Below are 56255 nucleotides of genomic sequence, written 5' to 3' on the forward strand. Positions count from 1 at the left end.
AAATTAACAAGTCGCCTCAGAAGGTAATTGATCGCCTTTGTATCCAACTCTAAATCTTAAGTGCCACTTATATAGTTGAAGCACATAGGAGGTACTATGCCTTTGACATCGCACCTTGTTTTTGGCGTGTCCTGTTGGAGTTAGCAGATAGAGGTCATATAGTAAGTATTGATAGAGTTAAGGACGAGTTAATGAATTCAGGTCAAGAAGACGCCTTAAATAAGTGGGCACTCTCCGAATTTGATCGTTGGTTTGCCTCAACTGAAAATGAAGAGGTATTCGAAGCATATCGTGAGTTAATTGACTGGTCTATCGGAGAAGATCAGTACCATGACTATGCCAAAACAGAGTTTGCAGATGTTGCGGATAGCTGGGTAGTTGCTTTTGCTAAAGCTTATAATTGTGTTGTTGTTACTCAAGAACAATATAGTAGGGATGCTAGGAAAAGAATTTTGATCCCTAATGCCTGTAGAGCTATGGGGGTTGATTACATGAATACCTTTGAAATGCTTCGTAAGTTAAATGCTAGCCTTGGAGAGTAAGGGCAATGATATGACAATGACAAATTAACACAAACACCATTATTTAGGGAGAGGCGGAAACTTTGCCCCTCCTTTTCTGTTTAGTTTACCATATCAAGTGATACGGTGAACCGTATCATAAGTGATGGCGATCCCCCGGGTCTTGGAGGGTGGAGAAGAGCCGTGTGGCGGGTAAGTCAGATGAACTGAATCACTCTATGCTTGACCTGACGAAAACGGCGGAACAGTTTAAAACGGATGACCAGTTCGAAAGGAGCACCTTTCTGCGGTGCTCCTTTTCTACCAATCTATTTATAATGCGAACTTTAATTTTTCTTCAGTGTTTCTACAAGCTCGTTCAAGCGATCCCAGGTTTGAGTAATGCCTTCCAGCAATCCCATGTCGAGAACCGCTTGGAGAGATTCCTCTGAATCGAATACTGAACGACTGACCAATTTTGTTTCTGCTCCCAAATCAATGAATTCCATTGTCACTTCAGGTGCGGGCATAGCTTCATTAATATTGCCATCTTTATCTGAGAAATAATCAGTGTAGACAATTTTCTCTGGCTCCACAATTTCCTTATAAATTGTCTTGTTCCAAGATTCCATACCATACTCTTCCTGATTTTGATCCACACACTTCATGCAGTAATGCCAAACACCGCCTGGTCGAAAATCGATGTTGCAAACAGGCAGTTCCCATCCATGGGTACCCCACCAACGCTTTAAGTATTCTGGTTCTTACTATGAGTATCTCATTAAAACGTGCTCAAGCGATATTTGTGAAGGATTACAAAGAGTTTTCACGCAATTATGCGATTTCTATTATGCTGATTTTCCCAATTGTCCTCGCATTTCTCCTCCGTGGTGCAGGCCCGTCTCTGCCCGGAGCTCTCGGTTATGTTCTAAATTTTTCGTTTGTGATACTGACGAGTTTTGCACAAGCATGCCTGATTGCGGAAGAAAAGGAGCGTAACACCTTACGATCATTAATGATGACTCCGGCCACAACCATGGATGTTCTAATCGGTAAAAGTGCTTTAGTCTTTGCCATGTCTGCTGTAGTTCTGGGTATTGCCACGTATATAATGGGCTATGTACCAGCTAGTATATGGGCGCTTGTGGCTGCAATTATTCTTTCGATTATTCTATACACAGCTGCCGGCACGATATGCGGTTTATTCTCCAAGACGTTACTTGATGCGTCTTTATCTATAATTCCCGTATCGATCGTATTCACTGGGGCGCCATATGGAGGAATGTTACTGGCGGATGATTATCCGATTTTCAAAGTGCTGGAATATGCACCAAGTATTCAACTTGTGTATTTGCTAAATATAAGCAATACAGACTTTACGACGGGAGATTTATTAAAACCCCTCCTCATTATTTTGGCATGGACGGTTGTATTGACGATCGTATCGGTTGCTTTGTATCAACGGCGGTTAAAGGATGAGTAGGATAGAATCGCGTATTTCTACGGAGGAGGGATCATTTTCCGATGAATTTAGCCGTCAAGTTGATGCGGAAATTCAAAGACCGCGAAACCCGGCATAAGCTGCAAGGCTATCGGGACAAAGCGGAGCTTATCAGGAAACGGAATTTGGAAACTTGGGACGAAAAGCAGTTCCAAGCGGAATCTCTCCGGCTGAAAAAGGAAGCAAAATCGGGTACGCTTTTGGACGAGCTGCTTGTCGATGCCTATGCGCTAGTTTGTGAGGCAGCCAAGAGAACACTCGGGTTACATCCCTACGATGTTCAGATCATGGCGGCCATCGCTCTGCACGAGGGATTTGTGATCGAGCAGCATACCGGCGAAGGAAAAACGCTCTCTGCTGTTATGCCTGCTTATCTGAATGCGCTAACCGGCGAAGGCGTTCATGTTCTGACTTTCAACGATTATTTGGCACATCGAGATGCGGAGTGGATGGGCCCGATCTATCGTTTCCTCGGATTAACGGTAAAATCGGTTCAAGCGGGCATGAGCTTGTCCGAGAAACGGGAAGCGAATGCCGCAGATATAACCTATGTTACGGCCAAAGAGGCGGGATTCGATTATTTGCGCGACACGATTGCGCTGGACGAAGCCGATACCGTGCATCGTCCTTTCCACTACGTCATCGTCGATGAAGCAGATTCACTGCTTCTTGACGAAGCGCGGGTGCCGCTAGTCATCGCCGGCGAGCCGGGCTCTTCCAAGAGCGACGGCATTCGTTTCGCAGAAGTGGCCAGGCAGCTCGAGCAAGGTGAGCACTACGAGTTCGACGAGTTCAAGCGCAATGTTTATTTGAATGAAGCGGGCACTGCGAAAGCGGAATCGCTGCTGGGATGCGGCAATTTGTACGAAAGCCATAATAGTCATTTGTTATCGTCGTTAAATTGCGCGCTGCATGCGGAATCGTTATTGAAAAAAGACGTCGATTACATCGTCCGAGACGGTAAAATCGAGCTGATCGACGAGTATACCGGCCGAGTGGCGGGGAACAGGCATTTGCCGGACGGGCTGCAAGCCGCACTTGCGGCCAAAGAAGGACTGCAGTCTGTAGCCGGCGGGAAAATTCTCGGTACGATCACCCTTCAACACTTCCTTAGCCTATATCCGAAGATTTGCGGAATGACAGCTACCGCGCAAGCTTCCGCAATGGAATTCGAAGATATTTATGCGCTGCAGGTCGTGCAAATTCCGCCGAACCGGCCAAACATACGAATTGACCATCCGCACCGGATTTATACCCATAAAGAAGCCAAGCTTAAGGCGCTTGTACAAGAAGTATCGTCCGTTCATGCGACGGGACGCCCGATTCTCATTGGTACGTCAAGCGTCGGGGAGTCTGACATGCTGGCGGAGGCGCTAGCGGCAGCGGGCGTACCGTGCCATGTTCTGAATGCGAAAAACGATGCAAAAGAAGCCGAGATCATCGCCAAAGCGGGAGAAATCGGCGCCGTGACGGTATCTACGAATATGGCCGGACGCGGCGTCGACATTCGGCTCGGCGGCGGCAACCCCGCTCAGGCGGAAGTTGTCGCCAAGCTGGGCGGGTTGTACGTGATTGGTACGCATGTGCACGAAAGCGTGCGGATCGACAACCAACTGCGCGGGCGTTCTGGCCGCCAAGGAGACCCGGGAGCTTCCGTATTTTTCGTAAGCTTGGAGGACGAGTTGATGCAAAGGTTCGGCATCGATAAAGTGATTCCGCCCGCTTATCGCGATCTCAGACAGGATGAGGCTCTCGAAGAGTCGGTGCTCTACAGTAAAATTGAGTATATTCAGCGCGTTATGATGGGCCAAAACTTCCATATCCGCCAGGAACTGAACCGTTATTCGGATATGGTGGAGGAACAGCGGCGAATTCTATACGTGCAGCGGCTCGAAATTTTGACAGGCGAGACGCCGATGAGCCCTTCGGAGCAGCGGGTACGGCTTTATTATATCGACAAGTTCTGGGCTGACCATCTAGAAGACGTATCTTACATTCGCGAAAGCATCCATTTGACAAGCCTTGTTAACCGCAATCCGATTGACGAATTTCATGCGCAAATCATTCAAGCCTACGAGCAAATTCCGGCTAAAATCAATCGTGAGTCGACGAATATGCTCGCAAAGCTCGGAGGTTCGAATGATCCGGCGCAGTGGGAAAAGTTCGGGCTGAAGATCCCAACTTCCACTTGGACTTATATTATCAACGACCAATACATGGAGTACTTGCAGAATCGCAGTTCATGGACTGCAGGGACGATCATCGCTTATTGGATTCGCAAAATGATGAGGCCGGTATTCGGATGGTCCAAATTTTGATCGGGACGAATACGAGCGAGCGCTTCGGTAAACTCCACATTGCAGAGCTTGCGGACTGGACGCTTCGATTATGGCAGCATTTATGAATGCGCCCCCCGACCTGCTGCAAGCCGACAAGCCGGGCAAATAATTGTTGCTACCGGCTTGCCGCATAATTGCGAACAACTTGAATATATTTGTCCAACACCGCGGCGTCCGCTGCTTTTCCAAGCAGATATGGTTTGTTTGCGAGGATATCGTTCTTGGCGTGCTGCAATACAGCGATCGCTTGCTCTACATTACCCTTGCGGCAATAACGAAGCGCTTCGATTTTGGTCGTGAGAAGGTTCAGCATGGCAGGATGACGAACTGTTATTTTCTCCGGCACAGTCCCGATATCTCCACCTGTCGCCAGCTTGGCAAACGAGTAGGATAGAAGAAGCTCCTCTTTCATAGCACCCGTTAAACGGTCTTGCTCGATCCATGGCCGCAGCAGTTGAACGGTTCTGTGAAACCTTTCATTCATCGTCTGCCATGCAGCGACGAAATAGAGCAAATTCATGATCATGTCGAGTTCATAACGATCATTGCACTGAAGCCATGCTTCATTCTGCAACTCCTCCTCCAGCTCGATGACATTCCCCTGCGGAAGGCCATGAAGCTCCTCCTTATCCGACGCAAACGCATACTCGTATGAGAGCTTAAACAAAGCATAAAACAGTCTGCCGGAACGGCCATTTCGCCGCAGCAATCGAATGCCAAGCCCATCGCTATAAGCTCCGCCCTCCGCCTTCAAGGGAACAATCGCCACAAGGCCAAAAGCAAAATGAAACAACACAAGCAATAGCCACAGCATACTGCCAGTGATTGCATATAATATGCAACCAACCAGCACGATCACCAGATTAGCCAGGCTTCCGCCTGCCAAATACCAGACGAGCCTATGGCGATCCGTTTCATAATCACTAAACTTTACCTGCATAGCGCACTGTCCCCAGTTGCTTGAATTCGTATTCGAAGCTATGGTCAGCTTGCCCTTTTCCTTAGTGAGATGCACCGGACCGATAATCAAAAAGCGAAACGAATATCCGAGCCATCGACCGACAACAAAATGCCCCAGCTCATGGATCAATAGAGCCGAATAAAGCATAAGAAATAACGTCAACAGAATTAATATGTACTTTCCCCATCCGCCAAGAAGCGTGAGGGCTCCCAAAAATAGAATGCCTATCACCGCAATCATTATTCCATTCCGCTTCATGCGAGCAGCCTCTCTCCCTTGCGAATACTTCCCTTTTCTATACGGATAGATGACTAGGTTGGTGCCGCTTTTACCAAATCATCAATATGGGATAACCATGTTTGCCCTGATTTGTTCGGATATGATCTGATATTATTCCTGGTGGTATGTCTAATAGAGAGTTGAGATATATGATATCGAATTTGTTTCATGCAAAGCGCTCGTGATGTACAGTACAAAGTATCTGTCTGTACAGGGGCATTGCTTCTAGCAGCCGCAGGATTCTTAAATGATAGAAATGGCGACAACGAACCCGTCTGCAATACGAAACTCCGGAAAATGTAAGAAAGGAAGAGGCTTATGATTACCATTTATGATTGGTTTGGCTACGAATTGCCGATCAAAGAACGTTATCAGTTAATAAAAGAGGCCGGATTTGATGGCGTTTTATTATGGTGGAGTGAAGACTTTAATCGGAACGATTACCGCAGCGGGCCGCAGATTGCGCGAGAAGCGGGGCTTTTTATAGAAAATATCCACACGCCTATCAAAAACCAAAACAGCCTCTGGCTGGACAACCTGGAAGGCGAGGATCTGCATGGATTGACTCCTACAACAGCACGCAATGCCGGAAGTCAGTTGAAAGCCTATCCTCGCATCTCCTTTCAAATTATTTTAAAAGGAGTTGTCGGGATGAATTATCGGATTGAGAAACGGGATGCTTTTCAAGTTTATGGGTTGGAGGATATATACAATTACGATGATATTGCGAACCAACAAGGAATATCTATCCCGGAGGTTTGGCAAAACATAGGCAAGAATGGCGAGTTTGACAGATTACGCAAATCGGTAACCGGGGATTGGTGGCACGAAGGAAATTTCAGCAAGGAACTTGGAGCCGTTTTTGCATACGATTCCTACAAGTTCACAAGCAATACCACTTTCCCTTATCTTATCGGGTGTTACAAATCGGAGAATAGCAAGGTCAATGGATATACAGTTGTTGATGTTCCGGCATCGACTTGGGCGGTATTTTCAACGTTAAATGATGGGAATGGGAGCGGCAACTATGATCTGCGATCCTTAAAGAATCGAATATTTTCGGAATGGCTGCCCACATCAAATTTTAATGTTCTGGATGGCGGTAATTTCGAGATGTATTGTACAGACAAAGACGGTTATGAATATTGTGAGTTATGGTATCGAATTGAGGAAAAGCAAATAGGATAAATACTGCTCGCTCCGCTAATGTTCCTGGATGAAACGGGTATGGCAATGAAGCGTAAAGAGCTTATTGCAGGTTAGGGTCAATTGGGGTCGGATGGTGGTTTGTGCTTACTTCCTGGAAAAGGATGCTTTGTTCCATAGTTGTCTCGGGCTTCAAGCCAAGTATTCGTTCTAATTCTCCGACAGTTACTGGTTTGGCGTGCCTCATTAATTCGTAACCAACTTGACCATTGGGTTCAATTGTAGCGGTTTTGACATCACTAATATTAGCAATGCCATTTTGTCTTAAACGTATTTCAAGCTGATCGACAGTCATACGAATGCTCCGAAGGTTCTTCTGCACGATTTGTCCGTTCTCAATGATCACCTTGGATCTCCCACTCATGAGTTTTTCGAACCAATCAAATTTCAGCTGTAAAAATTCAATGATTATTAGTGTAATAATGAAAACCGCTGCCGAGCCGATTGCTGTCCATAGTTGATTTATTGGCAAGCGGTTGAACAATGGTCGTACCAATAGAAATCATGATAACGGTCGTAGCTACGCTCATTTGGGAGATCGATTTTCTTCCTGCTATACGTAAAAGTACCATTCCCGCGATGACTAGGATTGCGGACTTCCAAATCCAAGCTAAATCCATAAGTGTGCACTCCTCTGAGATAAGATTCATGATTTAGAATGGATGGATCTTCCTTAATTTATTCGTAAGGGAAATCTTCTCGGGGAAGACAAAGTTAGATTTTGAACCTAGTAGAAGAAGAAGGGATTTCCAGTTTGTTAAATAATCAACTATAATAGGGGGGGACATACATTCGGTCTAGGAGGGGATTGTCATGAATAAAAAAGTATCCAACGACACGATTAAATTAACACCAGCACTACCCAAAAAGTACGAAAAAAATGGAATTTCACTTTCCTTCTCTGAAAATTGGCATAGCAGAATATGATGAAGGACCAACAGGATGCACTGTATTTTACTTCCACATGAGACGGGGACGCAGTGCTTAGCTGTGTAGATGCAAACTTGAACTAAATAGACGGTCTGATGTCAATTTAAAGCCCTCCTTAGTTTTTCTATACACTCAATTACGTGTTTAATGTTTGTTTCATCATTCATCGCATTTCTTGAATGTAGAAGTGCTGGTCTTAATGATTCAACGGAGTTTCCAAATGGTTTCATCCACTCATATCTCGGAACCATCCAAAGATGAAAATGATGAGTAGTATCCTCATTGTAAAAATAGTAAACATAGTCGATCCCCAGTTCTTTCCTTTGGGCATTACGTATTTCTCTAACTAATTTCATATACCTGTTCGATTCATCCTCAGTTAGTTCATCCATACAATAAAAGTGTCTTTTAGAAGCAAGGATAACTAGTCCGGGGATAGGATAAGCGACATCCTGGTGAGCATGGAAGAATTCATCTTCGTAAATTACGCCTCCAGTTGGTTCAATTAAACCGGCAGTTAGAGCGCAGCTTAGGCATTCAACTTCTACCGTCGTCCCATTGGCAAGTTGGATTCTCCTCATTCATAAACCCCCTTGAAAATATTAATGCCAGAGCATAGAGCCATACTTGATTCATTTCTAATTGTTCTCTTGAAATCATGCTCGCTCTGTCCTTCCTAAACGAACCCGTATTTTTTATCTTCTCCTAGCCATTATGGAGCCGACGAACAAGCAGAAGCAAGTCCTGCCCCTGATCAAGGGGTACCGTATTGCAGTACCTCCGCGCAAGCAAAGTGACCATATCCTGCTTCGTATTGTTAATCTCATTCTACATAACCTCCTGAAAAAGAAAATGCCCCTCGAAGGTCTTGGCCCTTAATCACGAATAGGATAGATGTACTCAAATTGCTCGAACCTTTTTAAGCTGACCGGCAGTATACAGTAATGGGAAAATGTAGTAATCTGGTTTTATTAATTTAAATTGGGGAGGACGATGAAGTGGCTCCAAAACATATAGTTTCAGCGGCAACGATTGTAGTTAATGAGCGAAACGAAATATTATTGATAAAAGGACCTAGACGAGGATGGGAAATGCCGGGAGGGCAGGTTGAAGAAGGTGAATCTTTGAAAGATGCTGCGATAAGGGAAACAAAGGAAGAGAGCGGTATAGATATAGAAGTGACCAAGTTTTGCGGTATTTTTCAAAATGTAAGCGCTAGTATTTGTAACACTTTATTTTTAGGCAGACCCGTCGGAGGAGAATTAACAACTACCCCAGAGTCTTTAGAAGTAGGATTTTTTCCAATCGAAACAGCATTAGAGATGGTAACATGGGGAAATTTCAAGCAAAGAATCGAGTTTTGCTTGAATGAAGAACTTCATCCTTTTTACGTTGAATTTTCCATTCCGCTTAAGGATTGCTAGGGCGGCAACACCTTCTCAGGATATTATTGGTTTAGGATTGATCGAACTCATTCAGAAGGGCTATTTACAGGCACCCCATTTTGGGAATGAATCGGCTACAGAATATCTTGATAATTACCTTATATAAGTATACAAAGGGGCGGAAATATGAGAAAGATAGTAATTGGTATTCTAATAGTCTTTTTATACTGTTTTCCTTTTGTTTATTTTTCAATGTACCAAGATTTTGCCAACCATTCTATGCTCGGCTATTTAGTTATGATTGTAGCGACTTCGCTTCTCGCTTTCGTTGGCACACTTTTTAGTAATCCGATCTTTCTTGTTATTGGTAATATACTGTCACTAATCATTTCATATTATTTCTTAGGAGAGATGTCAGGGAACGAACGATGGGGCGGCTATTTTAAGCCACTATCTCCAAATCAATTGTTAATTTTGGTTAGTTTTTTGAATTTAATTCCGCAGCTCATCGCTATGAAATTATCTAATAGCTACAGAAATAAAATCAAAGTCGCTTCGTAACCGTGGCCGGGAGGCCGCACTGAATCCGCAAGGGAAGAAAGACGGAACGAAAAACAGCTATTTAAAAAAGGAGGATGTAAAATATGCAGAGCAAAAAAACGAATGATGCGGATGTGATCGGTTACTGCTGCATGAGATTTCCAGTCACGGATTTGAAAAGGTCGGTAGATTTTTATTGTAATGTGTTAGGCTTTGAATTGATTTCGGCTGATTATCAGTTTGGAGAGGCACATCTTGCGTTGAAAAATGGGAACGGTCCGGGTATTTTTTTGATGGAAACCAAGCCGGAAGATGTTACCCAATTGAAGTTTGTATTTCCTCGTTCATTCTTTGTCACAAGCAGCACGGGGCACGTGACGATGGTTGAGTTATTAACGAATGATTTGCTTGCGCTGCATGAACGGATTAAACAAGCGGGAACCGATATAGATAAAGAACCCGTATTTACTAATGATTTCGGTTATTTCACCTTTTATGATCCGGACGGGCACTATATTCGGGCGGTCGAAGAAAGAGGCGTATATTAATGTTAAAATGTTTCACGCATATTCGCCGGGGATTTTCAAAGGAAATCGCCGGTTTTTGTCGAATGTAGTATGATGTTAGACCGTCATCAGGCAATCGCTCATGAAGGGGGCTAAGATGAACGAAGCCGCACTTGATCTTGAAATATTTGAGAAGTTAAAACCGGAGTTAACATCGTTCTGCTATAGGATGCTGGGATCTATCGTAGACGCGGACGATGCCGTTCAGGAAACCTACATTCGCGTTTGGCAGAGCTGGAACTCATTCAGGCAACAATCTTCGCGCAGAACGTGGATCTACCGCATCGCGTCAAACGTATGTATAGACAAGCTGAGGCAAGCTAAACGCCGCGCCCTTCCTGTTGACATATTTGACCCGGCTGTTTCCATCATCGAACCTCGCGAGACGTTGCCCGAATCGTCATGGATTTGGCCTGCTCCGGATTTTGCAGATGACCCGGAACATATTGTCGTGCGGAAAGATACGCTTCAACTTTGCTTTATTGCCCTTTTACAAACGTTACCTCCCCGTCAACGTGCAGTGCTTATTTTGAAGGATGTGTTCGAGTGGTCCTCCAAGCAGATTGCGGAGACGCTAGGTATGACGCATGCAGCCGTGAACAGCGCCTTGCAAAGAGCGAGAGAGACGATGGGCCGGGCCGAGCTTCGCTCCGAAGAGCTCTGCATGATGGATGCTGTACCGGATCATGAGCTGCTCTCACGTTATGTGGATGCTTTTGAGCAATTTGATATCTCTGCATTAGTGGCGTTGTTTCATGAAGAGGGATGCCTATCCATGCCGCCTTTCGAGATGTGGGTCCGCGGCAAGGACAATTTGTTCAAGTTTTTTACGCTAACTCGTTGGCATTGCGAAGGTTCCCGATTTTTGCCGGTTACGGTGAATGGCGGTTATCCCGCATTTGCGCAATATATGCCAAGTGACAATAAATCCATCTTAGTGCCTTGGGGCATTCACGTCGTTGAAATAAAAGACGGTAAAATTTTGCACATCCAAAATTTCATTAACACAAAATTATTTACCCGATTTGGGCTTCCCGAACAAATCCACCGATGAATTTCGTAAATTCATTTCGTCTAACCATATGAGAGACAAAATTATGATTATTATGAAAGAGGTGTCCTTATAAAATGGGAACGAACAATCCAACAAGAGTAACCGTACAGGCAGTCATTCAAGCGCCGGTGGAAAAAGTATGGAAGTATTGGACGGAGCCGGAACACATCACGAAATGGAATCAAGCATCGGATGATTGGCACTCGCCAAGAGCGGAGAATGATTTGCGGGTCGGCGGCAAGTTTGTTACAAGGATGGAAGCGAAAGATGGCAGCATGGGTTTTGATTTTGGCGGAATTTACGATGTTGTGAAATTGCATGAGGAAATTTCATACACAATGGGGGACGGGAGAAAGGTTGATATCACCTTCATTGCTCAAGGAAACGAAACGAAGGTCGTCGAAACGTTCGACGCGGAAGGCACTCACCCCGTTGAATATCAACAAGCAGGTTGGCAAGCGATTATGGACAATTTCAAAAACTATACGGAAACTCACTAATATCCTCTGGCGTCCAATCGGACGCCATTTTTTGTTTTTGGCGTGGCACAGTGAGGGAGGTCAACGGATGCAAATTGAACATCTCCGTGATAATGAAGGGAGGAGCTCTGCATGATTACGCTCAGAAAAATCACACTGGAAAAAGATTGGTGGCATATACATTTATTATAATGATATAATATAGTCAGAATAATGTCATCGGAAAGGGTTGAACAGCGTGCATATTAAACCGTCAACGACAATTAGACAGGATTACAACGGATTTTCGAAATATTGCCATGAACTTGATGAACCAGTGATTCTAACGCGCAACGGTGAAGCGGATCTGGTAGTGATGAGTCACGAGGCTTACCGGCGAATGGAGGCTCGCATTAAACTGCAGTCCAAGCTTTTGGTTGCAGAAAAGCAGATCGCGGAAGGAACCCCGCTGCTTGATCATGAACAAGTGGTAGCAAGAATGCGGAGGAAAATTGATGCCGTCAAAGGGTAAAATCAAATATGCCCCCGCGGCCGTGGATGATATGGATGAAATTTTTTCATACATCACGCAAGATAATGTTGTAGCCGCAGAAAACATGCTGGACCGAATAAATACGGCCGTTTCCAAACTGGCTGATTTTCCGAATATGGGTTCTGTTCTCTCGGACGATGACTTTTCACTGATCCAACGCGGATACCGTTTTATCGTAGTTGACCCTCATTTGATTTTCTATCGGCTTATCGATAATTGGGTTATTATCCACCGTATTTTGCATGGACGCAGGGATTATCTTCGTGAGTTATTTGATGTGTTGGAGTAAAGTTGTAGGCGGGAGATACCCTGAGAATCTGATTGCAACGGGAGAAGAATGAGAATCGGGAGGCTGCGCCGATTGAGAGGCGATTTTTTGAATATAAGACATATTGAACCAGATGACTGTAATGCAATTTTTGAGGTAGCATCAGATTGGTGGGGAAGCAATTATTCAAGTGATATGATTTCAAAGTGGTATATCCATCATTTTCGGGATACTTGCCTCTTAGCTGAAGAAAACGGGAAGATGGCAGGATTTCTTATTGGATTCTTATCGCAATCGGAGCCAAATGAGTCTTATATTAGAATCGTAATGGTTGACCCGGCAATACGAGGAAAAGGTGTTGGACGAGCACTTTATGAGGAGTTTTTCAAACGTGTAGGAATGCTGGGAAGAAGTGTGGTTCGATGTGTAACAGCTCCAGGAAAGAAGGATTCTATCGCATTTCATACACGAATGGGATTTATCATCGAACCTCAGGAACAAGAATATGAAGGTGTTCCTGTATTTATTAATTATGATGGTCGTGGTGGAAACAGGGTGGTTTTTAAGAAGGTGCTTCAGAAAATGGAAGATCGTTAATGGATATGGTTGAACAAAGCTATTTCAAGAATGGGCCATTCTCTATCGAGGGTAGATAAATAGCAGGGCTGAAAATGCTCATAAACAAAGGGTTTCCAGACATTGAGTTTTTCTCTCGGCTGTTAGGCCGGAGGTGCTAATGTCGGGAAATCCTTAATTTTATTGTTTGCTTGTAACATATCAACATATCACCTGCCCTGAAGGTTCAAAAATTTTAGCATCCTATCTGCTTGGTTGACAATTAGGTGGCCCGTATCAGGCAGCAGCTCGATCTTAGCTTGTTGTGCAAATTGTTTAAGTCGATTAATACTCTTGCCGGCAGGTATTAATTGATCAGAATCGCCAAAAAGCATTAAAATCGGCATAGTTAATTGATGAAGTGACTGATCACTAAATAGTGGCATTTTTGCCGTTCGTGGTTTGAAATGTTTGAAGGTAAGTGATGCGAATGCAAGATCTTCTCCCAATCCGGATATCGATGATGAAGAAATATTACCACCCACTAATTTGAGTGTTTGTAGCTGACCCCATTTTCCAAGTAGTGAGAAAAAAACTGCTTTCCATAGGAAACTGGTTTTTTCATGTGCAAGCCCTCCGGGACAAAGCAAAACCAATTTATCAACCTTATCCGGATAGGTGGTGGCGAAACTCAATGCCATCCAGCCGCCTAATGACATAGCTACAATTGAACAGGTGCTTAATCCAAGTGCATTTATTGTTTCATTCAGCCATAGAGCATAGGCACCACTTTCGTAGCTTGGTCGGCGTGCCGCTGATAATCCTGCTTCTCCAATTCGCCTATCTTTCTATTTCAGAAGCCATTTTTCAGCTTCTTCTTTACTTTCATACAATCTAAAATGATTGCCTTTGTTCGTTTCCATGGCCATTTCTTTAAATCTGCCTTTTTGAATGGTCTCCCGAGGAATAATAGCAGCAGCTTTTATCCCATAGTTTATGAATTTCTGAATAATATTGCCGGCTGATTTGGTTTTAAGTTTGAAGAAGTCTTCCGATAAGGCTGTATAGTGTATCATAAGCGCATTTATCCCATGTTCCCAGCATAAAGCTATGAGATCAAGTGCATCATTCTCTGTACCTAAAGGTTCAGCAGCAGAAATCAGTTCAATATATTTTTTATTCTCTATTTCTCTAATTTGATAGTTCATTTTGTCTTTTTCTTCCATACCTTCATTTTCAAACAACTTCTTACGGGTTTCACGGACCCAATTAAGTTCATTATTATAGGTTGAAATAATGTTTTCTGAAATCATCTCCCATATTAAGCTTTCCCTAGTGCTTCTATTAGGTGAATGAAGAGCACGTCTGTATTTTTCCTTCTGCATAGCCAATTGCAGTTTGATTTCATTTTCATATTTTGAGAGTACGTCACTTAATTCTTGATTACTTAACATGTCTGACCATGCAAGCTGCACCAAAAATGTTTTTTTGATCTCAGGAGCTTCTGGTGATGACACAAGCCAATTTTTTAGTTCCTTAAGTCCTTCTTCTGTTATGGTATATATTTTCTTAGAAGGAGAGTTATCCTGATGGACCACTTCACTGGTAACCAAATCTTCATTTTCCAAGTTCAGAAGGGCCTTGTAAATTTGATTATTATTTCCGGACCAATACATGAAGGAGGAATCCTCAAAAATCTTTTTTAGCTCATACCCTGTTGAGGACTTCCAACTCAGAATGCCTAATATTGCCATTTGGATTGACATAATTACACCCCGTTGTTATTAACATAGGTTAAAAGTAACATATGGTATTGTGATTGTCAATCTAATTCACTTTAATTGATAAAGGGACTATTGTAGTTATGCGAAATACAATGATTTTGTAGTTAATACTTTGGCCCCTAACCCAATATATTCTGATGTCCCTATTTCCACTATATGTAAAAGGGCAAATTGCACTTGACATCACCACAATGGGTGGTATACATTGTTTCTAATATTTAAAACGTTGAAAAGGAATAGTACGGTTATCTAAGCGAACAGAGAGCTGTTGGTCGGTGTGAAACAGCCGTGGAGAAAACCGGAACTCGCCTTGGAGTTGCCCGCTGAACCCGTGAAGTAGGCGGAGCCGGAGCCTGACCGTTATCATCAGGAGGATACAAGGTTTGTCCGTGTTTGTTGTAACCCTGTATCCGTAGAGTGCATGCCGATTACGGCATGAATTCGGAGTGGTACCGCGTAAGATGTCAAAGTCTTTCGTCTCTGTTATTGGAGATGGAAGGCTTTTTTTGCGCGTCCGATCTTATTGCAGATAAGCACAGGAAATCGATGAAAGGAAGGATATCCATGAAAAATGTTGAAAAATACGCCAGAGGATATTTTATGCCGCCGGTAACAAGCTTGAAATGGACCCAGAAGGAATATATTACAGAAGCGCCGATTTGGTGCAGCGTCGATCTTCGTGACGGAAATCAGGCATTAATCGTTCCGATGAATTTAGAGGAAAAGCTGGAATACTTCAAATTGCTTGTAGATATCGGATTCAAGGAGATCGAGGTTGGATTTCCCGCAGCTTCGGAAACGGAGTTCGCCTTTCTGCGCACATTGATCGAGCAGGATTTGATCCCGGACGATGTAACGATCCAAGTGCTTACCCAATCGAGAGAGCATATTATCCGCAAAACCTTCGAATCGCTCAAAGGCGCGAAAAAAGCCGTAGTCCATTTGTACAACTCGACCTCCGTGGCGCAGCGGGAGCAGGTATTCCGCAAGTCCAAGGAAGAGATTATCGACATCGCCGTGAGCGGCGCCAAGCTGTTGAAGGAATGCGCTCAGGAGACGGAAGGGAACTTTCAGTTCCAGTATTCGCCGGAGAGCTTTACCGGTACGGAGATCGATTTTGCACTGGAGATCTGCAATAGCGTACTCGACGTATGGCAGCCGACGGCGGAGAACCCGGTCATCATCAATCTTCCTGCAACGGTGTCCATGTCGATGCCTCACGTCTACGCCAGCCAGATCGAGTATATGAGCGAGCATCTGAATTACCGGGAGCACGTGATTTTGTCGGTCCATCCGCATAACGACAGAGGAACGGGCGTAGCGGATGCGGAGCTGGCAATGCTGGCCGGCGCCCAGCGCGTTGAAGGCACATTGTTCGGAAACGGGGAACGAACGGGGAACGTCGATATTGTGACGCTGGCGCTAAACATGTACTCCCACGGGGTCGATCCGAAGCTGAATTTTGAGAACATTCCTGAGATCATCTCCGTGTATGAACGAATGACCAAAATGAAAGTAGGCGAAAGACATCCTTATGGAGGCGAGCTGGTATTCACCGCTTTCTCCGGTTCACATCAGGATGCCATTGCCAAAGGAATGAAATGGCGTGAGGAGAAGGAGCCTCGGCATTGGTCGGTCCCTTATCTGCTGATTGATCCCAAGGACATCGGCAGGGAGTATGAAGGCGATATTATCCGCATTAACAGCCAGTCCGGTAAAGGCGGAATCGGGTACGTGCTGCAGCTGAAGTACGGACTGGATCTACCGGCGAAGATGCGCGAAAACTTCGGATACTTCGTGAAAAACGTATCGGATCAGCAGCAGAAGGAGCTGATGCCCGAAGAAATATACGATATTTTCGTGAAGGAATATGTGAATATAAAAACGCCTGTCGAGTTTGTCAAATACCGCTTTACAGATAATGATGATTTTCACACCGTTGTCACGATACGGACCGGCACGGAAGTCAAGGAAATTGAAGGCACCGGAAACGGAAGACTCGATGCGATCAGCCATGCGCTGCAAACCGAACTCGGATTGAATTACAGCGATTTGATCTATACAGAACACGCTCTGGAGGCAGGGTCTAAATCACAAGCAGTCTCTTATATCGGCATCACGGCTTCAGACGGAAGCGTATATTGGGGTTGCGGCATTGACGTTGACATTATGACCTCATCTGTCAAAGCTCTGTTCAGTGCAGTGAATCGATTTAGCCGTAATACCACTAACTGATTGCTCTCTAACGGTTAGGAGCGCTTCGTAAGGATAGATCAAGGTACCCCAAAGGGCTGTTTTTCTGTGAAACATAGGGCCAATAAACTAAGGAGTCGCCGCAGGCGGCTCCTTTCACATTCCTTGCCGATAGACCTGTTAAGCTGAACCGTACTCTAATACAAGGGCAAGCTATTGAGTGTAAAAAGCCAGTAAACGTAACGTTTCTAATAAGTAAAGACAATCCTCATCTGACGCCAGACGAGGATTGTTCAATGTTCACCTGCTATAGATTATTTAACTTTAATAAATTCCTCATGTTTGAAAATCATCGGGGTTGCTGTACGTCCATTCGCTGTAGTACCCGACAGGGCAATTACAACGCCGTTCGCATTTTTACTCGTATCCCCTTCCATCACCACACGGAGCATGTTGTTACCACGGAAGGTATTGGGTCCCGAGGGTACTCTTAGAAATGCACAGTTTCCTGCAGGTATTGTAACTCTTCGCCGGAATATTCTAATTTCTGGAGGAGTAGCCGGGAATAATGCTCTCTCTACAAACATGAACGGATATAATGACAGTGGATCTACGGTTCGAAATATTTTTAAGCCCGATTTGTAATACCCTTACCGCTCCCCTACGGGTACCGTCAACAGATGATGGCACGATAAAAGGTCCTGATGTAAGCTTTACGCTCTTTCTCCTTAACCGCATGATCTATCATTCCTTTCTTGGTTGTTCTTAACTAATTTATGTAGGAACGGTGAGGCCCGTAATGGTTGGCCGCACAATAGAAGATTAATAGGCATGGTTGTTGAGAAGGCGGTCTTTCTACTAGATTAAGATGCAATTCATAAGTATGTGTACCGTATATTTTTACCCTAAGGCAAATCTATTAAGTCATGGGCCCCATAAGTTTGAAACCGCCGGGTATATTGCATTAGAAACTAAATCTACTATTCAAGTGGATAGTCGTTTGCGGGAACGTGCTAATTGGGGCGACCTTCCAGGCCAAACCTTTGATGAGTTTGTTGCCATGTGGGAGCGGTGCACGTCTGAACCCGAATATATACCGCCTGTAGGCGATTCAGCAAAGCAAGCCGGGGAACGTTTATCTTCATTTTTAACAGAATTAGCACAGAAACATCCGTTCCAAAGTCATATTGTAATGGTTACGCATGGAGGATTAATAACGGACTTTCTTGTAAATACATTCCCCGGGGATCAACTTGATCTATGGCATCCCAATTTCATTGCCGTACAAAGCCAGTTAATTCCCGAGTGTTCTATAACCACGCTAATTTATGAAAACGGGCAATATCAAATTGCAGATTTGGCATCTGTTGAGCATTTAGAATCCATCCTTTAACCATACCAATATGTAAAGTTGGTTTAAGATATTTATTGCCTATATTCCACCTGTTTTCGTTGCTATGATCTTCATATATCAGATGCGCAGCTGATCAATTGGAAAATGGAAAAGGGGATCAAAAGATGGGTAAGGACCACATCATTCAATCGATGCTTTCTGCAAAGGTAAGTATGACGCCGAATGGGTTTGTTGCAGACCAATTAAGCCCGAAGCAGTTTGCGGATTGCCACGAGTTGTTTTTTGACAAGATTTTCGAAATTAGTTCATCGGATATATCGGGAGTAGAAGGCTATGGTGAGTTTAATGAGGATTGTCAAACAAATTATAGGACCTGCAGGGAATTTCTGATCGATACCTTTGCGGAGGATAAAGAGGGGTATTGGTACAACTGGAGGGAAATGTTTGAAACGACGGTTTTGGAACGTGAATTTTTCGAAAAATACTTTAAGGAAATGGAGGACAGAATTCATTATTGCGAAGGCAAGCGTTATTTGGTTAATAATAATACATTTTTCGTCAATATGATTACGGATGGGAAGACAACGGTTGGTTTCCCTGACTGGAGCAGATCCGGTATTTGCGATCTCCTGTTGGATTTTTCCATTATGGACCTGAATAAGCCTTACTTAAAAATACCGGAATTGTTGGTGGAGTATTGCAAGCAAAGGGACATCGTCATACCGGATTTTCAAGAAAGATACTTATGTATGGCTTATTATAAAGGAATCGATGTCTTGCGTTGGCATGCATCGATTGATGATACGGAATCCTGCATGTCTATAATGAAATCTGTCAGTGAACTGAAGGATCGACTATACGCCCTATAGATGGTGATGGTATGAAATATGAAAATGCCGGCGATGTGTTGCCGGAGGAATTATTGAAAGAAATTCAGAAATATGCGGCAGGAAAACTGCTCTATATCCCTTCCGGGGAGGAAAAAAGGGCATGGGGCGAAATGTCCGGATACCGGGATCAATTGCAGAGGCGCAACCTGATGATTCGCAATAAGTATGCCAACGGGATTACGGTTTCGGAGCTTGCGGACGAATACATTCCGTGACGGGGCAAGTATACGGTTGGTTTGGCGATGTGACGGATACGAGATGGCATACGCTGGAGTTCCAGGCCGTCATTCAAACGGGACAAGGTGGCCAGACGATCCAAAATACTGCACTCGTGAATGCTGACAACATAGATCAGCCAGGCGAACCGACGGAGATCATGTTGGTGTGGCAAGTGCTTTTTGATTGGAATGGATCACTTAACGCCTGGATGCATGCTGCCGGACTTGAACAGATAGACTGGATGAAATCGGCCTGGTGCCCGCTCCCTCCAAATCGGCCGTCTCATAGTAGTCTCGCGGGATGCTTTGCAGCCCTGCAAGGAATAAGATAATGTTGTAGCCGATATGTTTCCATAGGTAGAATACGGAGATCACACCTCTCGACGGAGGCTACAGGCACTATCCTGGATTCCATTAAGAAAATCATCTATTCGAAGAAAAATGACAGACATTTAATCTATTCTCCGACTATAGAATCAGCTGTACAATATGCGAATGCCGGAATGCTCGAGGAATGGATTCAGTGCTATCTGCTGCTCACCCGAAAAGTGGCTCCCATTCTGCATGATGTTATGAAGGAGGACCAGCTATATTTTGGAGTCGTTAAGTTTCCACTGCGTCTTATCGAGCGTGATGGATAAGTTATGATGATGAGCTCGAAAAACTAAAGCCGTTGTTACGCAATGCTTACCAGTGCATATACAATTATCAGCTTGTTCGTTCTCCTATACGATTCGTACGAAAGCTATAATCAACGACGGCGCTCTGGAGAATCTGACTTCATACTGAATCAGAAGCGGCTGGAGGGCGGCTGCATCGTCATCATTTTCATCTGCAAGGTTTTCCCCACTCCCTATGACAAAGTTGCGGTGAAATCTGGATGGGTACCCGTATGAATGCCATTATAATAATTTAGTTTTGTCATCATGGGTGGTAAATCTTCATTTTTCTCGACAAATACAATATCCCAATTTGCTAAAGCATCGTTGCCCCAAGGAATGGACAATGGATTTTTTTGATGCGATCCCCTCCCGTCCTTACGAAAATGTCATTGTCCGCGTTTAATGCCCAGTACTAGTGGTTCCAATGTTATGGAATAACACTTGTTTATTTGACGCCGACGATGGTCTTCGTCGTCCTGATGTCGATTATGAATACGTTCAAAATATTCCGTGAAACGTACCTGATCGCAGGAGATTATCCGCATGACAGCATCTATACGCTTCAGCATTTTATGAACAATATGTTCCTCGCGATGGATGTACAGAAGCTGTCTGCGGCTGCGACGCTTATGGCGATAGGTATCTATATCATCGTGACTATGCTTCTTCGGTTAGAGAAGCGGTATACACAATTTATGGAATGATACGGGAGGAAGAATGAAAAACAGGGGGTTCGTTCGGAACCTACCGGTCACGCTGGTGATGGCGTGTATCGGGCTCATGATGCTTTTTCCTATTGTGATTACTTTCACAAACTCGCTCATGACGGAGCATGAAATTCGCGGTAATTACGAACTGGTTGGTAAGATGCCGGTCACTACGCAAGGGGAGCCTGCACAATTCGTGAATCTGAAGCTCATCCCGGATTGGCTGTCCTTCGAGCAGTACGGGAACGTGCTGCTGGATACGCCGACGTATTTGTTCATGTTATGGAATTCCGTCGCGATGGTCGTGGCGATCATTGCGGGACAGACGGTTGTAAGTGCGCTGGCAGCGTACGCTTTTGCCAAGCTCCGGTTCAAGGGGAGAGAAGGCTGGTTTCGGGTTTACTTGGTGACGATGTTAATGCCTTTCCCCAGGTGACCTTGGTTCCGAATTATATTATTGCCGACAAGCTGGGATTGCTGAACATGGCTAGCGCGATTATTCTGCCGGGGATATTCGCGGCATTCGGTGTGTTCATGCTGAGACAATTTATGCTGTCGATTCCCTATGCGCTGGTTGAAGCGGCACAGCTCGATGGCGCCGGTCATTACCGCATTTTCTATCGGATTATGCTGCCTTTGATGAAGCCGGGGATTGCTGCGCTGATCGTCTTGCTCTTCGTTGATTATTGGAATATGGTCGAGCAGCCCTTAATTTTCTTGGAGGATGCGTTTAAGCAGCCATTATCGCTTATTTATCCAGAATTCATAAGGAAGCCCAAGGCATCGGCTTTGCCGCATCGCTAATCTATATGACGCCGATGGTTCTCCTGTTTTTATATGCGGAGTCTTATTTTATCGAAGGGATTCAGATGTCGGGGATCAAAGGGTAGCTCAGGAGAGGAGGGATAGGATGGCTGCAGGGTTTACAGAAGCGGTCGAAGCAAGAAAGAAACGAAAACTAGTGTGGCTCTCCGGTCTGTTCTTCAGCGTGCTCCTTTTCCTTACCCTCGCGAGCAATACATTGTTGACGTTAAATCTGCCGAAGGTGCGAACGGAACTAGCGAGGGAAGGAGCGTTAGTAACCACGTGGCGTGGCACGGCCAGGCTGATGCCTCGGCAGCATGTCGATTTATCGAACCGGGCGGAATGGTCCATTAAGGAGGTTCATGTGAAAGAGGGGGATCACGTGGCGAAGGGGCAGACGTTAATCACCTATGAGAATCCTGCTGCTGAGCGGGAAATCCTGGATATACAGGCAGGCCTTGCACAACAGCAGCTAACGTTAGTTGACTTGCAAGATGATTATATTGAAGCCGTACAAAATAACGACGAGATACAGGCACGCCGCTCGAAGCGGGAATTAGAAAGTGCGCGATTAGCCATTGGTGTTCAGGAGCGGAAATTGAGCGCGATGCAATCGGAGGCGCTTGATCGCAAACGCATCATCGCGCCTTTCGACGGTATCGTGACACAGATACGTGCGACGCCGGAGCTGCCGTCGGGGAGAGGCGGGCCGGATATCAGCGTAGCGAGTAGCCAGCAAGGCTATCAATTCGAGATTGTCATCCCGGATGCCATGGGTCGGAAATTGCGTACCGAAGAGAAGATGAACGTTCAGATCGAGCATGAGGGGGTAAGTGTCCCAGTTGAAGGAATCATTACCGATATTCGTCCGATGACAGGCATTGATGGAGGGACTCCCCTCCAAGAGGGAGCGGGAGGGGCTGTATCTCAGACGGATTCGGGTCAACGGGTCGTTGTGAAGGTCCAACATCCGAATGTTCAAGCGAATGACCTCGTGAGCGTGGAATTGACACAATCGGAGAAGACCGATGGTGGCATGCTCGTATTGAACCAAGCGATTCATCGGGAAGGGAAGGACAGCTATGTGCTTGTTATCGATGAGCATTCAGGTCCGCTGGGCAATACCTTTATTGTTCGTAAGGCTCCCGTCCAATTAGGGGGGACGAATGGCCAAGAAACCCTGGTATTACAAGGGATATCCGTGAAGGATCGCATCATTGTCGAGAGCAGTGAACCGCTAGCAGAAGGTCAACGCGTAAGGGTCTAATGCGCTTGGGCCGTATCGGTCGATCGCATAGAGAATGTAGAGGAGTGGTTAGGATGAAAAAAAGCGGTGTACTTAGCTTAATCGTTGTAATAACGATGACGTTGGCGGCATGTGCCGGCGGACAGGCCGGTGAGGCGAAGCGAGAAGGTCAGCAGGAACAAAACGGGAAGAAAATCGTTGTCTTTTCCGTATTGCAAGCGGATCCTATGTATTCTCTGGCAGAGAAAAAGTATGAAGAGCAGCATCCCGATGTGGATATTCAAATCAAGGAATACGGCGGAGGGGAGGGCTCCAATCAAGAAGGTGATCTCGAGAAATATGTGAAGACCACCAATACAGAGCTATTGTCCGGCAAAGGGGCCGATTTGATCGCCCTGGATGTGAGCGGTCTGCCGGTTGAGAAATACGTAGACAAGCAAGCGCTTGTGAACTTGAGCGAGTTGATGAAGCAGGACCCTGACTTTGATTCCAACTTGTATGAGATGAATATCCTGGACGGGGCCAAGATGAGAGGGGGGCTCTATTCGCTGCCACTGCGGTTCTTCCTGGACAGTCTTATGGGCGATGCTAAGGCAATTGAGCAATCCGGCGTGAAATTCGATGACAGCACGTGGACATGGGGGGAGTTCACAGAGGTGGGCAAACGTCTGGCGGCATCCGGCGGGCACACGTATTCGATGGGGAATACGCCGCCTGAGCGGATGTTGAACATTCTGTTCGTCGACAACTATACTCGCATTGTCCATGAAGAGAAGCGCCCTGCCAGCTTCGATACCAGTGCATTCGTTGGACTGATGGAGCAAGTGAAAACGATGTATGCGGAAAAGGTGGTTACGGATGCGGAAGTTAATGCAGGAGATTATTTTTTTGCACCCGCTTTGATCCTATCGCCTGAAGATTATTTCGAAGGGCCTGCGATGTTCTATGAGCAAGGGAAGATCTATCGCAAGCCGCTCGCTGCCGGGCAGCAGGCTGGAGTCACCTTCTTGATGCATAAGAACTTAGGAATAAATAGGAATTCGAAAGTGCAGACAGAAGCGTGGGATTTCTTGAAGTTCTTATTGTCCGAAGAAATGCAGACCATGCCTGGATTACAAGGGTTTTCTCTCAATAAAAAGGTAAACGAGAAGACGTTAAAGGATCTTGAAGACAAAGGCACTATCGAGTCGCCCTTGGGATCCGTGATTCCGGTCCAGAAGGCAGACATCGACATGATCAAGCAGATGCTGGCCGATGCGATCACGCCGCAAAAAAATGATTCGAAGATCCAACAAATCATTGAAGAGGAAGCGAAGGCTTACTATAGCGGTCAGAAATCGGCACAAGCGGTTGCGGATTTGGTCGCAAACCGTGTAACAACCTACTTAAATGAGTAGACGGCAATTCAAATTCCAAATTGAAATCCGAAAAGAAAGGAATAATTCAAAGTGAGAAAATGGATAGCTGTATGTTTGATAACCGCCGTTATAACAGCAAGTATTTCTGCTTGCAGTTTCCCAGGCAGCCAAGAGAAGGAGGCTGGGGAGAACAGGGCCGCATTGACTGCGGAGCATGAGCAACAGGAGCAAGGTCAAGAGGAAAAAGATAATAACCATACGGAAAATGAGGCTGCTGAGCCAGGAATGACCAAAGTGTTCTCGAACAAGATGTCACTGAAGCTCCCACAAGGATTAGAGGTACAATCGAATGAGACATCGAACGCGAAGCTTGTCTATACGGATAGCTATAAGAAAGTTAAGCTAGAGATGAAGCATGATCCGGAGCAAATGATGAGCGATGCTGGAATCGATGGGGCACGATTGAAAATGAGGGCAATTGTGGAACAAGACAGTGAAGGAGAAAAGCTAGAGTGGTTGAAGGATGAGACGCAGCTCGTTCATGGGAAGCACATTGCGATCAATGAAGTCATTATTCCCTCCAAGAAGGGTGAAGGTACTTATCATTTCGTGGCTTGGGCAGAATTAGACGGCGCACTTCTTGAGATTGATTTTACTGCTCCAGCCAATGAGAAGGACGATTGGCAGAAGGCCGTTCAAGAGATGATTGAGTCGATTCAGATGTAGCATAAATGGACCGTTTAGCAGTTTGAGTAATTGACGCTTCAACAATCCTTACCCTCTTGAAGGTTTAAAAACATTGAAGGCAGCCGACCTTTTTTGATCAGCTGCCTTTTCTTAACTAACCCGTCCGATTCCCGTTTCATGGATTTTGCTTCTGCTCACCAATGGGCTTCGCCGCTTGTGACAGCAAGCCGGCGGCGGTTACCGCGATAAGCACAATAAACAGGGCGCGAAGCAGGCCGACCGATTCGCCGATAAGCCCCAGAAAAGGCGGCCCGACCAGGGATGCGAGGTAACCGACCGTCGCTACTGCGCTTACTCTTGCCGCAACTCCGCGCGGATCGTCTCCGGCAGCGGATAACCCCACCGGAAAGCCAAATGCCGCGCCAAGTCCCCAAAGCACAATTCCGATCGCGGCTACTGCGTAACTCTGCCCCAAAATAACGACAAGCAGTCCCGCAATCGCTAGAAGCGCAGATGCCCGCAGAACGGCCACTCTGCCGAACCGGTCAAGCAGCATGTCGCCTGATGCCCGGCCAATCGTCATCGCGGCCACAAATAGGCCGAAAGCGAATGATCCCATGGCAGGCGTAGTCTTGTAGCCGTCCACCATAATAAGCGGCAGCCAGTCATTGGCGGAGCCCTCCGCAAAAGCCATTCCAAACACAATGATTCCGATCAGAACCGTACGCCGCTCTTTCCATACGGACATGCGTTCCCTGGCGCTCATTGGCGGAGCCATCGTATCGCCGGCAGTCTCCTTCCCGGTGCCCGCAGGTACGAGACGGTATAGAAATAGAATCGACAGAATGATAACTACCACGGCAATCGCCATGTGGACAGGGACCGATATACCGGCCTTAATGGCAGCCGATCCGGCCAATGCGCCAAGCAGCGTACCTACGCTGAAGGCGGCATGAAAACCGGTTAGGAGCGACTTATGAGCAGCTCTCTCCACGGCCGTTCCCTCAACGTTCATCGCCACATCGCATATTCCGTTCCCGAAGCCGAAGACGGCCAACCCGACAAACACGGTGATGCCGTTAGCCAGCCATGACTCGCCCAGACCTATGACTACAAGTCCAACGCAGCTGATCATCAAGCCCGCGACCATGACAAAGCGTCCGCCCTTATGAGCAATAAGATGACTGGCAACCAGTAGACCGATGATAGAGCCAACGGCCATTCCAAAAATAATCCAGCCCATCTGCGCCGTTGTTGCCCCTAGAGTATCCCGAATCGCCGGCGTACGCGAAACCCATGATGCTATGGTGAACCCGGGCAGTGCAAAAATGAAATAAATGGCGATACGCCATAAATGAATTTGATGACGGTCTAATGAATGGTTCATGTATTTCCTCCTAAACCGGCAGTCCTTAATCCGCTGCCAGCATACTTCCTACGGTTAATTGATGCAGTCCGTGAAAATAATCCTGCTTCCAGTCGCTAACAACAAGCTTCGGCAGATTCTCTTCCGGCACCAGCGAAGCGCCCCTGTTTCGGATTTGCACCAGATCAAGGTTAGTTAGCTCCGTGCTGCAGAAAATGATGATATGCGGATTGATAGTGGCTGTGAAGACGGCGACGAGACGACTTATAGCCTCCATAAGCTTCGAACGGCTCTGATTGCTGTCCTGTATGGCAGAAGCAGCATCAATCATCTGCATGAAGTTCTGCGTATCGGATAGCGGCACGTAGGAAACCTCACCTGAAAAAAAGGTTCCGCCTCTCACAACATGCCCATTTACAATAATACCGGCACCCGGTCCGTTCTTGCCCAAGTATAAGTACACAAGAGAGAGCGAGTCATCGCTGCCTATGGAGTCATAATAGCCGATAACCGTGGTATTCATGTCATTTTCAACCTGGACCCGAAGGGAAAACCGCTCTTCGTAAAAGGTCCTGAAGTTGAAATCTTTAAACCTCTCGTAATCTGGCATGTGGGACACGCGGCCATTATTCACCGCGCCGGGGACGCCCAGCGTAAGAACACGCATGGAGGGGAACCGTGCCAGAAATATCCCGATTTGTTCGGTCAAGAGCTCCGGACCGGCTTGCAGCACACCGGGAAGCGTCTCCCGGCCGATGATGTCTCCCTCGTAGTTGAGTATTAAGTAGGAGGAGAAATCTTTCTCCAGGCATACGGCAAGACCCGTCATATAATCGGGATTCAACTTATAAGTTCTCGGCCGTCTGCCGCCGCTGGACAAGCCCAACCCCGTTAGCAGCACCTCTCCGGAATCATTCATTTCATCGAGTGTCTTACTGATGGTAGGAAAGCTGATGCCCGTGCTCTGAGCAAGCTCAACCTTGGTCGATTCCTTAACGCGGTAGAGTGTCGCTCGAATCTGTTGGCGAATCATTTCGCCCATCATTTTCGGATTAACAAAAGGCCGCTTGATGATCTTCACCACCATAACTTATTAAACTTCTTTAATAAGTACCCATTCTAGCACACATAGAGGAGCCGGACAATGCCTATTTCAACGGGGTTGGATAAGAGATCTAGATGCGTCGAGATATCAAGGGGCGGCAGTGCCTCGGCGTCTATTTATGCAATCCCCTTTCTGAACTAACAGGCAGTTAAGCTTAATGATACAATAAGAGAATACTTACATGGTTTGGAAGTATTCGGTGAAATCCAAGCGGAAGCGGATAAGGATAGACCAATTATGTTGAAAGGTGGGTTAAATTTTTATGAATGAAATGCTGGTGAAAGCACGAACGTTCATGTTTACACATGCTCGTTTATTGGAACGAAGATTGTTTGAGGTTCACTTTGAAGGTACATCTCCCGTTTTCGTAGGTCGTGTTGTGCGTGCATATCAAAATGATGATGGCGGATTAGGGCATGCGTTAGAACCCGATATTCGTTGTGCGGAAAGCCAACCGCTTTTAACTTCATTTGGCCTTGGAGCATTAGAAGAAGCAGGGTATCGTGACGTAGAATTTGCAATTTCTACTTGTAACTATCTTCGGTCTGTCTCTGACGAGAATGGTTTTGTCTCATTTTTCACAGACTCTGCATACCAGTCACCTATGGCAAGTCATTGGATAAATTCTACTATATCTCCCGGTATTAACCCTACAGCCGAAATTTGTGGACTTCTTCATTATCAGGGGGTTGAGAACGAATGGCTTACATTGGCAACAGAGACCTGCTTAAAAGTGCTTTTCGATAAACCTCCTCTTGAAGCACACTCTCTTTTATGTGCAGTTAAACTGGCAGAGTATATACCCGATAAAGTAACGGCAGAAAATCTGCTGGATGTAATCGCAACAGCACTTCCACGGGCTAGATTTTTTAAGTTAGATGTTTCTTCAGAAGCTTATGGCCTGACACCCCTTCATTTCGCAAGTAAACCAGACTCAATATGTCGACCATTGTTCACTCAAAGCCAGATCGACAATCATCTTGAAGCACTTACGAAACAACAATTGCCGGATGGCGGGTGGCCTATTAGTTGGGAAGCTCCAGGGCCTGCTTCCGAATTGGAGTGGCGTGGTCGAATTACCCTAGAGGCCATATGCAGATTATACGATTATGGAGTAATTTAAGCTGCTGAATACTCCATAATCGTCAACTAGCGGGAGACGAAAATAATAATTACTGACAACTACCTTAAAATCCGTCTATTTTACCGTCTGCAGGCATCATAGCAAGCGGAGCGGGCGTCTAACTGTATTTTGTACAGGTAGATTCAAGCGAATGGGCGAAAATGATCAAACTAACTGGATAAACTACAGTTAAAATGGGCAACTTTGGGCGAAACGGCTGTTTTGGCGCAAACTAGCTGTAGGTTTTCCAGTTAGTTTCCATATTTCTTCCGAATATAGAAATCTAACTGTATGAAATCCATCTAGTTTTCTAATTTCACAACATTGAAGCAATTTAACTCTATTCTTCCTTGAAAATCCATCCATTTTCATCATAATGACCCAAGCCCAGTGGAGAATGCGGAAAGAGCTACGTCGATATTAAAACCGATTAGCTCTTTACTGAACTGCACTAGGTCATCAACTTGTCAATTAACCAAGGTTTAATCAAGGGCAGAACGGCTGCAGGCTGCATTGCTTTTGTATGGTCCATGTCCTCTCCCCTTAATATTTCTACGTCCCAGCCAAGCTGTTTTAATATCTTTTCATTTTTTTGCAATAAACCGATGATATCGACAGTTACATTGCCAAAGTTCTCTCCGTAAACAATCGTATCTTTTTCTCCGGCGAATGTAAGTCTGGGAATGCTCAGTTCATTTTGAATTTTCTTGTCATCGAAATTCATTAAGCTTCTATACATTGTGAAAAATTGTTTAGTTTGATCTGGATCCATCTGAACCTGGATATTATCCCAGTCGAATTCTCCAGGGGCATTTTCCTCCATTTGATATTCAGAGATGGGTTGATTGTCGGTTCGATTACTTAAGGCTTGCTCGTAAGTCTTTGTCGTTACGGCCATCATCTCTTTATACGGTCCTTCATACGGCGGGAATCCTCCCATAATTAAACTTTCCAATCGATTGGTTCGGACGGCCAGCTGTAATCCAACTAAAGCCAGCCAGGAGTAGCCATAATAGCTAAATTTCCCGACATCCATTTCATCGGCTATGTGCATTAAATCTTTTGAAATATTTTCCGGTGTCAGGTCATGTGGCTGTGGATGCTCTAAACGGTGACCTTCATAATCAAAATACAGAACCTGAAACTCATCAGAGAGCCCATCAACAAAGTTTTTTCCCAGCTCAGGATCTACGCCCCACCACTTTAAGTTTTCAGCTTCCTGACCATAAACGGACCTTTTCGCTATGGGCAGCATAATTACTTTACCGGAGGAATTTCCAGTTAAGCCAACCTCTAATTTGGAGCCATCATTTAAGGTTATCATTTTTTTCATCAGGATCCCTCCCAACTTGTTTATACTAATAACATACAACATTGATGCAATCTTTCGGTTTTTCATGTCGAGCCAACGATAGGATTAGAGATTTGAAGTTTGTATGTTAACGTAGCACTTGAAGGTTTCACTTTAATTTTTGAAGGGGGAGACTATGGAAAGTACATATACGCCTACTCAAGTGGCTAATGAATTGAACGTAAGCACTACCACATTAAGGAGATACGAGGAGCAGGGCTTAATTCCTGATGTACCGAGAACGGCAGGCAACCATAGATACTATACGCTCGTGCATTTTCAAGCTTTTGCTGCCATTCGATCTTTATTGATTGGATATGATATACCGGTGGTCTATGATGCCATGAGGCAAATCAAGAATGGCGATATAACGAATGCACTTTGGATGGTGAATAATCAACTGCACCTTATTCAATTAGAGAAACAAAGAGTTGAAGAAATACTGGGTATGGTCAAGAAGGCTGATTTCAATCAATATAGAAATGTTAAGTTGACGGACTCAATGACTATAGGAAAGGTAGCGGAAATGGCCGGAGTCAACACCTCCGCTATCAGGCATTGGGAAAAGGAAGGATTGATTATACCTCAACTCGGGATAAAGAAAATGGGTATAGAATGTTCACCGTATCAGAGCTGCGTAAGATCTTGGTGATTAGCAGCTTAAGAAAAACCATTTATTATATTGAAAACTTGAAAGACCTTCTAAATGACCTGGAAACCAATCGTTTAACAAAAATAGATCAATCGTTCCGGTTTGCGCTCCAAAGATTAAACCATAAACTAAGGGCACAATTTAAGGGTGTAGCTGAACTAATGAAGTATATTGAATTGTACAGAGAGGACTTTTGATCCAGCACTGGAGACACGATTAAAGATGGGCCTCGGTTGTTTCCGTAAAGCCTAATGTTTGAATCAAGCGATATAGAAAGTAGAGAGCCCGCATCTGGAGTTTGATCGTTTTGTGCAGGTGAGCTTGGATACTTTCAGCAAGCTTCATCGCATGCTCGATGTTCTCTACATCTAAGAGTGCAATGGATTGTTTTAAATTTACGGTTTCCTCGGAATAAACAGAGCTCTGCAGTACCTGAATCATCCTAATTTTAAAGAGATGCGCTTCATTGTAAAGACGGTATTCGTTATCAGGGTCTCGCTCAGTAGTGAACAGGCCGCTTTTCTCCCAGTAACGGATTGCCGATTTAGGTGCCCCTGTCCGTCTGGAAACCTCGTGGATGCTGAAATGTTGGTTAAAATCGTAAGCTTGACTGACTTCAGAATACGATTTCAACTCCCTTACCAGTTGATCTAATCTTGCTTTTTCCCGATGCAGCATGACCTCCCTATCCCTGACGATCCACAATGCATCGTCCAACTCATTTCGCCCAAGACAATGCATCACCTCGCTCGTTACTTCCATACCGAATGCGGCAGCCATGGCTTGAATACATGCCAGATAAGCTTCATGCCGTTCCGTATACATACGATATCCATTTGCGGATCGATCTGCAGGAGGTATTAACCCCTTCGCTTCGTAGTTCCGCAGGGTGCTGCCGCTTAATCCGTATTTTTCTGCCAGTTTTTTTGGTCGTAAGCCCATGTTATTCCACCTTCGTAACAAAATGCGCAAACATTAAAACCGTTGTAATGTTATTCTGGATTATTCATTGATTTCCTGCAAATTTATCCCCTGAACCTTACAATTGGCTTTCATGTTGTATGATGGAGATAATCCAATTAAGGGGGAGTATGTATGGCAGTAAAACCAGTATTCCGTTACGACATGACCATTGAGGAGATTGGCGGGGCAGGTAATCAGTATATCGAATCGGTATGGAAGACATTATACGATTCGATGCTTGATGAGCTAACGATCGCTTTTCGTGAAATCGAGGATGCTGCCTATGGGCGCTATGTGGACCAGTTGATGCCTGCACTCTTCGATAGCCTTGAAGACGCCGGGTTCGAAGCAACGGAGCCCCTCAAGGAGAATGATTTCGTAATCGGGACATGTCTGCTATTTCGCAACTCGCTTGAAAAGTGGGGGACCGAGGCAAATAGGTCCAGAATTTTCTGGAATGTTATACGTAGTAAGAATAGTCAACAACCCATTGGAACTTTATTGACGGAAATCCCTCATTCTCATCTGAAGTTCGACATTCCTATGGCACCTGTACTATATTCACCCTGAAACCGTGATCCATCAAATCGAAATTGTGAGATAATAGAAGGAAATGAATGATTGATGGAGAAAAAGTAGGATAATAGTGGAATTCTACTTCTCACCATCGAGGTGCATATATGAAAATCCAATTTGTCCGCTCCAAAGAACTCATTCTGACCACACACGCAGGGCTGGCTACAGTCGGCGCCCTGCTTGCTCATACAAAGTTATCGAAGCGCTTGAATCATACTGTTGTTAAGGATGTTGAGCACCCGATTCACTCCCATGCGGATGTGATGAAAAGCTACTTGGGGTTGCTCTGTCAAGGCAAAAGTGACTTCGACCATATCGAACCCTTTCGCAAGGACGATGTCTTTTCCATTTGCATGCAGGTGAAAAAGGTGCCGTCCAGTCCTACCCTCCGCCAGCGCCTGGATGCGGCCGCATCCTCCGGGAAAGCGGACTGGAACCGGATCTTGCTGGAGGAGTCTGCCGATCTCCTTCGCAACATCCAGGCTCCGTTGACCGGTCTGTCCGCCGGCGGAGAAAGCTATATCCCGCTCGACCTGGATGTTTCCCCTTTCGACAATTCCGGTACCAAGAAGGAAGGGGTATCACGTACCTATAAAGGGACGGATGGCTATGCTCCCATCTTCGCCTATCTCGGTCAAGAAGGATACGGCATCAACGTGGAATTGCGGGAAGGCAGCGTGCATTGCCAAAAGGAAACGGATGTATTCCTGGAACAAAGCATTCGGTACGCCCGGCGTATCACGGACCGCAAGCTGCTCGTCCGGATGGATGCGGGAAATGACAGCCTGGACAATTTGCACGTCTGTCACCGGCATCCGGACACCGATTACATTATCAAAGTCAACCGGCGTAAATCGACAAAAGAAGCATGGCTTTCCATCGCCAAAACAAAAGGAATCGCGTGCCAGCAGCGAGAAGGCAAGACCGAGTATGTCGGCGCGATCGAGTTTGCGCAAAAAGGGTTCGACCGCAAGCTGCGGCAAGTCTTTCACGTGATCGAACGGACGATGGACCCAGACGGTCAACTGCTGCTCGTGCCCGAAATAGAAGTTCATGTGTACTGGACATCCCTTCGGTGTGCGCCTTGGCGCGTGATTGAACTTTACCGTGATCATGGCACAAGCGAGCAATTTCACAGCGAAATCAAAACCGATCTGGACCTGGAACGCCTTCCAGCCGGAAAATTCGCGACGAATGATCTGGTGTTGCACGCAGGCGTGTTCGCTTACAATCTCTTGCGCATCATGGGTCAAGAAAGCCTCCGTGAAGACGATGCGCCGATTCGGGGCAATGTGAAACGCAGACGTATTCGAACCGTGATCCAGAACATAATCTACATGGCGGCGCGATATGTCCGTCATGCGGGTAGAATCGCTTTTAACTTTGGCTGCAACAGTCCGTGGTTTCTCACCGCAAGACGCATCTATCAAGGATTGGCTTAAAAAAGGCCGGGCGACTTTCACCACGCGACTTTCATAACCAATGGAATCCCTGTAAAAAACCAGGTTTATTTGGCATGTCAAAAAACAAATGAAGCAGGCTGAATAGCTGTTTATGGTCATTCGATGACGTCAATATTTCCGTTAAACTACCCTCGGAGCCCGCGAAATTCCTCGATTGGCAACTCGCTATTAAAGCAAGATCACGGATTCAGGTTCACTGAAAGAGTGTGAGAGGGATCAAATCGTGCGAGGAATTCGACGGATCAAGGAATAAAAATAATCGTGAAGGAGATCATGCTTATGATAGGGCCAAATCCCAATGAAAAGTATCCGATACCGGGAAATCGCAACTTACAGTTTATTAAGAACACAATCACAAAGCCTAACATTATTGTAGGGGACTATTCCTATTACGATGCATTAGATGGAGAGCTGTTCGAAGATCAAGTATTGTACCATTATGAGGTCATCGGGACAAAATTGATCATCGGGAAGTTCTGTTCGATCGCTCCTGAAGTCAGATTTCTTATGGATGGCGGCAACCACAGGATGGATGGATCTACCTTTCCGTTTAATATTTTCGGACATGGGTGGGAGAAACACACCCCTTCTCTAAATCAATTGTCGATAAAAGGAGATACGGTTGTCGGTAATGACGTCTGGATCGGCAGACGCGCCACGATTATGCCGGGGGTGCGAATCGGTGACGGGTCTATCGTCAGTGCAGAAGCGGTGGTCGTGAAGGATGTTGAACCCTATACCGTTGTCGGTGGAAATCCGGCCAGGGAAATAAAACAACGTTTCTCGCAAGAAGTCATTCAAGAATTTTTGGAGATTAAATGGTGGGACTTCGATATCGAGCTCATCAATCAGTATATTGGCGCGATCGTAAGCGGAGATATAGAAACGCTAAAAAAAATTAAACAACGTCCTTAACAATGGCAAAGCAGAGAGTCGGTTGTTATAAGAATGTTTTTTGTCTTATTATGAGTTCGGCTATAAGCAGATTTAGAACCCAGCTTAACCAGACCGCTATCGTATAAGCAGTCCCATAGGAGAAATTCATTGCGTTATGAGCAATGGCTACAATGATATAAATCGTCATATTCGCAAAGCAGAGAAAGAAGCTTCGAGTGATCCACCGACTATGCAAGATGACTTGTCGTCTCTTGATATACCAATAACCAAGAATAGTAGTTCCAAGCCATAATGTATTTAAAATTAGAAACCCTATTGTACTGGGCCATCCCCCTGTGGCAAAGAACGAAACATAGACTCCGGGAATGAAATTTAAAAGGATGGACAAGACGTACAATCGGCCATTCCAGCGATGGAACCGGATAGATTTAACCCGTATTCTTCTAATCACTCCTAATGGTCCCGTAAGAAGAGAAAGAATAGCCAGCAATATATGAATACGAATCATGAATATCCATAGGGATGGATCTGCGAGAATCAGATCTTTATTAGAAATAAATTTTTCGAAAACAGGATCAATCATAAAGTTTTTTGAAAATGTATGAAGTACCCACATGATCGGGATGATTAGAATGGTTATTCCAATGGTTTTTTTCATTAGGCTTATTCCTCCGTTGAATGTTAGAGAAGCTTCATCTTAAGAAATACGATGTCCAATTAATTTGGATGAGGGAAGGACTCCGGCTTTGGCTTCACCGTGCATCTTATTTCCATCTATAGACACGGTAAATTTTAAAGTAAGACGCATGGGCTTGGTAACTTTCATGGACCACGTTAATTGATTCCCTACTAACACAGGTTTGTCCATAGGGACAATTTCTTCTCCTTGCTTTGCCGTTCCAGCTATTTGTCCATCTTCAGAAGTTATATCTAATTCAACGGAAAGCTTTCCAATAGGAGTGGAGATGGTAGTATCCCATTTCCCTTGAACATTAACATTCTTATCGGTTTGGACAGAGGAAGGCTCCCTTATCGCTTCAAGGGGAGTTTCTTGTTGACTTTCTTTCGGCTCATTACCTTCAGCTTTCCAAACCGTCCCCCTCCGTTCATATTCAAATAATTGTTCCACAGCGAGTGCTATACGTGGGCCTAATTCTCGTTCAACCAGGTAAAGGGCAACATCGAGCCCCGAAGTAACGCCGCCTCCCGTGACGAGATCGCCATCATCTACAATACGGGCGTTGACTGGAATAGCGTTAGCAGCACTCAAAACGCCCATTCCCATATGATGCGTAACGGCATGTCGGCCCTCTAATAAACCGTTCATTGCTAAAATGAGAGAGCCGCCACAAACTGTGGAAAGTAAGAGATCGGATCTCTTGATGGCTTCTTGTAGAAGATTACTTAGTTCAGTCTCAGAGGCTTTTTTTAATTTGACCGGGATGGAATCGGGTCCATTATCATTAACAGGGCCGGAGGCTCCCGGAACAAGGATGATCCCTTTGCGGGATAAATCAAGTTTACTGCTTGCTCGAAGCTGTAACTGATTGACTCCGCTTGTTACCATTCGCGCCCCTTCAGCGGACACAAGGTCAACGGTTATTTCCTCGTTGGAGTACATGGCAGCGGCAGTAAATACTTCATAGGGTGCAAGAGCATCCAATAAATCAAATCCATCAAACAAAACAATTTGCACATTCATGATCTGTTCTCTCCTTTCATGCAGGCGAAACATTGCATTGCATTCGATTCGCAGCGGATATCCGACGATCGATTCATAATGAAACAATAACCTTTAATTGTCTCAAACGATGGTCCGAAACTATCACAAAACCATCACAATCCATTCATAAAACTTTAACGTTGCTAATTCCCCTATTGAAAAAATGATAAACTAAAAATGAACTTGGATGGATGGATAGTAAACGGGGAGTGTCATCGGAGGGAAAGGTGGGGGAAGTTCATGAAGGAATTACAGACGGTTCTAGTCGTCGATGATGACCAAAGCATTGCCGAACTATTGAGGGACTTCCTGGAGAATGACGGTTTTCGTGTGGAAACTTCTTATGATGCCGCTCAGGCATTGGCTGTACTTAAGCAGAGGACCATTCATTGCATCGTACTGGACATTATGATGCCTGGACAAAACGGTTTCGAGTTATGTAGGGAGATTCGCACGGAAAGCAACATACCTATTCTTTTCCTGAGTGCTCGCAGCGATGATGTAGACAAGATTCGCGGTCTGGCCATTGGAGGAGATGACTATATAGTTAAAACCGCTTCGCCGGGAGAGATTGTGGCCAGAGTGAAGGCTGTATTACGACGCTCCAGTTCTCCGATGGAATCCAATAGGAGGGTCTTGGACTATGGACGCCTTACTTTGGATTTATCTACGAGAGAAGTTTTCGTGGACGGGCAGAGCATCGCGCTTACACCGAAAGAATATGAATTGCTGCGATTGTTTGCCGAACATCCGCAATATGTTTTTTCATACGACCAATTACTAGACAAATTTTGGGATGGAGTGGGTGACAAGCATACCGTTCGAGTTCACATTAGTAGACTTCGTGAGAAAATGGAACCCGACCCGGTCCACCCACAATATATAGTCAACGTATGGGGTATAGGCTACCGCTTCAGAGGAGAATGAAATGAAGACAATTCGCATTCGTACGTTTACCATTCTCAGCTTGTTCTTGATCCTCCTGCTGCCATGGTTATTTTACGTAACCGCACACTTGATTGAAACAAAGACGCTCAGCTTCGACATGAATGATTCTCAAAAAAGAGACTTGGCCGAGACGATCCGTCTCATAGAAACGAATGTGGAAAACTGGGCCGACCCTGTTTGGCAGGACCAATTGAGAGGACAGTTGCAGGAAAGCGGCATGGGTGTGGCTATTTTATCCGAATCCAATCAGGAAATTGTTCAATTCACCCCGGAACGGAAACGTTCATTACTTCGAACGGAACAATTTTCGATCCTTCAGGACGGACGCGTACTCGGAAGGGTAATCATTTACCAGCCGAATTCAAGGGGGGTTCAGATGATCGCGGCATTCGCCGGATTGCTGCTGGCCTTTATTATTGTCGGTTATGCGATGCGAAGGTTCATTCTCAAGCCTCTTGAGCAAATGAGCCTGGGGGTTCGGCAAATCGCGGATGGAGATTTGGATGTCCGCCTGCCTTTGTTCCGGGTCACCGAAATTACTGAAGTCCGTGACGGATTTATACAGATGGTAGAGAGTCTCCAAGAATCCATTCAGAAACAAGTGGCATTGGAAGAAGAACGCCGATTTGTCATTACTGCGGTTGCCCATGATTTACGGACGCCCTTATTCGCTTTACGAGGTTATTTGGATGGTCTGGAGCAAGGCATTGCTCACTCCCCGGATAAAATCGCAAAGTATGTGGCGGTTTGTAAGGAAAAGTCGGCCCAATTGGACCGCCTGGTGGAGGAGCTTTTTACTTTCACTAAGACAGAATATTTGGAGGCGGAGCTCCAAGAGAGCACGGTTGATCTTCCCCTTGTATTACAGAAGTCTATAGACAGCCTGAATCCTCTGGCAAGGCAGAAGCACATTTCTATAATCGTGGAGCATTTTGGACAGGACTGCGTAGTCATGGGCGATTCGCACTTATTGGAGCGAGCCATGAACAACTTGTTGGATAATGCGGTCAGGCATACCCCTTGCCATGGCAAGATTTTTATCCAATGCTTAAGGGATGGCAGCCAAGTGACCTTTGCAATTCAGGATACAGGGGAGGGTTTCTCACCGGAGGAGCTTCAACGAGTTTTTGAACCCCTATATCGTGGCGAAGCATCGAGGAATCGTTCAACGGGAGGCGTCGGTTTAGGCTTGACCATTTCCCGGAAAATCATCAGGCGACACGGAGGCGACCTGGTCGTAGGCAACCATTCAGACGGCGGTGCACTCCTGCGAGGCTGGATACCGTTGGCTAATCTAATGGATAGAGTTTTCTAGGAGCTTGTCGCGGCGCGACAGCTCCTTAAGTAGATGTGTCGCAACAACTATTTCAAACAAGTATGGATTTCTTTGATGGTGGTAGCCGCTCTTAATGAACAGTGGGCCGCGATCAAATCAGCTGGTGTGGTGTTATAAAAATGTTGGATAGCTTGAGCTGAATATGATAATATGGTGTTATATTACGAATGGAGGGTTACGTGTGGTAGATTAATCCTGGTTTGAGAAATCATTGCGAATAATTGTAATGGTTATTTCTCCTCTGTCTTGTGCAGAGTAGCCGGGATGGTTTGCCTGCTTCGCGTGAGTCCGCCTTTTCGTAATGGTCACTCTGTTTAAGAGTGGTTATTTTTGCGTATTATAAAGGGATTTGCTTTAACGGACGCATAGGCACTCAATATTTCGCTTACCTCTGCACAGACATCACAATGTCTGTGTTTTTTTTTCTTCCGAAAAGGAGAGTGTTCTCTTAATGACAAGACAACAACCTAACGATGGTCGAGATCTAAGGCATGAGCTCCTAACCATAGCGAAGCAAAATGGTCTACAATTGAACGCCGATTATTTCGAGATAAACGAATCCGGCATGGATTTCCTTGTCGCATTTGCAAAGGATGAGCATGGCCAGGAGTGGGTTCTTCGCAAACCAAGACGTAAGGACGTATGGGAGCGGGCGGGGAATGAGCAGAAGGTGCTGAAAGTGGTTGGCAAACATCTTCCCGTGGATGTGCCCAACTGGCGTATCTTTACTCCCGGGCTTATTGCTTATCCTCTGCTTAGCGGGCATCCCATTGCGACGGTTGATCCGGCGGGGGGCGGTTATGTATGGAAGTTCCCTCAGGATTCATTATCCGATGTATTTTTTAATTCTTTAGCAAACACCTTAGCGGCATTGCATAACATCGATCATAGCGAAGCGACAAGGGCAGGTGTTCGTTACAAAACACCGACGGAAACACGAGAAGCTTTCGCCGCGAACATCGAGGAAGTACGGCAAAGCTTCAATATTCCCGCCAAGCTGTATGATCGATGGAAGGCATGGTTATCTACGGATACGTACTGGCCGGAGTATACAGTGCTTCATCATGGCGATCTGCATCCTCCTCATATTATCGTTGATGATAATCAACAAGTAACGGGCTTAATTGATTGGACGGAAGCCGAAATTGCAGACCCGGGCAAAGATTTTGTAATCCTTTATGCGCTTTTTGGTCATGAGGGGCTGCGGGATTTGCTTAGGCGTTATGAGAAAGCAGGGGGCAATACTTGGCCGCGTATGTCTGAGCATGTCGCCGAACAATGGGCCGCTTACCCGGCCCTAGTAGCCAAGTTCGCACTTACTACAGGGAAAGAAGCCGATATGGAAATGGCGAGAGGGATGATAGCCAATTGGAACGTGGATTAAATAAGGGTAGGACCGCATGTGAGAAGACTCAAGAATTAAGCAAAAAACCTTTGGGCTAACGGATAATAAGAGGCTGTCGATTAATGGTGTACAACCAAAGATTATACGAAAACCTACACGGTTTGGTTTTAACGGAACCTAGAGACCTTATTTGCTCCAGAAGGGCCTTTCGGTCATTTTAACGGAACAAGATGACCTTATTCCCAAGAAATGCTCGCGAAAGTAGGAGAATTCTAAGCAATAGGCGCAACTGTTTCCGTTAGTCTAAAAAAACGGCCTATTTTGACGAAATAGGGTCTCCCAGGTCCGTTACATTTTCGCTGTTGGACTTATTACTAGTACAACGTCCTGTTGGACACCTTTCCCACAATGGGTCGAGCCTCAATAAGTACACAATTACGAGGCTGCTGCGAGAAAAGTTGCGGCCTCGTTTTGTTAACGGACAAGTAACCTCTAATCAAGTACGGTGCAAAATTAACTGGTTTGCAATCCCGCTTTGGCCGATTCAAACTCGAACGGGGGGTATTGATATGAGTAATCGAATACATATCTTGGGGGCTTCGGGTTCAGGAACATCGACTCTTGGAAGCGAACTATCTTTACTTCTACCTTATGCTATTTTGGATAGCGATGATTATTTTTGGGCTGAAAAATTTTCCAAGCAGAGGGAGCAAAAAGATAGAATCCAGTTATTGAAAGAAGACCTTTCGAAGTATAATCAATGGATTCTTTCCGGGGCAGTGTGTGGTTGGGGGGATGATATCTGGTTATTTTTCTTTTTATCCCTAAAGAAATAAGGCTTCAAAGATTAAAAGAAAGGGAATTTCAAAGATATGGCGATGCCATATTACCAGGGGGAAGTAAGTTCGAGCAATCAAGGACTTTTATAGAGTGGGCTTCGCTATATGATGAAGCTGGCTTGGAGGTTAGAAGCAAAGCTTTGCACGAGCAGTGGATGTCTGATTTATCTTGTCCGATATTGAGGATTGAGGGAGATTATTCGGTTAAAGAAAGAATCGATATTGTGTTGGATTATCTTAAATCAAATGATGGGCTCAACTAACGGAAGTTCAGTCATCCATATATAGGAGCCATCCCATAAAGGTTGATAGGTTGAACTGCTGAGGGTTGCGTGTGTGACGAATGCTTCACTGCGTAATGGATAACATAGTTGACATAGTTCCAGTTATGTGATTAAATGGAAAAAAATTAATACCAGATAAAGCAATGATGGATAACGGTTAAACACCGTAGTAAGAAAGTGGAACGAGTGCCTTCAGAGAGCCGGTGGCGGGTGGGAACCGGTGCAGTCTTCTTTCTGAAATACAATCCGGAGTTGGAAAAGTGAAAATGATTCAATCCCGGTAACTTTTCCCGGCATAATCATAATGCCGTTATGATTAAATGAGTGAAAGAAGTTAAGAAGCTTCTTTAATTAGGGTGGTACCGCGAGACAACCTCTCGTCCCTTTTCGGGATGAAGGGTTGTTTTTTTATTTTCAAAAAAGATTAGGGGGAACTCGAATGGACATTCTGAAACAGCTTTCCGGGGGCAAAAACGAGAGGTTGAAAGGCAATTGAGGTCCGCAGAGGTGCAGCTGAGAGCTCTGTGATGGAGTCGGCTGTACCGCACAGTGCAGAGCCGATAATGAACATCAAAATGCCGAAAATGAAGAAACGTTTGCGACCGTACATATCGGACAATTTGCCGAAGATCGGCATCCCCGCCATTTCTGCGATCATATAGGCAGATATAACCCACACGAATTGATGCATCCCGCCAAGATCTCCTACGATGGTTCCCATCGATGTAGCCAATATCGTATTGTCCATCGATGCCATAAGAATCGAAAGCAAAAGCCCCGCTATGATCCATCCAGTTTTATTTGTTCTTAATACCACATCTAACACCCAGGCATATATGACAGCATTATGTCAGTCATAAAGAAAAAAATTACAATTAATATAGGCTCAATCTCAAAATCAGTACTTGATTTTCTACCTGCGGAATAACTAACTGGTCATCTGCCCGGCTCCCGTCCGGTTTCAATCTCGCTAACGAATCTGGGTAACGTTATTGATTTAAAAATGATGCCGTTTCAAATATAACGAAACTCACAATCGTTATTTGGGCGAAATCCTGCTCCATAGCCTTCTTTTTTGGTCAATAGCGATATGGAGTTTCGTAAGAAAATGGAAAAGAGCCGTTTTGCCCGAATAACGTTTCCAGGTTTCGTAACAAAATGCATTTTGTTTATCCCATACTCCGCCGCACACGTTGGAGTGAAATGTTACCCCGCCACATCCTGCTTCATAAAGAGCAGGGCATGATCGGATGGCCCAGCATCAAAACCAATATGTTCAACCCAATCCTTTGCCCGTTATATAGTTATTTTGGAGCCACGGATTTCTTTCAAGCACTGATTATGGTTTTGAGCCTTAATATATTTAGGTGTTCTGAAATTGAGATAACGGCAGTCATGATTAAAAGGTGATTTCACGCGAATGATGTGAAGGAACAGACTGATATAATGACAAATGTAACTATTGATGAAAAATGGAATTGGCGATAATTGAGGCAAGAAATAAGAAGGGTGTGTGAAATAGATGACGGTTGCTTCGTTGCAAGGGGTTGTCGTAAGGTATGGAACCCATGTTGCGTTGGACTATATTGATCTGGATATCCAGGAAGGGGAAATTGTTGGCTTGCTAGGTCCCAACGGTGCGGGTAAAACTACACTAATTCAAACTTTGTCCGGCTTAAAGACTGCTGAACGGGGGACGGTGGCGCTCTTCGGACAGTCAAAGCATCCATTCTCGAATCAAAATAAGGAGAAACTTGGGTTAGTTACGCAGGAAATAACGGTGTTTGACGAACTGACAGCGAAGGAGAATTTGCAGTTTTTTGCCGGGATCTACGGTCTAAAAGGAGAAGAGAAGAAAAAACGAGTGGAAGAAGCACTGGAATTTGTCGGCTTAGGAGATAAGGGGAATAAGACACCATATAAATTTTCCGGGGGCATGAAGCGCAGGTTGAATATTGCCTGTGCGTTAACACATCGGCCCCAATTCCTCATTATGGATGAACCGACGGTTGGAATTGATCCGCAGTCAAGAAATCATATTCTGGAAGCGGTAAGGAAATTAAGAAAGGATGGCACGACTATCTTATATACAACCCACTATGTGGAGGAAGTACAGGCCATTGCTTCCAGAGTGGTTATCATGGATCAAGGCCAAATCATTAAAGAAGGTACTGTAGACGAGCTGGTTCAAACTGTGCAGCATGAAGAAAAGGTAACGATCGAAGTCACGGAGCCCGATCGTGTCTCGATGACTAGAATAGAAAATATTGCCGGAGTGAGAAAGGTTGAAGTATCAGGAAGAAAAGTAACGGTAATATCTGCGGTTGGTTCTGGCAATTTAGATAGAATAGTATCGGTTGTGAAAGAGCAGGCGGGACTGATTGGGATCCACGCGGAGAAGCCCAATCTTGAAGATGTCTTCTTAACGCTTACAGGAAAGCAACTAAGAGATGAGGGGAAAGAATGATGAGAGTTCTTTCAACGGTCAGATTTACTGCTCTTAGAATGGTAAGAAACTATATCGTATTATTACTGCTGCTTGTGGTTCCTATTATTCTCATTACTCTTTTCTCCTTTATCCTTTCAGGAATGGTAACAGAATCGGGAGTGCCCTATATTAATGAAAATGCCATGACGTTGGTGCTTTGTTTTCAACTTTTTGGCGGTTCGATTGTCATGTATCTGGTCCACAATGATCTATTCGCGGCAAATAGGACGAGGATGTATACGTTGCCATTTAATCAATCAATGTATGCTTTTTCGATTATGATGTGCGGAGTTGTTTTCTCTGTATTCCTTGGCATTATACTGATGCTGTATACACAATTTGTCTTGGGAGTGGAATGGGGAAATTGGCCGTGGATTATCTATAACATTTGCTTGCTGGCTGTTTTATCGATCATTGTTTCCTTAATTTTTGCCTTCACCGTTAAAAATAATAAATTGGCCGAACGATTAGTTGATGCGTACGGTGTTGGACTGATCCTATTGGCCGGATTATTTTTCCCTATGCCTGACAATGCTTTCTTTGACTTCATGGGTTCTTACGGGAATCCGCTGGTCATAGCTCTCATGTCGATCGGTGAGATGAATGAATCTAATCCGAGTGAAGCATGGTTCTTAGCTAACATTTTATTAGCAGTGATATGCGTTTTGTTTATTGTGATGCTTGTTGTTGGGAGGAGGAAATTGGCGTGACGATTTTTCGCTTCGCCATCAAAAGAAGCTTCGGTAATAAGACGAATGTTGTCTTCCTTTTGCTCCTTCCCATTGTCTGTATTTTTTTCCCTGAAGGAGAAGATTGGCCGCATCTTCCATATGGATACCAGTATTTTGGCATTGTCATTCTGTTTGCTGGTATTCGTCTGACATCGATTCTGCTGGAAGATCGCGCGAAAGGAGTCGTCAAGCGCTTGGCTGTCGCTCCCATTAGTTATGCACAATATTTGGGTCAAAATCTTCTGGGGTTTTCCGTCCTATTAGTCATGCAATGTGTGATCATCGTTATGGGCGGTGTCCTTGTTGGCCATGAATTGTACCAGCCGTTATGGCTGCTGGTATTATATACTTCCTTCAGTTTTACCGCTATAGCGATCGCATTGGCATGGATTTCGTTTTGCCGCAGCAAGGACACAGCATTTCTTGTATATATGTCGCTCATTTTTTTGTTGGTCATACTGGGAGGATTGATGATTCCGTTAGATATCTTTCCTGCACTGTTAAAAAAGATTGCGCTATTATTTCCAACTTTTTGGCTCGCGGAAGGGCTGAATTGGGTTGTATTCGGAGTAAACCTCCTCGATTTTCTTCTGATTAATGCTGTATTATGGCTGTATACCCTAATCTTCTTGATTATTGGAAGCATACGGAAAATTCATTGACGTTGCTGAGGTGAAGGATGAAGACGATATTGGAGCCCATGCTGTTTGTGAAGGGATGGCGCTTTCTTCAAGCAGGCGTGCTCTTTCATTTATGGATATTAGAGGGATCTAGGGTAAGTTCTTTTATCATGATTCTCCTTTTACTCGTAATGATCAGTCTGAGATGGCGCTATCGCATGCCAGTGTGGTCCGTAGGCTTGGATGTGATGATATGTTTTTTGTACTTTCCGATTACAGATATTAGCTATTATGGATTGGTGCTGCCGATTTTTGAGTTGGCCTTTAGAGGGAAATGGTATTTTTCGTCCCTGCTTTTTGCTAGCTTATTCTTTACTCCGTCTGCTTCGAGTTTTTTATTTTGGTACTATTTCCAGGGGTTCTTTTTCGGCACTTTCTCATGGATCGCATTGAAAAATCAGCAAAAATATATACTGGAAGCGGATGAGCAACGTCAGGCTCGGTACGAGCTAGAACGAATTAAGCTTGATTTATTAGAGGCAAACAAGAAAGCTTCTCATCACGCAGAATTATTGGAAAGGTATCGTATATCCAGAGAACTTCATGATCATCTGGGTCATGATTTAACCGGCGCTTCTCTTGCCTTACGAGCTTACGAGTATGTGAAGAACCCCGAAGAGGCGAATCAACTGCTGCAAGAAGTGAGAAACCGGTTAGAACGAAGCACGATCCATTTAAGGGAAACCGTTCATAATATGACCCCAACGATGTTAATCGGTGTTGATAGCTTTGAGAACATTGTGGATCAATTCCAACAGCTTAATATCGAATTTCATAAATCCGGTGATATGCTGCGAGTTCCTGCGCACATCTGGGGATGGTTAGAAGCATGCTTAAAGGAGGCTTTAACGAATGTGGCCAGACATAGCAATGCCACGAAAGTCGAAATTGATTTACAGGCAACGGATTCGATTGTGCGCTTGTTGATTGGAGATAATGGCACAGTTCAAACCAACAATTCGACAGGCAGCGGGCTAAGGGGATTGCAAATGCGAGCCCGCTCATTGGGGGGAAGCTTATCCGTTAGTCGAGACAACGGATTCTTGCTGGTTGGTGTCATCCCGTTAGACAAGGAGGGTTAGCAGGATGAGGCTTCTGATCGTAGATGATGATCCGCTGGTGTGCCGGAGTTTGCAGTTGCTGCTTGTCAAGGAAGAAGACTTTGAAGTGGTGAACACCGCAGGAAATGGACAAGCGGCGATAGAAATATGTCAACTGGAACTGCCGGATGTGATACTGATGGACATCCAAATGCCGGTGATGGATGGAATTGAATGCTTGAAGAGGATCAAGCAACAGTGGCCTTCTATCCAGATCATGATGTTGACCACGTTTCGGGATGAGCATAATATTCGAATGGCCTTGAAAGCAGGGGCGGAAGGATACTTGCTGAAATCGACATCGATTGAAAACATGGCACAGCAAATAAGAGCGTTAAAAGCCGGATCGACGATACTAGATGCCGATGTTCTAAAAGCCATCGTAGAACCGGACGGAATAAAACTTGCAGGGTTAACGGATCGTGAAAGGGACATTGTTGAATTAGTTGCTCAAGGCCTGTCGAATAAAGAAATAGCTGATCAGCTTTTTCTGAGTGCCGGTACTGTTCGAAATATGCTGTCTATCATATTAGATAAATTAGAACTTCGCGATCGGACGCAATTGGCCATTTATTATTGGCAACGATGATGTGATGCTGTATGGCTGGTTGGTTTGATCAGAATTTCCTGTCCTGATATGGGAGTCCCGCGCCGTCTTCGCAGTAGGTTTTTAGACTAAATAGGAACATTGCCCAATTATAGTTGCAGAACCGATAGAAATTTGTTACTTCCTTCCAGTTTTGGGATTCTCGATTTGAAGCAGCTCAAGGACGACGGTCATCATCTCCTCCAACGGAATCCGTTCATCGACAAAATGCTGCAGATTGTATCCGTTAAAAATCGCCATGCAAGCTGTAGACAAGGTTCTAGCATCCAAAGGGCTCTTCGCAATGCCTTCATCCTTCATGACCTGGATAAAACGAGCGAGAAATTGCCTCCACTCCTCCATTTGCGTGATGAGCCGGTCCTTAACCATGGGAAGGTCGTTGGAGTTCATGCATCCTTGGATCAAGAGCAGCGAGGCCCCTTGCTCGTACGCCTCGTTCACCAAGCGAAGCGAATAATTCAGGAAATTTTCAAGCAAATTCCGCTCCTTGTGTTCCAGGGCGGATTTAAGATCGTCAAAGTAAAAATCGATACCGTCTTTTATGATTTTAAGCAGAAACTCCTCTTTGCTGTTGAAATGAGCATAGAATCCCCCTTTGGAGTACCCGGCATGCTTTACAATTTGATCTATGCTTGTATTGGAGTAGCCTTTTCGAGAAAACAACTCCACGCCGGACTTCATTAGCTTTTGGATTGTTTGCTGCGATTGCTCCAGATTTCCCATCCAAAAATCCCCTTTTTATAATTCTGATGTCCTATTGATTATAACATATCTGCTTTAATATAATGTTCTAGTATATACCGACTAGTTGGTATCTATATTGCAAATTGCGAACAAGCAGATCGAAACGTGTTCCGGTCTCTTGCTTTGCCAAATTGGAGGGAATTTATGAGCCAGGCGCCCAATCATGGGATGAGACCACAAGCGGAGAGAAGGATATTGAAAAATAAACCCGTCATGATCATTGCCTTCCTTCTTGTGATCGGTTTGATTTTGCTGCTTTTATTCTCATCGAGCTCGGGCGGGGATAAGCAGGCATCCGAGGTGATCCGGAAGTTTGAGAATGCCATTGCCGCAGAAGATACCGAGGCGTTGAAGAAGCTGCTCTCCGTCGATGACGAGGCTATGGAAATGACGGATGAACGCTTGCGCCAATTGATTCAATACGCCAAGGAAGAGCGCGATTATTACGAAGCTACGCTTCAAATCATGATGGGTCAGCAAGCGCTGCTGGAAGAAGCGGAGTATGTCAATACCGGTTTGCTGGATAAGATGTCGCCTGACCAACTATTGAATTCCGGAGAGCTGTATTTAAAGAAAAAGAAGGGGTTTTGGTCCGATTCTTACACCATCGGTGTCCGCCCTCAGTATTAAACATCACGCTGGAAAACGATAACGGCACGATCACGGTGGACGGCAAAGAAACCCACGAAGTAAGCAAGGGCAATCATTCGGTCAAGCTTGGGCCGCTCTTTCCGGGGGAGTACCAGGTTGATTTCAAAACCAAGTTCGATTACGTCGGCAAAGAGATTACCGAAAGCGAACCGGTCAGTCTGCTCGGAATGGAATCGGAAACCGATTACTCGAAAATGGTGACCGGAGATCAGGTGAGGATTAACAGCCGATTGGGAGAGGTGCAGGCCTATGTCAATGACCAGCTGACTCCTTTTATCCAGCGAAGCTACATGGATGATTCCTCCGGCGATTATTTCTATCCCGCATTCAGCGACGGATCGCAGAAGATTTACGGCGTTGCCAAGTTCCCTTGGGGAGAATCCAAGAGCGAACCCGTCGTGATTGATGATTTGTCCGACAATTATGATATTACGCCGCCTTTGCAGGAGCAGACGCGGAAGGAAGTGCTTGATTTTGTAACGTTGTTCTTGGAGACACGTGCAGAAGCTTACGGTTCGAAAGACATTAGCGAACTGGAGAAGTTATATCCCAACTTCGAAGGCGATTTGTTGCAGATGGTCGAGGCGGATATGGAGGATATGTACTACCCCTGGGGGTCGGACAATACCTTGCAGTCGGTAAAGCTTCAGGAATTCCGTTTCACGGGTTCGGAAGATCCGGCCGATCATGTAGCAGCTTTTTATGATCGCGAGAAGAAGCACTTTTTTGTCCAGGTTACAGGGATTCACGCATTTTATGCTTTGACGATATCGGACGGAGACGTTGATGACATAGACAATGATGAATTGTTGAATTTAAACCTTGTCTACACCGATGGAAAGTGGACGGTATCCAAGATATTCTAGTCATAAGGAGCTGAAAAATAAGCGTCACCGATTTAACAGCGACCGCTACTTTCCAAGAAACGATCAACTGATTTTAGCTTGATATTAGCTGCCTAACAATAGAGGCAGCTTTTTTCATTCTATAATCAATAATCCAGTAGACCTAATTTTTTTAATATGTTAGGATTGCAACAAATATAGAATGAGGAATTGGCAAATATGGAAAATAACGTGAAGAAATGCCGATGATATTTGACATCCATGTGGCGGAAAAGAAGCTGAAGGTTAGCTTTGGCCCGCCGGATATGAATCCATGGCACGAGATGGATATGGATGCACCAGTCGGACTGCAAGAGATTATTTGTAAATATGATGATATAACTATTGAAAATCCGGAACAGTTTTGGCGAGGGATGGAGTGAATAAAGGAGGGGAAAGCCAATGGGGGAATGGGTCACACACTTCCATTTTTCCGAACGAGCACGATTAAATTTATCCTAGGCTGGGGAACAGTCAGCGATCAGAGGCCGCCTCTTGAGCAAGTTTTAGGGGCGGTCTTTTTATTTTCTCACACGTACATATTCTAAAAAGCTAGAAAATTGGCTCAGATCCCCATTTTATTAACTGCAAAAGGATATCATCACTGAAATTACCAGCTTTTAAATAGAGAATAACTATCATATAATAGTAAGTATGTTAATCTATCAATAATAGTGTTACACTATAATCAAGATTTTCATTGATCCGGAGAAGGTGTGAACTCAGTTCGTACCCTGTCTTGCTATGGGCTGGGCGGAGGAGGTTCCATCTTTTCTTCAAATACTAGCGTGTTAGGGACGGTAAAAATGAGTGACAGACAAAACGAAACAGACGTTATCTTGATTGGCGCCGGAATCATGAGTGCAACTTTGGGGACAATATTGAAAGAATTGGTTCCCGATTGGAAAATCACTGTGTTGGAAAAGCTGGCAAGCGCGGGAGAGGAAAGCTCTAACGAATTGAATAATGCGGGAACGGGGCATGCTGCTCTGTGCGAGCTTAACTACACAACGGAAAAACCGGACGGATCCATAGATATTAGCAAAGCGATTAAGGTTAACGAGCAGTTTCAGGTTTCCATGCAGTTCTGGTCATATCTTGTCAACAGCAATCTGATTCGCAACCCGCAGGACTTTATCATGCCGCTGCCTCATATGAGTTTAGTTCAAGGGGAACAGAATGTAGCGTTTCTGAAAAAACGTTTCGAGGCGATGTCGAGCAACCCTCTGTTCCAAGGGATGGAATTCTCCGATGACCCGAACAAGTTGATGGAATGGATTCCGCTCATCATGCAGGACCGGACATTGAACGAACCTATAGCGGCAACAAGAATCGAATCCGGTACGGACGTCAACTTTGGCGCTTTAACGCGTATGCTGTTCGACCATTTGAAACGTAAAGACGTTGACATTAAATTCAAACATAAGGTTGGCGGCATTAAACGTACCAGCGACGGCTTGTGGGAATTGAAAGTACGGAATCTCGACAGCGGCAGCGTGGAACGCCATACGGCCAAATTCGTCTTTATCGGCGGCGGGGGAGGAAGCCTGCCCCTACTGCAAAAGTCCGGTATTCCCGAGGGAAAACATATTGGAGGTTTCCCGGTCAGCGGACTATTTATGGTGTGCACTAATCCGGAAGTTGTCGCCCAGCACCATGCCAAGGTGTACGGCAAGGCCAAGGTTGGAGCGCCTCCAATGTCGGTTCCGCATCTGGACACAAGATTTATCGATAACAAGAAATCGCTGCTCTTTGGACCGTTTGCCGGTTTCTCACCCAAGTTCTTAAAAACCGGCTCCATGTTTGATTTGTTAGGTTCTGTCAAACCGAATAATGTAATAACGATGTTGGCGGCGGGCGCCAAAAACATGGCCTTGACCAAATACCTGATTCAGCAGGTTATGTTATCGAAAGAGCAGCGCATGGAAGAGCTGCGGGAGTTTATCCCGAATGCCAAGAGTGAAGATTGGGATCTGTTGGTGGCCGGCCAACGTGTGCAGGTGATCAAAGATACGGCTGCCGGCAAAGGAACGCTTCAGTTTGGTACGGAGGTGGTTAGTGCCTCTGACGGTTCGATAGCTGCATTGCTCGGCGCCTCTCCGGGTGCTTCTACCGCCGTTTCCGTCATGCTTGAGGTCATCGAAAAATGCTTCCCGCAGCATCTGAAAGAGTGGGAGCCGAAAATCAAGCAAATGATTCCTTCTTATGGCGTGTCATTATTGAAAAATCCGGGGCTGATCGATGAAATTCACACTTATACAGCACAGGCGCTCGGATTAAAGAAGGAACTTCAGCCCGCCCACTAGGAAATAAACAAATATAAATGCGTTAAGAGGCCTTCGTCCCGACTTCTGGGGATGGAGGCCTTTTTGGCTTTGTCGGCAGGCTTTGCGCTTTTCATTTTCGCTGCCAGGTCCTTTATCGTGGGGAACCGTATCATAAGTGACGGCGAAAAATAGTGAGTCTATGGTGCGTGCTTATGTTTCAATAACATTGATATATAGAAAGCCTCTTTTTCAACAATTAGCTCTGTACTGACTACACTGTAATTGATTCCTCTCATTGTTATTCCATTTACCAATTTAGTAAGATGAAGAAAGTCTCCAATTTCTGAAACGTAAATATCCGTCGTTGAGTCGTCGGGGAATATGCACATTACTCTCATGGGATTCATTCCTTTCTGACATGGAGTTACCCCGCACAAATGCGAGGATTAGTTGAATAGATATATATTTATTGCAAGTTCCTCCTGGCTTAATCCACGTAATTTTCGAAAGTGCCGAATGCCCCGCCACCCATCTCAAAAATCACTCATAGCATCCACCTAATCAAACCATAGACCAGCCAGTTGATTGCTCCAAGAGACTATAGGGATTATTTTCAATAAATATATTCTAAAGGGATTATTTCGATATAATAAGACTGTCCCCTTTTCAGCTCGATGGTTGAGTTTTTTAAATGTGCAACCCGTGAGCAAGGAAAGAAACGAATCTACGCTCGCGGAAATAGTGGATAGGCTCCGAAGTAGAAGTGTAAGCGAGCAAAAAAGGATATTGAATGTCATAGACGCTATGCTGGATGATGTGAGAAGTAAACAGAATAAAGAATAAGCCTGGTAAAGACATGTGGCTGTATGGCGGAGCGAGTCTTATTACAACTTTTATCCGTTTAGGGCTGGTTGATGAATTTAGATTATCTGTTCATCCTGTTGTTTTGGGAGAAGGAAAACCGTTATTTATTGATTTAAACCAGAGGTTGAATTTAAAATTGGTTGATACAAGAACTTTCTCCTCTGGCGTTGTGCGGCTAATCTATCATTTGAATGGCAATTAGCAAGATAGAAAGGGATGATTGCAATAGCCATCCAGTCAGGTGTTTCCTTATGAACATCGTCCTAGAGCTTATGGAAGAATTACGAGGTTTAAATATAACTCGTTTTGAAGAGCTGAGTAAGGGCTTTTCGACCGCGCAAAAATATGTACTCTATTCAAAGGATGACGCATCGCAGTATCTCTTGAAAATATACGGTATGGATAAAGCAGAGAGATGCAAAATAAAATTTGATTTGTTAAAACGGCATTTCGATAATGCCGTTTCCTGTCAAAGGCCGATCCAATTCGGGATCCATGACGAACTCCAAGTATGCTACATAGTATTGTCGTATGTTCAAGGCGAGAGCGGGGACAAGTCCATACCCAGCAAGAGTGTGGAAGAGCAATATACTCTAGGAGTGTTAGCGGGGAAGGAATTGAAGACAATTCATCGGGTAACCCCGGCGAAGCCTTACGATTGGTATCATAAGCGAACCCAGAAGTATCGGGATAAAGTTGATGAATGTAAGAGACGTGGGCTAACCTTTATAGGCAGGATTTTATTGAACAGTACATTCAAGAGAACATTCATTGGTTAAAAGACAGCCCGGTTACGTTTCAACATGATGATTTTCACCCTCAGAATATGATTGTTAAATCGGATGGAACGATTGCGATTATAGATTTCGACTCCTATGATTGGGGCGACCCATTCGAAGAATTTTTCAAGTTGCCCAAATATACAATTTATTTAAGCGTGTCCTTTGCGAAAGGCCAAGTGGATGGATATTTCGATCATAAAATACCCGAAACCTTTTGGCGGAAATATAATTTGTTCGTCGCCTTAAACCAGCATGCGAGCCAGCTTGGCGGCGTAATCTCAAATAATCTGGCTTATGTTCAAGAAAGAACCCGATCCATTATAGAAACACATGATTTCCATAATAATGGCGCTCCGGACTGGTACACTCGTTGTCCCGTTTGAAGCATTCCCCTGACCTATGGAGGAGCTATTTTGAAAACGGTTTTGAGATGAAACGGGTGGGCTACGCAAGAAATTTTACATAATACTTGAAGGGGAATGAAAATATGGCATTGGTGCGATTGCTGCATTAGACGATGTTGATGAACTTGTTCAGATGCGTTGGGACTTCTCGGAAGAGGAGGCCAGTAGTTCGGTCGGTTTTGAGGAGTTTCACCGGATTTGCAGTGAATTTTTGGTTAAAGCATTGGAAAGCGGAGATTGGTACATTTGGATCGCGGAAGTTGAGAATAAGATAGTTTCACATATGTATCTGCAATTAATCCATAAAGTGCCGAGACCGGGCAAATCCCCAGACCCTTATTTCGGTTACGTTACCAATGTCTATACCCGTCCTGCTTTTAGAAGTCAAGGGATCGGAACCGAGATTCATACCGCCATGGAAAAATGGTCTAAAGAAAATAAAGTCGAATTTCTTATTGTATGGCCAAGCAGCAACAGTACTCAGTTTTATTCAAGAAATGGCTTTTCTCTATGCGAAGAAGCTATGGAAAAGCACTGGTAATGGATGCGGTCATAAAAGGATCTACCTCGCAAATAAAGCTCTCTCGAATTGGATTATATATGCTGCCGCCCAATACGGGTGAAGCTGCCTAGGCAGTAGAGTGTAATAAGAGTGTATTGTAAAATTGGGATTAGGTGGATGAGAAGAGTACAGATGAGCTGAGAACAGAAAGGATGAGTTGAAATGAATATTAAAATTGAGAGAGCTTCCGCAGCGGATTCCGAGAAAATCCTGTTTTTGCAAAAGATTGCTTATAAAAGCGAAGCAGAAATATACAACGATTTTAGTATCGAACCTCTTGTTCAGATTCTCGGGCAGTTACAACAACAGTTTGAAGATCACATTATACTTAAAGCTGCGAGCGATGGCGCAATCATTGGTTCTGTAAGGGCAAATGAGCAAGACGGAACATGCCGCATCGGTAAGCTTATGGTGAATCCGAACTACCAAAATAAAGGAATAGGCAAAATGTTGATGCATGCCATAGAAGCTCTTTTCCCGAAATCTCGCTATGAATTGTTTACGGGAAGTAAAAGCGAAAAGAATATTGCCTTATATAAAAAGCAAGATTATAGAGTCTTTAAAGAACGTGTGATTACCCCCGATTTTAGTCTGGTCTAGCTTGAAAAGAATAGCGGTTGAGACTTGCGGTTCCATCCTGCTGGGCTTTCACCGAATTTAACTTTAAGCAATTTAGCAGTGCAAAATGAAAGTGCTTACACGACCTGTTCAGGGATGGATCATTTGGAAAAGGAGTTGTTGGCGTGTCGAAACTATTTTTTGACCCGATGAAGCACCCCGAATGGATTCAGCCACAGACTGTAGAGTGGTACGCAAATTTAGCGATAGAAACTGGGGGATACCAATACCCATGGAAGTCGGAATTCGATGAGCCGGGAGCCGAGATTATTTTTGCAGACAAAATTGCGACCTATATCAATGAAGATACACGAATGCTGGACGTTGGCTGCGGCCATGGTGAATTCACGTCGACGTTTGCCCATAAAGCAAAAGAGGTCGTAGGCATTGATGTCATTGAGGGCTATATTGCATCGGCCAACAAAAAGAAGACCGGAGAATCCGTTAAATTTTTTGTTGTGGATGCGGACAAACAGCTGCCTTTTCCCGACAGTTTCTTTGATGTTGTCTATACGAAAAAAGGGCCATGGCTATTTCACGAGGGAAGCCAGGAGGGCCGTAGGGTTATCAAGTCTGGGGGCATAGTGCTGGCATTGTATCATTGTGGGACAGATGGGGGACTTAGAAACCTCTTCCCCGGACTGTACACTCCTTTCCCGGAAAATTACCTGAATGAAGTTAAAGTGAAATTCGAACACCAGCTTTCCGAAAGCAGCCTAGAGGAAGCCGAATTAGTGATCTTTGAAGAGGTGGAATACCTTTCGAGGCCCGAGGATGTACTGCACAAAAAGTGTTTTGGTCAGAGTGAAGCATTGAAGAAAATGGTCTGGCGGGAATGCCTAAACGATGTGGAGGAAATATTCCGCCAGAATGCTACGTCAAGAGGTTTAAAAGTCGTCAACTATCATGCTTTGATGGTTGAGAGAGCGAAATAACGGAGGTATTTCTTTCATGGGTTCAAATTCAAGTGTAGTCGTCGTACCCTATGACCCCGATTGGGTTCAGTTATTTGAAAAGTTGCGGGAGTTTGTTCTCCCGGTTGTGAGCGACCTCATCGTCACGATAGAACATGCCGGGAGTACATCTGTTCCGGGATTAGCAGCGAAACCGATTGTCGATATGGATGTGATCGTGCCTTCTCAAGCGGATGTGCATATAGCCATTCAAAGGCTTTCAACTCTTGGCTACATTCATGAAGGCGATTTGGGGATCGCCGGGCGGGAGGCTTTCATCCCTCCTGATCACTTGCCCCGGCATCATTTGTATGTATGCACTCAAGAAAACGACGAATATAAACGTCATATCCTCTTTCGCGATTATTTGAGGTCCCATCCTGACGATTCCGAAAAGTACGGTGAGCTAAAGCTGGAGCTTGCCCAACGATTCCATAATGACCGTAAGGCATATACAAATGCCAAGAGCGAATTTGTGGAACAGATTTTGCAAAGGGCCGGATGGAATAGCTAAAGCCTTCAAGGCAGCCATTAAGTCGACGGCCTTGTATACATGGTATGAAAGCCGGATAATATCGTAGCCGTTGGCGTGGTCCATCTGCCATTGAATTGGATTTAACAACTTGCGTCAAAAGTCTCCTTCCTCAGCGAAGCAGGTGGGAGATGAATGACGCCTTTCTCGAACATATTCGCTGGAGATATGTTGGAAAAAGCATGTGTTTGTTCTAGTCACTTTGATGCCCGAAAAGGAACGAATGTGTGATATAATGGGGATGTGGAACAAGTGTTCCGATAAGAAGGGGGTGTTTCCATGATTCGTGCTCAAATTGTACGTTTCCATGCCTCGAAACGAGATATCGAGCGACTGTATGCTTGTAATCGCGAATCTGCCCGGGTTTGGAATATGTGCTTGCAGCTCGCTAAGAACTACCATTCGGAGCATCGGAAATG

The 56255-nt window shown here is 44.9% G+C and carries 56 protein-coding genes, 9 pseudogenes and 2 other annotated features; of the genes and pseudogenes, 48 read left to right on the forward strand and 17 right to left on the reverse strand.

What is annotated here, in order from left to right; genetic code table 11:
* Positions 1 to 53: 53 nt before the first annotated feature.
* A complete protein-coding gene (locus tag FS806_RS13855; RefSeq protein WP_144937451.1) occupies positions 54 to 542 on the forward strand; it encodes a DUF4411 family protein in 489 nt (162 codons plus the stop codon).
* Positions 543 to 847: 305 nt separating this feature from the next.
* Here FS806_RS13855 and FS806_RS13860 read toward each other — a convergent pair.
* Positions 848 to 1264 (reverse strand): annotated as a pseudogene (locus tag FS806_RS13860) (SRPBCC domain-containing protein); the annotation flags it as partial.
* A 41-nt stretch (positions 1265 to 1305) separates the two neighbouring features.
* On the opposite strand from FS806_RS13860, the gene FS806_RS13865 reads away from it, so the two are divergent.
* Both FS806_RS13865 and FS806_RS13870 read left to right on the forward strand, forming a co-directional pair.
* Positions 1306 to 1983, forward strand: coding sequence for an ABC transporter permease (locus tag FS806_RS13865; protein WP_260982081.1), 678 nt, complete (start codon positions 1306 to 1308; stop codon positions 1981 to 1983).
* A 41-nt stretch (positions 1984 to 2024) separates the two neighbouring features.
* Positions 2025 to 4319, forward strand: coding sequence for a preprotein translocase subunit SecA (locus FS806_RS13870; RefSeq protein ID WP_144937457.1), 2295 nt, complete (start codon positions 2025 to 2027; stop codon positions 4317 to 4319).
* 136 nt (positions 4320 to 4455) lie between these two features.
* Here the strand turns inward: FS806_RS13870 and FS806_RS13875 are convergent, their stop codons facing one another.
* Positions 4456 to 5559: a site-2 protease family protein gene (locus FS806_RS13875; RefSeq protein ID WP_144937461.1), complete on the reverse strand. Its 1104-nt coding sequence runs from the start codon at positions 5557 to 5559 to the stop codon at positions 4456 to 4458.
* A 339-nt stretch (positions 5560 to 5898) separates the two neighbouring features.
* On the opposite strand from FS806_RS13875, the gene FS806_RS13880 reads away from it, so the two are divergent.
* Positions 5899 to 6768, forward strand: a complete 870-nt coding sequence (locus FS806_RS13880; protein ID WP_260982082.1) for an effector binding domain-containing protein — start codon at positions 5899 to 5901, stop codon at positions 6766 to 6768.
* 61 nt (positions 6769 to 6829) lie between these two features.
* Here the strand turns inward: FS806_RS13880 and FS806_RS13885 are convergent, their stop codons facing one another.
* The 3 genes from FS806_RS13885 to FS806_RS13890 all read right to left on the reverse strand — a co-directional run bounded on the left by FS806_RS13885 (position 6830) and on the right by FS806_RS13890 (position 8297).
* Positions 6830 to 7132 (reverse strand): YetF domain-containing protein, encoded by a 303-nt coding sequence (locus FS806_RS13885; protein ID WP_186328357.1) that lies wholly within the window; start codon positions 7130 to 7132, stop codon positions 6830 to 6832.
* 55 nt (positions 7133 to 7187) lie between these two features.
* A complete protein-coding gene (locus FS806_RS25765) occupies positions 7188 to 7406 on the reverse strand; it encodes a DUF421 domain-containing protein (RefSeq protein WP_186328358.1) in 219 nt (72 codons plus the stop codon).
* Positions 7407 to 7814: 408 nt separating this feature from the next.
* Positions 7815 to 8297, reverse strand: a complete 483-nt coding sequence (locus FS806_RS13890; protein WP_144937467.1) for an HIT family protein — start codon at positions 8295 to 8297, stop codon at positions 7815 to 7817.
* 133 nt (positions 8298 to 8430) lie between these two features.
* On the opposite strand from FS806_RS13890, the gene FS806_RS26190 reads away from it, so the two are divergent.
* The 9 genes from FS806_RS26190 (at position 8431) to FS806_RS13930 (ending at position 13137) form a co-directional block, all read left to right on the forward strand.
* Positions 8431 to 8595 (forward strand): hypothetical protein, encoded by a 165-nt coding sequence (locus FS806_RS26190; RefSeq protein WP_222126665.1) that lies wholly within the window; start codon positions 8431 to 8433, stop codon positions 8593 to 8595.
* A 119-nt stretch (positions 8596 to 8714) separates the two neighbouring features.
* Entirely contained in the window at positions 8715 to 9140 is a 426-nt protein-coding gene (locus tag FS806_RS13895) for an NUDIX hydrolase (protein ID WP_144937470.1), read from the forward strand.
* A 147-nt stretch (positions 9141 to 9287) separates the two neighbouring features.
* Entirely contained in the window at positions 9288 to 9662 is a 375-nt protein-coding gene (locus tag FS806_RS13900) for a hypothetical protein (RefSeq protein WP_144937473.1), read from the forward strand.
* 83 nt (positions 9663 to 9745) lie between these two features.
* Positions 9746 to 10189: a VOC family protein gene (locus FS806_RS13905; RefSeq protein ID WP_144937499.1), complete on the forward strand. Its 444-nt coding sequence runs from the start codon at positions 9746 to 9748 to the stop codon at positions 10187 to 10189.
* Positions 10190 to 10304: 115 nt separating this feature from the next.
* A complete protein-coding gene (locus FS806_RS13910; protein ID WP_144937502.1) occupies positions 10305 to 11261 on the forward strand; it encodes a sigma-70 family RNA polymerase sigma factor in 957 nt (318 codons plus the stop codon).
* Between the two features lie 74 nt (positions 11262 to 11335).
* Positions 11336 to 11761 (forward strand): SRPBCC family protein, encoded by a 426-nt coding sequence (locus tag FS806_RS13915; RefSeq protein WP_144937504.1) that lies wholly within the window; start codon positions 11336 to 11338, stop codon positions 11759 to 11761.
* A 217-nt stretch (positions 11762 to 11978) separates the two neighbouring features.
* Entirely contained in the window at positions 11979 to 12251 is a 273-nt protein-coding gene (locus FS806_RS13920) for a type II toxin-antitoxin system Phd/YefM family antitoxin (RefSeq protein WP_144937507.1), read from the forward strand.
* Positions 12235 to 12561: a type II toxin-antitoxin system RelE/ParE family toxin gene (locus tag FS806_RS13925; RefSeq protein WP_144937509.1), complete on the forward strand. Its 327-nt coding sequence runs from the start codon at positions 12235 to 12237 to the stop codon at positions 12559 to 12561. The genes FS806_RS13920 and FS806_RS13925 overlap by 17 nt, the downstream gene beginning before the upstream one ends.
* Positions 12562 to 12633: 72 nt before the next feature.
* Positions 12634 to 13137: a GNAT family N-acetyltransferase gene (locus tag FS806_RS13930; protein ID WP_260982083.1), complete on the forward strand. Its 504-nt coding sequence runs from the start codon at positions 12634 to 12636 to the stop codon at positions 13135 to 13137.
* 188 nt (positions 13138 to 13325) lie between these two features.
* Here the strand turns inward: FS806_RS13930 and FS806_RS13935 are convergent, their stop codons facing one another.
* Both FS806_RS13935 and FS806_RS13940 read right to left on the reverse strand, forming a co-directional pair.
* Positions 13326 to 13931: an alpha/beta fold hydrolase gene (locus FS806_RS13935; RefSeq protein ID WP_313960587.1), complete on the reverse strand. Its 606-nt coding sequence runs from the start codon at positions 13929 to 13931 to the stop codon at positions 13326 to 13328.
* A 12-nt stretch (positions 13932 to 13943) separates the two neighbouring features.
* Positions 13944 to 14861 carry a PadR family transcriptional regulator gene (locus FS806_RS13940; RefSeq protein ID WP_144937519.1) on the reverse strand — a complete coding sequence of 306 codons (918 nt, stop codon included), beginning with the start codon at positions 14859 to 14861 and terminating at the stop codon, positions 13944 to 13946.
* A gap of 235 nt (positions 14862 to 15096) precedes the next feature.
* Positions 15097 to 15364, forward strand: a binding site (T-box leader).
* Between the two features lie 79 nt (positions 15365 to 15443).
* Here FS806_RS13940 and leuA point away from each other — a divergent pair.
* The 5 genes and pseudogenes from leuA to FS806_RS27205 all read left to right on the forward strand — a co-directional run.
* Positions 15444 to 17114, forward strand: coding sequence for a 2-isopropylmalate synthase (leuA, locus tag FS806_RS13945; protein ID WP_144937522.1), 1671 nt, complete (start codon positions 15444 to 15446; stop codon positions 17112 to 17114).
* 826 nt (positions 17115 to 17940) lie between these two features.
* Positions 17941 to 18465: a histidine phosphatase family protein gene (locus FS806_RS13950; RefSeq protein ID WP_144937523.1), complete on the forward strand. Its 525-nt coding sequence runs from the start codon at positions 17941 to 17943 to the stop codon at positions 18463 to 18465.
* Between the two features lie 125 nt (positions 18466 to 18590).
* Positions 18591 to 19295 (forward strand): hypothetical protein, encoded by a 705-nt coding sequence (locus FS806_RS13955; RefSeq protein WP_144937526.1) that lies wholly within the window; start codon positions 18591 to 18593, stop codon positions 19293 to 19295.
* A gap of 11 nt (positions 19296 to 19306) precedes the next feature.
* Complete coding sequence (locus FS806_RS13960) at positions 19307 to 19531, forward strand: CD3324 family protein (protein WP_144937529.1); 225 nt, start codon at positions 19307 to 19309, stop codon at positions 19529 to 19531.
* 158 nt (positions 19532 to 19689) lie between these two features.
* A pseudogene (locus FS806_RS27205) lies at positions 19690 to 19791 on the forward strand (sugar ABC transporter permease); the annotation flags it as partial.
* Between the two features lies 1 nt (position 19792).
* Here FS806_RS27205 and FS806_RS26730 read toward each other — a convergent pair.
* Positions 19793 to 19909: pseudogene (locus FS806_RS26730) on the reverse strand (sugar ABC transporter permease); the annotation flags it as partial.
* 478 nt (positions 19910 to 20387) lie between these two features.
* The gene (locus FS806_RS26195) at positions 20388 to 20540 is read right to left on the reverse strand and encodes a hypothetical protein (protein ID WP_222126666.1); all 153 of its coding nucleotides are present in this window, start codon (positions 20538 to 20540) and stop codon (positions 20388 to 20390) included.
* A gap of 78 nt (positions 20541 to 20618) precedes the next feature.
* On the opposite strand from FS806_RS26195, the pseudogene FS806_RS13975 reads away from it, so the two are divergent.
* The 5 genes and pseudogenes from FS806_RS13975 to FS806_RS13995 form a co-directional block, all read left to right on the forward strand.
* Positions 20619 to 20900: pseudogene (locus FS806_RS13975) on the forward strand (sugar ABC transporter permease); the annotation flags it as partial.
* A gap of 13 nt (positions 20901 to 20913) precedes the next feature.
* Positions 20914 to 21793 (forward strand): annotated as a pseudogene (locus FS806_RS13980) (carbohydrate ABC transporter permease).
* A gap of 131 nt (positions 21794 to 21924) precedes the next feature.
* Positions 21925 to 22974 carry an efflux RND transporter periplasmic adaptor subunit gene (locus FS806_RS13985; protein ID WP_260982084.1) on the forward strand — a complete coding sequence of 350 codons (1050 nt, stop codon included), beginning with the start codon at positions 21925 to 21927 and terminating at the stop codon, positions 22972 to 22974.
* A gap of 53 nt (positions 22975 to 23027) precedes the next feature.
* Positions 23028 to 24350, forward strand: coding sequence for an ABC transporter substrate-binding protein (locus tag FS806_RS13990; protein ID WP_186328360.1), 1323 nt, complete (start codon positions 23028 to 23030; stop codon positions 24348 to 24350).
* A gap of 162 nt (positions 24351 to 24512) precedes the next feature.
* On the forward strand, positions 24513 to 25037 hold the full coding sequence (locus tag FS806_RS13995; RefSeq protein ID WP_260982085.1) for a hypothetical protein: 525 nt from the start codon (positions 24513 to 24515) through the stop codon (positions 25035 to 25037).
* A 136-nt stretch (positions 25038 to 25173) separates the two neighbouring features.
* Here FS806_RS13995 and FS806_RS14000 read toward each other — a convergent pair whose 3' ends face one another.
* Both FS806_RS14000 and FS806_RS14005 read right to left on the reverse strand, forming a co-directional pair.
* Entirely contained in the window at positions 25174 to 26385 is a 1212-nt protein-coding gene (locus FS806_RS14000; protein WP_144937540.1) for an MFS transporter, read from the reverse strand.
* A gap of 25 nt (positions 26386 to 26410) precedes the next feature.
* Positions 26411 to 27451, reverse strand: coding sequence for an ROK family protein (locus tag FS806_RS14005; protein ID WP_260982086.1), 1041 nt, complete (start codon positions 27449 to 27451; stop codon positions 26411 to 26413).
* 280 nt (positions 27452 to 27731) lie between these two features.
* On the opposite strand from FS806_RS14005, the gene FS806_RS14010 reads away from it, so the two are divergent.
* On the forward strand, positions 27732 to 28592 hold the full coding sequence (locus FS806_RS14010) for a hypothetical protein (protein WP_144937543.1): 861 nt from the start codon (positions 27732 to 27734) through the stop codon (positions 28590 to 28592).
* 451 nt (positions 28593 to 29043) lie between these two features.
* Here the strand turns inward: FS806_RS14010 and FS806_RS14015 are convergent, their stop codons facing one another.
* Positions 29044 to 29925, reverse strand: coding sequence for an alpha/beta fold hydrolase (locus FS806_RS14015; RefSeq protein WP_144937546.1), 882 nt, complete (start codon positions 29923 to 29925; stop codon positions 29044 to 29046).
* A 154-nt stretch (positions 29926 to 30079) separates the two neighbouring features.
* Between FS806_RS14015 and FS806_RS14020 the strand changes: the two are divergent.
* A pseudogene (locus FS806_RS14020) lies at positions 30080 to 30792 on the forward strand (MerR family DNA-binding transcriptional regulator).
* A 19-nt stretch (positions 30793 to 30811) separates the two neighbouring features.
* Here the strand turns inward: FS806_RS14020 and FS806_RS14025 are convergent.
* Entirely contained in the window at positions 30812 to 31537 is a 726-nt protein-coding gene (locus FS806_RS14025) for a MerR family transcriptional regulator (protein WP_144937549.1), read from the reverse strand.
* Positions 31538 to 31690: 153 nt separating this feature from the next.
* On the opposite strand from FS806_RS14025, the gene FS806_RS14030 reads away from it, so the two are divergent.
* From FS806_RS14030 to vat(I), 3 genes are all read left to right on the forward strand, one after another.
* Positions 31691 to 32128, forward strand: a complete 438-nt coding sequence (locus FS806_RS14030; protein WP_144937553.1) for a DUF6022 family protein — start codon at positions 31691 to 31693, stop codon at positions 32126 to 32128.
* Between the two features lie 110 nt (positions 32129 to 32238).
* Positions 32239 to 33576, forward strand: a complete 1338-nt coding sequence (locus FS806_RS14035) for an IS1380 family transposase (RefSeq protein ID WP_144937556.1) — start codon at positions 32239 to 32241, stop codon at positions 33574 to 33576.
* 294 nt (positions 33577 to 33870) lie between these two features.
* On the forward strand, positions 33871 to 34512 hold the full coding sequence (vat(I), locus tag FS806_RS14040; protein ID WP_379289694.1) for a streptogramin A O-acetyltransferase Vat(I): 642 nt from the start codon (positions 33871 to 33873) through the stop codon (positions 34510 to 34512).
* A 25-nt stretch (positions 34513 to 34537) separates the two neighbouring features.
* Here the strand turns inward: vat(I) and FS806_RS14045 are convergent, their stop codons facing one another.
* Together FS806_RS14045 and FS806_RS14050 are read right to left on the reverse strand one after the other, a co-directional pair.
* A complete protein-coding gene (locus FS806_RS14045; RefSeq protein WP_144937562.1) occupies positions 34538 to 35152 on the reverse strand; it encodes a DUF2306 domain-containing protein in 615 nt (204 codons plus the stop codon).
* A gap of 39 nt (positions 35153 to 35191) precedes the next feature.
* Positions 35192 to 36196 (reverse strand): DJ-1/PfpI family protein, encoded by a 1005-nt coding sequence (locus FS806_RS14050; RefSeq protein ID WP_186328361.1) that lies wholly within the window; start codon positions 36194 to 36196, stop codon positions 35192 to 35194.
* A 261-nt stretch (positions 36197 to 36457) separates the two neighbouring features.
* On the opposite strand from FS806_RS14050, the gene FS806_RS14055 reads away from it, so the two are divergent.
* The 4 genes and pseudogenes from FS806_RS14055 (at position 36458) to FS806_RS14070 (ending at position 40948) form a co-directional block, all read left to right on the forward strand.
* Entirely contained in the window at positions 36458 to 37144 is a 687-nt protein-coding gene (locus tag FS806_RS14055; RefSeq protein ID WP_144937565.1) for a response regulator transcription factor, read from the forward strand.
* Position 37145: 1 nt separating this feature from the next.
* Positions 37146 to 38480 (forward strand): sensor histidine kinase, encoded by a 1335-nt coding sequence (locus tag FS806_RS14060; RefSeq protein WP_144937568.1) that lies wholly within the window; start codon positions 37146 to 37148, stop codon positions 38478 to 38480.
* 472 nt (positions 38481 to 38952) lie between these two features.
* Entirely contained in the window at positions 38953 to 39885 is a 933-nt protein-coding gene (locus FS806_RS14065; protein ID WP_144937571.1) for a macrolide 2'-phosphotransferase, read from the forward strand.
* Between the two features lie 530 nt (positions 39886 to 40415).
* Positions 40416 to 40948: pseudogene (locus FS806_RS14070) on the forward strand (P-loop NTPase family protein).
* A gap of 168 nt (positions 40949 to 41116) precedes the next feature.
* Positions 41117 to 41357: a binding site (T-box leader), on the forward strand.
* Positions 41358 to 41486: 129 nt separating this feature from the next.
* Here the strand turns inward: FS806_RS14070 and FS806_RS14075 are convergent.
* Positions 41487 to 41786, reverse strand: a pseudogene (locus FS806_RS14075) (MFS transporter); the annotation flags it as partial.
* Positions 41787 to 42545: 759 nt separating this feature from the next.
* Here FS806_RS14075 and FS806_RS14080 point away from each other — a divergent pair.
* From FS806_RS14080 to FS806_RS14100, 5 genes are read left to right on the forward strand one after another with little or no spacing between them, the layout of a single operon-like run.
* Positions 42546 to 43436: an ABC transporter ATP-binding protein gene (locus FS806_RS14080; RefSeq protein ID WP_313960586.1), complete on the forward strand. Its 891-nt coding sequence runs from the start codon at positions 42546 to 42548 to the stop codon at positions 43434 to 43436.
* A gap of 38 nt (positions 43437 to 43474) precedes the next feature.
* Complete coding sequence (locus FS806_RS14085; RefSeq protein ID WP_260982087.1) at positions 43475 to 44167, forward strand: multidrug ABC transporter permease; 693 nt, start codon at positions 43475 to 43477, stop codon at positions 44165 to 44167.
* Complete coding sequence (locus FS806_RS14090; protein WP_144937580.1) at positions 44164 to 44850, forward strand: ABC transporter permease; 687 nt, start codon at positions 44164 to 44166, stop codon at positions 44848 to 44850. The genes FS806_RS14085 and FS806_RS14090 overlap by 4 nt, the downstream gene beginning before the upstream one ends.
* Positions 44851 to 44867: 17 nt before the next feature.
* Entirely contained in the window at positions 44868 to 45950 is a 1083-nt protein-coding gene (locus FS806_RS14095) for a sensor histidine kinase (protein WP_144937583.1), read from the forward strand.
* A gap of 4 nt (positions 45951 to 45954) precedes the next feature.
* Entirely contained in the window at positions 45955 to 46557 is a 603-nt protein-coding gene (locus FS806_RS14100) for a response regulator (RefSeq protein ID WP_144937586.1), read from the forward strand.
* A gap of 135 nt (positions 46558 to 46692) precedes the next feature.
* On the opposite strand, the gene FS806_RS14110 is transcribed toward FS806_RS14100, so the two are convergent.
* Positions 46693 to 47298: a TetR/AcrR family transcriptional regulator gene (locus FS806_RS14110; RefSeq protein ID WP_144937589.1), complete on the reverse strand. Its 606-nt coding sequence runs from the start codon at positions 47296 to 47298 to the stop codon at positions 46693 to 46695.
* A 216-nt stretch (positions 47299 to 47514) separates the two neighbouring features.
* Here FS806_RS14110 and FS806_RS14115 point away from each other — a divergent pair, with 216 nt between their 5' ends.
* The 11 genes and pseudogenes from FS806_RS14115 to FS806_RS14165 all read left to right on the forward strand — a co-directional run bounded on the left by FS806_RS14115 (position 47515) and on the right by FS806_RS14165 (position 55818).
* Positions 47515 to 47949: a TcaA second domain-containing protein gene (locus FS806_RS14115; protein ID WP_144937592.1), complete on the forward strand. Its 435-nt coding sequence runs from the start codon at positions 47515 to 47517 to the stop codon at positions 47947 to 47949.
* Between the two features lie 35 nt (positions 47950 to 47984).
* The gene (locus FS806_RS14120; protein ID WP_222126667.1) at positions 47985 to 48836 is read left to right on the forward strand and encodes a TcaA 3rd/4th domain-containing protein; all 852 of its coding nucleotides are present in this window, start codon (positions 47985 to 47987) and stop codon (positions 48834 to 48836) included.
* 242 nt (positions 48837 to 49078) lie between these two features.
* The gene (locus tag FS806_RS14125) at positions 49079 to 49237 is read left to right on the forward strand and encodes a hypothetical protein (RefSeq protein WP_222126668.1); all 159 of its coding nucleotides are present in this window, start codon (positions 49079 to 49081) and stop codon (positions 49235 to 49237) included.
* A 405-nt stretch (positions 49238 to 49642) separates the two neighbouring features.
* On the forward strand, positions 49643 to 51160 hold the full coding sequence (locus FS806_RS14130) for a malate:quinone oxidoreductase (protein ID WP_260982088.1): 1518 nt from the start codon (positions 49643 to 49645) through the stop codon (positions 51158 to 51160).
* A 781-nt stretch (positions 51161 to 51941) separates the two neighbouring features.
* Positions 51942 to 52187 (forward strand): annotated as a pseudogene (locus tag FS806_RS14135) (dihydrofolate reductase family protein); the annotation flags it as partial.
* Between the two features lie 49 nt (positions 52188 to 52236).
* Positions 52237 to 52764, forward strand: a complete 528-nt coding sequence (locus FS806_RS14140; protein ID WP_144937600.1) for a phosphotransferase — start codon at positions 52237 to 52239, stop codon at positions 52762 to 52764.
* Positions 52765 to 52811: 47 nt separating this feature from the next.
* On the forward strand, positions 52812 to 53150 hold the full coding sequence (locus FS806_RS14145; RefSeq protein ID WP_260982089.1) for a hypothetical protein: 339 nt from the start codon (positions 52812 to 52814) through the stop codon (positions 53148 to 53150).
* 154 nt (positions 53151 to 53304) lie between these two features.
* Positions 53305 to 53712: a GNAT family N-acetyltransferase gene (locus FS806_RS14150; RefSeq protein ID WP_144937603.1), complete on the forward strand. Its 408-nt coding sequence runs from the start codon at positions 53305 to 53307 to the stop codon at positions 53710 to 53712.
* 183 nt (positions 53713 to 53895) lie between these two features.
* A complete protein-coding gene (locus FS806_RS14155; RefSeq protein WP_144937606.1) occupies positions 53896 to 54333 on the forward strand; it encodes a GNAT family N-acetyltransferase in 438 nt (145 codons plus the stop codon).
* A gap of 143 nt (positions 54334 to 54476) precedes the next feature.
* Entirely contained in the window at positions 54477 to 55286 is an 810-nt protein-coding gene (locus FS806_RS14160) for a class I SAM-dependent methyltransferase (protein ID WP_144937609.1), read from the forward strand.
* Positions 55287 to 55302: 16 nt separating this feature from the next.
* Positions 55303 to 55818, forward strand: a complete 516-nt coding sequence (locus FS806_RS14165; protein ID WP_144937612.1) for a GrpB family protein — start codon at positions 55303 to 55305, stop codon at positions 55816 to 55818.
* Positions 55819 to 56255 lie beyond the last annotated feature (437 nt).

Source organism: Paenibacillus sp. 32O-W (genome assembly GCF_007679495.1).
Classification (GTDB): Bacteria; Bacillota; Bacilli; order Paenibacillales; family NBRC-103111; genus Paenibacillus_L; species Paenibacillus_L residui.

What these genes read in the sequence shown, in the direction of transcription:
- FS806_RS14155 (WP_144937606.1), top strand. Translation starts at nt 53,896, where the DNA reads ATGAATATTAAAATTGAGAGAGCTTCCGCAGCGGATTCCGAGAAAATC.
- FS806_RS14100 (WP_144937586.1), top strand. Translation starts at nt 45,955, where the DNA reads ATGAGGCTTCTGATCGTAGATGATGATCCGCTGGTGTGCCGGAGTTTG.
- FS806_RS14015 (WP_144937546.1), bottom strand. Translation starts at nt 29,925, where the DNA reads ATGAAAAAAATGATAACCTTAAATGATGGCTCCAAATTAGAGGTTGGC.
- FS806_RS13940 (WP_144937519.1), bottom strand. Translation starts at nt 14,861, where the DNA reads ATGTCAATCCAAATGGCAATATTAGGCATTCTGAGTTGGAAGTCCTCA.
- FS806_RS14065 (WP_144937571.1), top strand. Translation starts at nt 38,953, where the DNA reads ATGACAAGACAACAACCTAACGATGGTCGAGATCTAAGGCATGAGCTC.
- FS806_RS13880 (WP_260982082.1), top strand. Translation starts at nt 5,899, where the DNA reads ATGATTACCATTTATGATTGGTTTGGCTACGAATTGCCGATCAAAGAA.
- FS806_RS13870 (WP_144937457.1), top strand. Translation starts at nt 2,025, where the DNA reads ATGAATTTAGCCGTCAAGTTGATGCGGAAATTCAAAGACCGCGAAACC.
- FS806_RS14050 (WP_186328361.1), bottom strand. Translation starts at nt 36,196, where the DNA reads ATGAATGTGCAAATTGTTTTGTTTGATGGATTTGATTTATTGGATGCT.
- FS806_RS25765 (WP_186328358.1), bottom strand. Translation starts at nt 7,406, where the DNA reads ATGGATTTAGCTTGGATTTGGAAGTCCGCAATCCTAGTCATCGCGGGA.
- FS806_RS14045 (WP_144937562.1), bottom strand. Translation starts at nt 35,152, where the DNA reads ATGAAAAAAACCATTGGAATAACCATTCTAATCATCCCGATCATGTGG.
- FS806_RS13900 (WP_144937473.1), top strand. Translation starts at nt 9,288, where the DNA reads ATGAGAAAGATAGTAATTGGTATTCTAATAGTCTTTTTATACTGTTTT.
- FS806_RS13960 (WP_144937529.1), top strand. Translation starts at nt 19,307, where the DNA reads ATGAAATATGAAAATGCCGGCGATGTGTTGCCGGAGGAATTATTGAAA.
- FS806_RS13990 (WP_186328360.1), top strand. Translation starts at nt 23,028, where the DNA reads ATGAAAAAAAGCGGTGTACTTAGCTTAATCGTTGTAATAACGATGACG.
- FS806_RS14060 (WP_144937568.1), top strand. Translation starts at nt 37,146, where the DNA reads ATGAAGACAATTCGCATTCGTACGTTTACCATTCTCAGCTTGTTCTTG.
- FS806_RS14085 (WP_260982087.1), top strand. Translation starts at nt 43,475, where the DNA reads ATGGTAAGAAACTATATCGTATTATTACTGCTGCTTGTGGTTCCTATT.
- FS806_RS13910 (WP_144937502.1), top strand. Translation starts at nt 10,305, where the DNA reads ATGAACGAAGCCGCACTTGATCTTGAAATATTTGAGAAGTTAAAACCG.
- FS806_RS14095 (WP_144937583.1), top strand. Translation starts at nt 44,868, where the DNA reads ATGAAGACGATATTGGAGCCCATGCTGTTTGTGAAGGGATGGCGCTTT.
- FS806_RS13955 (WP_144937526.1), top strand. Translation starts at nt 18,591, where the DNA reads ATGGGTAAGGACCACATCATTCAATCGATGCTTTCTGCAAAGGTAAGT.
- FS806_RS14110 (WP_144937589.1), bottom strand. Translation starts at nt 47,298, where the DNA reads ATGGGAAATCTGGAGCAATCGCAGCAAACAATCCAAAAGCTAATGAAG.
- FS806_RS14145 (WP_260982089.1), top strand. Translation starts at nt 52,812, where the DNA reads ATGATTGTTAAATCGGATGGAACGATTGCGATTATAGATTTCGACTCC.
- FS806_RS26190 (WP_222126665.1), top strand. Translation starts at nt 8,431, where the DNA reads ATGGAGCCGACGAACAAGCAGAAGCAAGTCCTGCCCCTGATCAAGGGG.
- FS806_RS14025 (WP_144937549.1), bottom strand. Translation starts at nt 31,537, where the DNA reads ATGGGCTTACGACCAAAAAAACTGGCAGAAAAATACGGATTAAGCGGC.
- FS806_RS14030 (WP_144937553.1), top strand. Translation starts at nt 31,691, where the DNA reads ATGGCAGTAAAACCAGTATTCCGTTACGACATGACCATTGAGGAGATT.
- FS806_RS14010 (WP_144937543.1), top strand. Translation starts at nt 27,732, where the DNA reads ATGAATGAAATGCTGGTGAAAGCACGAACGTTCATGTTTACACATGCT.
- FS806_RS13905 (WP_144937499.1), top strand. Translation starts at nt 9,746, where the DNA reads ATGCAGAGCAAAAAAACGAATGATGCGGATGTGATCGGTTACTGCTGC.
- FS806_RS14055 (WP_144937565.1), top strand. Translation starts at nt 36,458, where the DNA reads ATGAAGGAATTACAGACGGTTCTAGTCGTCGATGATGACCAAAGCATT.
- FS806_RS13925 (WP_144937509.1), top strand. Translation starts at nt 12,235, where the DNA reads ATGCCGTCAAAGGGTAAAATCAAATATGCCCCCGCGGCCGTGGATGAT.
- FS806_RS13890 (WP_144937467.1), bottom strand. Translation starts at nt 8,297, where the DNA reads ATGAGGAGAATCCAACTTGCCAATGGGACGACGGTAGAAGTTGAATGC.
- FS806_RS14005 (WP_260982086.1), bottom strand. Translation starts at nt 27,451, where the DNA reads ATGGTGGTGAAGATCATCAAGCGGCCTTTTGTTAATCCGAAAATGATG.
- leuA (WP_144937522.1), top strand. Translation starts at nt 15,444, where the DNA reads ATGAAAAATGTTGAAAAATACGCCAGAGGATATTTTATGCCGCCGGTA.
- FS806_RS13915 (WP_144937504.1), top strand. Translation starts at nt 11,336, where the DNA reads ATGGGAACGAACAATCCAACAAGAGTAACCGTACAGGCAGTCATTCAA.
- FS806_RS14000 (WP_144937540.1), bottom strand. Translation starts at nt 26,385, where the DNA reads ATGAACCATTCATTAGACCGTCATCAAATTCATTTATGGCGTATCGCC.
- FS806_RS14140 (WP_144937600.1), top strand. Translation starts at nt 52,237, where the DNA reads ATGAACATCGTCCTAGAGCTTATGGAAGAATTACGAGGTTTAAATATA.
- FS806_RS13950 (WP_144937523.1), top strand. Translation starts at nt 17,941, where the DNA reads ATGCAATTCATAAGTATGTGTACCGTATATTTTTACCCTAAGGCAAAT.
- FS806_RS14165 (WP_144937612.1), top strand. Translation starts at nt 55,303, where the DNA reads ATGGGTTCAAATTCAAGTGTAGTCGTCGTACCCTATGACCCCGATTGG.
- FS806_RS13875 (WP_144937461.1), bottom strand. Translation starts at nt 5,559, where the DNA reads ATGAAGCGGAATGGAATAATGATTGCGGTGATAGGCATTCTATTTTTG.
- FS806_RS14035 (WP_144937556.1), top strand. Translation starts at nt 32,239, where the DNA reads ATGAAAATCCAATTTGTCCGCTCCAAAGAACTCATTCTGACCACACAC.
- FS806_RS14150 (WP_144937603.1), top strand. Translation starts at nt 53,305, where the DNA reads ATGCGTTGGGACTTCTCGGAAGAGGAGGCCAGTAGTTCGGTCGGTTTT.